A 57,671-nucleotide genomic window follows, 5' to 3' on the forward strand; every position below is an offset into this window, starting at 1 on the left:
CACTACGAACCTTTATTAGTGAGGAATTTAGTCTTGAAGAAGAAGGACTGAAGTCCTCACTACGAACCTTCGGAGCAACTTCATTTGGAATGTAGATATCGATGTTATTAACTATCTCCACAACTCGCGTTCCTGCTACGGATTTGGGCTATTTGCTACACAAACATCCCGATCGCCTTCAATGCTTTCCGATGACTTTCGGACAAGCCAGCGTGTTTTATCCTGAAGCCAATGCAGAAAGGTGTACGGCGGCTTTGCTGTTAGATGTCGATCCGGTGGCTTTGGTGCGCGGTAAGTCGAAATCGGGCGATCGCCCTTTGGAACAATACGTCAACGATCGCCCCTACGCAGCCTCTTCCTTTCTCAGTGTCGCCCTCGCCCAGGTCTTCCGTACAGCCCTATCCGGGCGCTGCAAAGACCGCCCAGAACTCGCAGAAACTGCCATTCCGCTGACTGTTAAGCTGCCGGTTTTGCCCTGTCGCGGCGGCGAGAAGTTCCTGCGCCAAATGTTTGAGCCGCTGGGCTATCAAGTCGCAGCAAAACCTCTGATTCTTGACGAACAATTTCCCGAATGGGGTGCGAGTCATTATTTTGCTGTGGAATTGCAAAATTCACTGCGGTTGGCAGATTTGTTGAGTCATCTTTATGTGCTAATTCCTGTGTTGGATGACGATAAACATTATTGGGTTGGTGATGATGAAATCGAGAAGTTATTGCGTCACGGCGAAGGTTGGTTGAACTCGCATCCCGCCCGCGAACAAATTGCTAATCGCTATTTGAAACGACAGCGCCGTTTGACGCGCCTTGCTGTGGCACAATTAGCAGAAGAAGATAATATAGATCCGGAGGATCTCGCAGTTGTTCGTGCTTCGGAAGAGGAAGTTTTAGAACAGCGAATTAGCCTCAACGAACAGCGTTTAGAAGCTGTGATGGAGGTTTTAAAAGCCAGCGGCGCTCAGCGAGTGGTAGATTTGGGCTGCGGTGAGGGAAAACTGCTACGATTGCTTTTAGCCGAAAGTGCGATCGCCCAAATTACCGGAGTCGATGTTTCCTATCGGGCTTTGGAAATCGCCAAGGAACGATTGCAGGTCGATCGCTTTTCTCCCGCACAGCAATCTCGCTTACAATTGATCCAAAGTTCCCTGATCTATCGAGACAGCCGCTTGACGGATTTTGACGCAGCAACGGCGATCGAAGTGATGGAACACTTGGATTTAGAACGGTTGGCTGCTTTTGAACGGGTTTTGTTTGAGTTTGTGCGGCCGAAATTGGCGATCGTCACAACTCCCAATGTTGAGTACAATGTTCGGTTTGAAAACTTGCCGGCGGGTAAATTTCGCCACCGCGATCACCGTTTTGAGTGGACGCGTGCGGAGTTTCAGGCTTGGGCGCATGGGGTTGCTGAACGGTTTGGTTTTGGAGTGGAGTTTCGAGGGGTTGGATCGGAGGATTTAGAGGTGGGTTCGCCTACGCAAATGGCACTATTCACCCGGTGAAAATAATATCTACACTCTGTTTGTCCTTACAATTTAGTTATACTTGGAAAAATGCAGGCTTCAGCTATGAGTAAATCTATCCAAACCCGCATCGTTAAAATTGGTAATTTTCAGGGAATTCGCATTCCCAAATCTTTATTAGAGCAGATTGGTATTTGCGAAGAAGTAGAAATCGAAGTTGAGGGCGATCGGATTGTCATTCGAGCAGCGCTAAAACCACGAACAGGTTGGGATGAAGCGTTCGCCAAAATGGCCGAACAACATGATGATATCCTGCTTGATGATTTCACGACTACTGAATGGGATGAGGTTGAATGGGAATGGTAATCAAACGTTTTGATGTTTTTCTCGTTAATCTCGACCCCACTGTTGGCAGTGAAATTCAGAAAACTCGGCCTTGTTTAGTAATTTCACCAGATGAGATGAACCAGCGCATTGCCACTGTCATCATTGCTCCAATGACAACAAAGGGGCAACAATATCCCAGCCGCATAGTTTGCCAGTTTCAAGGCAAAGATGGGCAAATCGTCCTCGATCAAATTCGGACTGTTGACAAAAATAGATTAGTTAAATATCTCGGTCAAATCGGTGCTGACGAACAAAAAGCAGTTTTAGATATTCTGGCACAGATGTTTGCTGAATAATATTTTAACTGATTTAACTTCCAGGCTGTGCCTGGAAACCCACGCCCAGAGGCTCTGCCTCGCAAACTTCCATGAATCGGTTGGAACGGAGGATTTAGAAGTGGGTTCGCCTACGCAAATGGCAATATTCACCAGGTGAAAATACACCGATCATTGTATGAAAGGCAACAAGTCAAACTCTTGCCGAAGTTCTAACAGAGAAATATCAAACAGAGGTTCCCAATCAAAAAATGGATAATACTTCCGAACACCGCGAGTTTTGAACCACATCACAATCAATTCTGGTAATAATCGCGGCAATACCACTAAAATTGAACCGTACAACCAAAGCACTCCATGCTGCTTGATTAAGTCGTCATACATGATGCGGATGGCAGGGCTAATTGTCGGATCTTTGACTGTACTCAAATAATCTCTGAACTTATAGTCACTTGTCCAGAAACACAGAGGTAATAATTTGATTTCGTCATACATATCTGTGTCGCAGCCAAGAATGATGTGGGTGACATCGTGTGCGAGCAAAATTTTGGCAAATTCTGGAGGCAATTCTCTGGGATCGGTGACAGTGGGATTCACAGCATAGTATTGTTCTAATCCTTGCCGAAGAGTCTGGGTGCTGTTTTTGTCTGTGTAGTGGGGGCGCTGGCTCATAATCTTAATTTCGATACGCTCGTGTTTCGTAATATATGATAGCATTCATGACGGATAACAACAAAAAGCCGCCGGGAAGACCCCGCAGCGTCAAATCTCACCAAGCTATGCTGCGAGCAACATTGGAATTGCTGGCAGCAGTCGGTTTTGATGCCCTGAGTATTGAGGCGATCGCCGCCCGTGCGGGTGTTGGCAAGACCACTATCTACCGGCGGTATACTGGCAAAGAAGAATTGGTTGCCGACGCAATTGAAAGTATTAGACAAGAGGTGGAAATTCCGGACACGGGCAATCTCTGGGGCGATCTGGATGCACTAATTAAAAGTGCCGCCCAAATTACGCTAAATCCATTGGGGCGACAAACTGTTGCTACGATCGTCAGCAGTGCATCAAGCAATTCTCAGTTTGCTCGGATCTACTGGGTAAAATACTTGCAACCTCGACGGCAAGGGTTTTCTGTTGTCATCGATCGAGCCAAAGCGAGAAATGAAATTCCAGCAGATTTAGACCCAGGCTTAATATTTGATATAATGAGTGGAATCATGCTTTATGCATTAATTTTTGAACCTACAAATGAACGCTGGGAAACATACGTTCGCAGCGCCATCGATCTGCTTCTTAAAAAACCTTAACTTAATAACTCATAACTGGTTCCCAGGCTTTGCCTGGGAACCCATGTAAGCGAGGCTCTGCCTCGCTAGCTTCCATGAAAAAGAGAGGCAGAGCCTCTGGATATGCGTTACTAGGCAGAGCCTAGTAACGAGTAAAAAATCTGAATAATATTATTAAACGATGAAAATTACCATTCCCGAACTATCTTTAGTCCTGCTCATCGGTGCATCCGGTTCCGGCAAATCCACGTTTGCGCGCCAGCATTTCCAACCGACAGAAATCATTTCATCGGATTACTGTCGCGGCTTGGTTTCCGATGACGAAAATAATCAAGCGGCCACCGCTGATGCTTTTGAAGTATTGCATTTGATCGCTGCTAAACGTTTGGCTGCGGGTAAATTAACTGTGATTGATGCTACGAACGTTCAGCCAGAAAGCCGCAAACCTTTATTAGAATTAGCCCGAAAATACCATTGCTTTTTAGTGGCGATCGTGCTAGATTTGCCGGAGAAATTGTGCGCCGATCGCAATCAACAACGTCCAAACCGCAACTTTGGGAATCATGTCATTCGCCGCCACGTTCAAAGTTTAAGACGATCGCTCCGAAATCTCGATCGCGAAGGCTTCCGCTACGTTCACATCCTCCGTTCCCCAGAAGACATCGCAGCAGCCCAAATCGAGAGACAACCGCTGTGGAACAACCGCAAACACGACACAGGCCCCTTTGACATCATCGGCGACGTTCACGGATGCTGCGGCGAATTGTCACAATTGCTGCAACAGTTGGGCTATCAAATTGTCGAAGCATCCAGCGCATCTGGCTTTTGGGATTATCCCACCTACGCGCATCCAGAAGGGCGTAAAGCAGTGTTTTTGGGCGATTTGGTCGATCGAGGCCCGCGCATTCTCGACACCCTCAAACTCGTCCGCAACATGGTAGTCGCATCAACAGCATTGTGCGTCCCCGGAAATCACGATATCAAATTGCTGCGAAAACTCAGCGGCAAAAATGTCAAAATCAACCACGGACTCGAACAAACCTTAGCAGAAATTGCAGCTTTACCCGATGAATCGCGCGAATCTGCGATCGCACAAATTAGCCAATTTCTAGATAGTTTAATCGGACATTACGTCCTCGACGGCGGCAAATTAGTAGTCGCCCACGCCGGAATGAAAGCAGAATTGCAGGGACGCGCATCCGCCCGCGTTCGAGATTTCGCATTGTACGGAGAAACCACAGGCGAAATCGATGAATTCGGCTTACCAGTCCGCTACAATTGGGCCGCCGAATATCGAGGTCAAGCTGCTGTTGTTTACGGACATACGCCCATTCCCGAAACAGAATGGTTGAACAATACTGTTGATATTGACACGGGCTGTGTTTTCGGCGGCAAACTAACAGCTTTGCGGTATCCTGAAAGAGAATTTGTCAGCGTTCCGGCGGCGATGATTTACTGCGAACCTGCCAAACCGATCGCCTTTCCATCCACTTCAACTCCACTTGACAGTTTCGACACACCGAATCTCACCGCCCAACAGCAGTTTGATGACGTGCTCGACATTTCCGACGTACTTGGGAAACGCATTATTTCAACTCGCCTGCAACGTAACATAGCAATTCGCGAAGAAAATGCGCTCGCCGCCTTGGAAGTAATGAGCAGATTTGCAGCCAATCCCAAATGGCTGATTTACTTACCACCCACCATGTCTCCCGCTGCTACCTCCCAAGAACCCGGACTTTTAGAACATCCAGCCGAAGCATTTAACTACTACCAACAACAAGGCGTATCGACAGTTGTCTGCGAAGAAAAGCACATGGGTTCCCGTGCAGTTGTCATTGTTTGCCGCGATGAATCGGCGGCTAAACGGCGATTTGGGATTTTTAACAACAGCATTGGCATTTGCTACACCCGTACAGGACGGCATTTCTTCGATAATTCTACCTTAGAAACAGAGTTTTTAACGCGGGTAAATCGCGCTCTTTCTGCCAGCAATTTTTGGGGTAAGTTTAAAACAGATTGGGTGTGTTTGGACTGCGAATTAATGCCTTGGTCTGCCAAAGCTCAAGGTTTATTGCAAGAACAATATGCTGCCGTGGGAACCGCATCCCGTCACGGGTTTGCAGAGGCGATTCAGCAGCTAGAACAGGCGAAACAGCGGGGAGTTGAGGTTGATTCTTTGCTGGCTAGCTACCGGGAACGAGCCGATTTAGCCGATCGCTATGTCAATGCCTACCAGCGCTACTGCTGGCCCGTAAAATCCATCTCCGACCTCAAGTTAGCGCCTTTCCACATCTTGGCAACCGAGGGAAATGTTCACACCGATCAGAATCACTGCTGGCACATGGAACAGATAGCAGAAATCTGTAATTTTGACCTAGAATTGCTGTTAGCTACTCAATACAAAGTAGTTAGAATTGCCGATCTTGACAGTCAATTCGCAGGGATTCAATGGTGGGAAAAAATGACTGATGCCGGGGGAGAAGGGATGGTGGTTAAACCGATGGAATTTATTGTAAAAAATAGCAAAGGACTCGTACAGCCTGCGATCAAATGTCGCGGTAAAGAGTATTTGCGAATTATTTACGGCCTGGAATATTCTTTGCCGGAGCATTTAGACAAATTGCGATCGCGCGGGCTTTCCGGGAAGCGTTCTTTAGCTTTGCGAGAGTTTGCTCTCGGTGTAGAAGCCTTGGATAGATTTGTTGCGCGTGCTCCGTTGAGACAAGTTCATGAGTGCGTTTTCGGAGTTTTAGCGATGGAGAGCGAACCTGTCGATCCGAGATTGTAATTTGGTTCGTAGTGAGGACTTCAGTCCTCATAAAAATCAGAGGACTGAAGTCCTCACTACGAACTTAAATATGGAAAGTTCGTAGTGAGGACTTCAGTCCTCATCAAAATCAGAGGACTGAAGTCCTCACTACGAACTTAAATTAAGCATAAAAAAATGGCGTTTGTCCTTGACAAACGCCATTTTTTAGACTTACAAACGTGGCGTCTTATCTTGTTTAAATGACGCCAGCCATCCGCGAAGTTCGTCGGCCGCAATCTCGCGCCCGCCCAAACCAAAAGCCAGAGCAATCCCAACGGCGATCGCCCCGAGCAGCAGCCCGAAAGCCAAATTCACAATATCGCTGCCAATGCCCATCTGTTGCAGCGCTAAGGCTCCAACAAAAGCAATCACCGCGATCCGAGCCGTTTGGCCCAACAGTCGCGCTTGACGAGTTCCAGAGCTGGCAATTAAACCAAAGGCCAGATTCGCCAAATACAAGCCGATCGCAAATACCACCAAACCAGACAAAACCCTACCTGCAACCAGCACAATACCGCTAACGATCGCAGTCAGCGCTGGAATCCGCAGCACGTCGGTAGCCGCCACCACAGCAAACAGGATAATACCCACTTGCACCAAAATTCCCACAAACTCCGAAGGCGTGCGAGTCGGAACATCCGGTTCTTGAAGAATCGTGGCGTCAGGATCGATCGAACTCGGCGGTAGCCGCAGCGGCTGTTTCGGCTGCATTCCCAACCAAGAAAAGACATTGTTAAAGCCAATTCCCGTGAAGATATTCGTCACCAAATCGCCGATCCAGCGCCCCAAAAAGTAAGCAACCGCGAGAATTATCGCTGCTGTAAAAATGTTGGGAAGCGCGCCCAGAATCGTGTTCAGCATCGCGATCGCCGGCAAGGAAATCGCCTGGATGTCCAAAGCGTTCAAAGCTGCGATCGCCGTGGGAATCAAAATCAACACATAGACAATTGTGCCGATAATCCACGACAGCGATTGTCCGCCCGAGCTCCGGGAAATACCAAAGCGAGCGCCCAAACTGTCCGCGCCAGCAGCAGCCAGCAGATTCGTCACAATCCGCTGCACAACTTGAGCCAGCAGCCAGCCGACAAACCCAATCAGCACCGCTTCCAAAATCTTCGGAATTGCCGCCAAAATTTGGTTCAGCAAATTATTCACTGGCAGCAGAGCCTGCTGTAAATCCAGCGATTCGAGAACCAACGGCAAAAACAGCAGAAAAATGAACCAATACAGCGCATTCGCGAGAGTATCGCTCAGCAGCAAAGGAGTCTCGCTGGGTGCAGTACCCACCTGCTGGTTCAAGCGCTCGTCTACGCCAAAAGTCCGCATCGCCCGCGATAGAGCCAATTTGGCAACTGTCGCCAACACCCAAGCAATCCCCAAGAAAATCAGGGCTTTGGCTAACTTCGGCAAAGCACCAGCAATTTGATTGAGAAATGTATTGAGCGGTTGCGAGACAGCCGTGAGATTCAGCCTGTTGAAAAAGGCAACTAGGAAAAAGATAAAAATGATCCAGAATACCGCACCGGAAATCCATTTTTCCACTTGCGGCGATCCTGCTCCTTCCGGGCGCCCGGTAATCCAAGCAGCCAGTCGGTTGTCGATCGTCGTTTTCTTGAGCAATCCCCCGACTATAGATGAGACGACGGCTGATACTATCAAGCCAATTAGCAGGATGCCGATCGCCCAGACGAGATTTTCAACGCTTGTCGAGCCTTGAAATAGATTGTTAATTCCGTTTTGGGCATCTACCAACGGATTCGAGCCTGGCGGGGCCTGTGCCAAAAGGCGATCGGACAACACCGCTATTGGGATCGATATCGGTTGAGTTATTTCTTGCCAAGTTTCATTCATTTTTTTCTCAGGTTAACGTCAGATTTTGACTGGGAGAAGACGAAACTTTCAGAATAGTTCCACCAAATCTAGACATCGCCTACATTCAATGTTTGTACGCTTTTAACCGTACTGGGTTAACTACAAAACCCTCTATCGAATTTGGGATAAACCCATCTCCGACTGCTTTTCTGCCAATATTCAAAGAACCGTTGACATCGGCATTTATGAGTTGTCCGCTTTGGGTTCTGAACAATCCCCTTTTTACTCTACAGCCAATGTACTCAGATTTTTGTTTAATTGCTTCCAAATCCAAGGCAGAACAGATCGATGTGTAACTCTCCTCTACTAACACCACTTTAATTCCGGCAAGTTGTCCTTTGTACTGCAACATTTGCACGAACCGCCGATGGGGAATGCTGGCCAACTTTCGATCGTCAACCACACCCGGATTAATCCCATCTTTAAAATCTTGGTTCCAGCCTACAACCAGCAACCAAATTTGATGATTGACGAGTTCTTTAATAATTGCCGAACTCGTTGTGTGGAGGTAATAATCCACTTTGCAGTTACGCTTGTGCCACAATTTGACAAGTTTTTTACTGTTTTTTTGTGCGGCAGGCAACAATGGTTTCAATGTCGATGAAACCCGATTGCAGTATTGGTTGGTAGACTTAATCGCCCGTCCGTCGTAGATTTTTGGTACTAACCCAGCCACATTGTAGGTTAATGTTGCCAGATTGTTTAATCCTAAATCTATGGCACTTACTCTCTGATTGACTTGTAAAGGCTGTTCTAACTTTTCATAAACGACCTCGACAATATAACAACCCACCTTGGGAACAATCCGGATTTCCAGAATCGAGGTCACTTTTGAGGGCAACCAAATATTAGTCCCAGAGGGACGAGCATATCCTTTTTTTAAGGCTCTTTTGCTGACAGCTTGACAATTAAATACAACTACATAGCGCCCGTCTGCTCTTTTTCGCTCTCTTGAACCTTGATAATAAGGGATTTTGGGTGCGGCTTTAAATTTAGTTGGGTCTTCCTGATAGTTTCGCACGACGAGATGGTAGCTAGTCCATGCTTTGAGCACTAAACCTAGGGTGGTTTGCGCTACCTTAGCGGGCAGTGCTTTGTAGTCCTCGCTGGCTTTGAGGGCGTGATAAACAGCCAGAGCGTTTGTTTGTTGGTTGGCGAAAAAGTTTTGACGGTAGATGTAGTTAGCCGAGTTGTAAAGATTTTTGCACAGCCATGACAGTCGATCGGCTTCTCGATAAAACCTATGATTTGGTTTGATGACGTGCCTTTCGACTAACTGCATAATCGGTATATATACTGTTATTTCAAGATGATACACTGTATTTAGCAGTGTGTCAATCTTTTAATTTCGGGAAAAATTGACGCTACAACTAAATAAATGACTATAAAGTAAGCAAAGTTTTATAATACCCTCCTTGTTGCAGGTTTCTATGTCAATTCGTCAAGTTTTCGAGCAATCCATTGAAATTCGCGCTGCTGCTACGTTGGTGGAGCGCTGTATAGTCGATCGCACTTTAATGCACAAATGGCTCAATCCCATGCTGCGCTGCGATCCCCAGGGCGAATGGGATACTGCTGTAGGAAGTCGCAGCTTATTTATCATAAAAATTCCCGTTTTGCAACCCACTTTAGAGAGTGTGGTGTTGGAGCGACAACCCGGTTTAATTGTGTGGGGGTTTGACGGATATTTCAAAGGATGCGATCGCTGGGAATGCCAGCCCCAAATCCAAGGAACTCTCTTGATTAACCGCTTTGAATTTCAAATTCCCAATCCTTTAATTAGATTTGGTTTCAATCAATTTGCAGCCCCTTGGACGCAGAAAGACATGAAAAGCCAACTCCGCCGGCTCAAACGGGTAGCCGAGCAATTATCTCAAGAAATTGGTAAGGTGTAATGGGTAATGGGAATGGGGAATTGGGCATTGGCCAAACAGGGAATTGGGAATTGGGAATGGGGAATTGGCCAAACACGGAATAGGCCAAACAGGGAATTGGTAATTGGTAATTGGTAATTGGTAATTAGTAATGGGCAATAACTGAAAACTAAGAGCTAATGGAAAAAAAGCACCAATTATCAATGCCCCATGCCCCATGCCCCATTCCCCATTCCCAATACCCCATGCCCCATGCCCCATGACCAATTCCCAATTAAGAGCAACTTCAGTTATTTATTTCGCACTTCCCGATGAGTTGGGCTGACAAATCATTTGTCTTGCTTGACCAGCCGTACTTTGCAAACCCGGGGAATTCTGATACATAGCTTGCAAATCTTGGACATCTTTAATTACTCGCTGGTAGATAGCGATCGCTTGATTGCCGTCCACTTCTAACGCAGGAGGGCTGTAATTTTGCATCACTTCTATCAGGGATAGTTTGCCATCTTTGGAAGCTGCGACTAAAGCATCGCGCAGTGCCGGCGCGCTTTGTGCCTTTGTTGCCGGGGTATAAGCAACCTCGCCCAATTGTTTGAAAACAATTTCCCCAAAATAAGTATTTGCCAGCCGCGAAACTATTTGGGGATCTAAAGCCACTTCTCGCGTTAATATTTCGCGCACCGATTCGGGAGTTTGTTTCGCAAGACTCAAAACGCTTTGCAGTTGAGATGATGCTTTGCCGGTTTGTGCAAAGCTTTGCAAATCGCTCATGGGTAAAGTTACGTCAACAGCACCGTATTTTACGGTAACATTGTCTAATGCAAAGGCTTTGCCACTGCTCAGCAATACTGTACTTGTTCCCACCAAAAGCGCCAAACCTAATGATAAAGACTTTGAGATTCTTTTGGCTAAATGGGCTGACTGCGGTTGCATTCCGTGGAAATAACCTTGTTGAAACTTAAAGTTCATGAGTTTATGCCTCTTTACGTCAAAATACTTTTTCGTTCGATCGAATGCGCAGGTATCAGTCGGGAAAGTGGATTCAGGAGTTCCGTAAATGACCTAGGTATTATACAGTCATGTCAAACCAATTGAACCTATCAAAAGATAGGTGTTAATTGATAATTTATATGTTACACTCTGATTTTTGACAATTTTATATAGCTTTGCAAAACTTATAAAAGCGACATTTTGCCGTCGGGCAGCAGTTTATTGAGTGTAGCTTTCACGTGTGATGTTGTGCGAGCCAATAGCTGCAAGCTTGACTAGCGATCGCGAATTTAAGTTTAGCTTAACGCCGGAAGCCCCCAGGGGGAACGCATCTTATTGAACACCGTTCATCAGTGGTGAGTATATTTTAAGATAAATTCACCATTCTTAGAAGCTATAGACACACTTTGTAATGACTTTTGTAAGAAAAGAGGAACTGATTAATGGTGGTTTATACTTGCTGCCATTTTTGAGACAATAAAAATCTTACAACCACTGTTTACCAGTTGTATAATAGTTAGCAATGAGTTGTTTGTGAGAATTTAGTTAACTGAAACAGCGAGAATTTTAGTCAAATAGTCATCATCCCACCAGGCTCGAAGTCGCTTATTCTTTGCTCCGGTTTTTGAAGTTTTTTCTTGATTCAAAAGATTGAGAGAGATGTGTCTAAGAATAGCAAAATTATGCGGAGCATTATCTTTTCTGCTCCGACAATCATCTTCACGGAAACCTACATCTAATACCCAATATAAAGAATTTTTCATCCCCCAATGGCTGCGGACTGATTCACCAAGATGAGAGAGCATTATTTGGTAAGCTACTAATGTAATAACGAGTTTCAATAGTTATTTTTCCCTTCACTATTCGCACGGATTCTATCATTCCTCGATGGTGAAGTTTCTCCCATTTATTGTCGGGGTCAATTAGCTCTTTGATATCACTTAACATGGTTGTGATGTCGGATTTCTGAGCGACCGTGATTGTTCTCTTTTTGGGTTGAATAAGCTGTATGTGTAAATCCCGAAAATCCTTGTCTAATTGCTTGTTTAAACAACTCTTCTACTCTGGCATACAGGGATGGTTGGTTCTTTTTTAAGGTGATTACGTAATCTACTCCTTGTTCGACAATTGACTTCACAATTGACCTCTGACAGCCCATGGCATGGCTTGGTGACAATGCTTCCATTTAATTCTAATACTTTGAGTAAAGCCGGAATAGCTGCGATCTAATTATACTTTTTATCAACCTTAACTTGTCCTAAAACTAATCTTTGACTGGTCGCCCAAGCACTGACCATATGAATTGCTTTTTTATCTACTCCCCGAGCGTAATAATGGCGAAGATTTTTGCCATCAATTGCGATTACTTCTCCTCTCCTTGAAGCAACTAATAGATTGAATCCCACTCAAAAAAAATTCTGAAATTGCTCCGGTTTTAGGCCAGAAAATACTCGCGCAATTGTGTCAGGTGAAGGTATGCCATTCGGCAATTATAAAATTTTATTTAACCATTCGTATTTAGCTCGCCCGTAACTTTCGATATCCACCCATGTATCAGCACCGTAAATCACGGCACAAATTGAGAGGGTGATAATATCAATTAATTGATGATGTGCAAGTCCGCTCTCTTCTTGGATCTTCTCAGTCAAAAAAATGGTCAACAATGGTGATTTTAGGTTTGAGTTTCATAATAGTAAACTCTAATTAAATGTTTTGTACTCAATAATTCTTCTCCAATATACCAGTTTCTGTTAACATAAAGTTTAGATGCGTTCGCCCTGAGTTGGGGATTAATCGGTTTGATTTTTGGGATTTAGTCAACTGATTTGCGCTGTTTTGGCTGCTGATCGCTACTCGGCAAAGTGGTGTCGAATCTTTGCCGCGATCTGATTATCCGTCATCTTGTCAACTGTCTCAATACCGACGATACGTCCACCGAGGTTATTTGATTCAAGACGTTTTTTCAATTCATCCTTTGCCTCACCAGGGCCAAATATCAGAATATACTCTGCATCACGCATATACGCAATCACCTCATCGTAGTAAGTATTGAGTTGTCCGGTAAAAGCTCTCTGGCGGCGATCGTCTGCGGGTACTTGAGATGATTCGTAGTTACCCTCAAGAGGTGAATCACCAGAACGCCGGAGCTGTTTTTCTACATCCGATACTATCTCTTTTTTCTCTTCTCCTTTCTCAGTAATAGCCAGGATACTAGCTTTTTTATGGTCAATCCACAGCCCTGTTTTTGTTTTCATTAGAGCTCCTTTGTTCACTATTTTTTGAGAATTATAATTTTTACTAAGCCACAGGATGAATGTAATTTTGTTATGAGCTTACCCTTTAAAATTGACGAAAGTATTCTTCTTAAGGCATAGTTTTTATGAAGGCTCGGAATGCTAAAGCCAAATCAATTTGCGGCCTGCTAAAAGCTACCGTTTCTTGAGTGACCCCACGCCGCGCACAGATTCCTGGACTTGAGGAGAACCGATATACTCTACTGACCCCACGCCGGATACATCCGCGTCCAACTGCTGGCTCACATTGACCACAGCGCTCCCCACGCCACTGCTTTTAACCGTAGCCTGCTTAGTCTGGAACTCCGATCCCTGGAAGCTTCCGACGCCAGAAAGGTTGAGATCGAGCACATCGGCGCTTCCGGCGATCGCCACACTCCCTACGCCACTATGTGAAACCGACAACCGCTTGCTTTGGATATCCTTTACCTCAATACTGCCGACACCGGTCATGTTCAAGCCTTCTAGATTCTTGACTTCCACGACGAACTCAATAGGCTTGCTTGGATTGATGGCGGCATCGTTCACAGTGCCGAGATACAGGGTGCGATCGGCTACACGACCCTCCAAGAGGGGCAGGAGGTTGTCCTCGGCGCTAATTGTGAGGGACTCTTTTCCTGTCTGCTGCACCTTGACCATGCCCACAGATTTAAAGGAAATCGATGAGAATCCGACGACTTCTCGGGATTCGGTTTTGACGATTCCAGAGCCTCTAACCCCGTTATTACCAATGTTGAAATAGCAGCATGAGAATATGCTAAAAGCTACCAAACATGCCAGCAACCAGTATCGTTTCGTTTTCATTTTCATTGTTTTGTCTCCATTAGTTCAAATTGAAATATTGCGCCACTGTTAGTTATATCAATTCCGGCTGTGCCGGAATGATAGAGGAGACTGCACTGCCCATAGGTGTCAACTTAAGGTCAAACGCAGTCAGAGACTATTGTTTGACTATTAAATCTAGATCCCCCCGGCGCCCCCCGGATAGTCGGGGGGGACAGGAATCTTTTCTTGCGTCCCCCGACTATCCGGGGGAGTAGGGGGTATGCGAGGGGGATCTAGACTTAGGTAAAAGCGAGAGATACCAAAGGTTTCATGCTTAAGTTGACACTAACGGGCACGTGCAGTCTCCTCCGTCTCCTCTTCTATTCATCATTTCCGCACAAACCAATCAACGGGGCGGCGTAGCGAAACTGGTTCTGGATAATTCTTCAAATATCCAACTCGCAAAATGAATTGAATATTTTCGCTGATTCCAATCCCTTGATTTAGCTGTTCCCGCGTTGATGATTCTTCCAATATCTGTGTCATCGGATGAATGGCGATACTTTTTTCCCGCACTTTCAGGAAAAGTCGTTGCATTCTTCTACCAGTTTCGAGCAATGTCGCTACTGAATTGTCCTTGCTGGCAATCAGAATCCAACCTGCCGATTCTGATACTTGCTTTTTTATTTTATCAAGGGCTACCTCTCGGAAATCCTTTTTCATCACATTGTCTTTGTGGTAAAAATTCCGCAATATCCAACCAGAAAATCATTCTATTTCCCTACTTGCCGTTGTCAGTCCGTCGCGATATTTCTCGGCATTCTTAGTAGAGAATCTGATCCAGTCGGCTAACTCTTGCTGTGCTGGGTCGCGATCGGCTTGCAGGCGGTTAGCAACGATTGTTTGTGCGTCGATAAATTGACTTTCTTGGCTAGTGTTGGGTAGATAATGAATAAATTCTGGTTCTGAATTGACAAGATATGCGATATCTTCTTTTTTCAGCACATCGCTTAAAAAGTCGGAACGAACTGTGCGGCGATTTTTAATTTTTGCAGTATCGAAGGGATTCTTTGATGTTTGTTTGAGCAGTTTTACTTCTATCACCCGATCGTCCTGATTGGTTGTAGCGAGTAAATTACAATCGCAGACGTAGCCAAAAGCACCAGCGGCATATTCTAGATTTTGGATGAAACTGCCGATCGATAATATGGTTTCTCTCTGAGTCGGATCGACAGCCGGCAGCCATTTAGTGCGATCGTTGCCAATAATCCAGTGGTAAGGTTCGAGATATTGGACAAACCACGGCTGTGTGTTGTGGCCGCTGGGCGCCAGGGAGGCGAGAAGCAAAATCTCTTTTTCGTGTGGCTGGAGAGTTTCGGTGCGATCGTCTGTCGGCTTTAGATCCGCCCTGGAAAGGTTACTTTTATCGCTCAACAAATAAGCTGTTGTTACGGCTGCAATTATTGTTCCGCCGGCAATGCTTATAAACTTTTCTCTATTCACGATCGGCATCCTTTAATCTCAAGATTTCTGCTTTTTTCAAAACGATTCTGGTGTTTCCAATCAGGAAGAATGGCTCTCGCATTCCGGCAGGCAATTTATTAATGAGAACCAGAGATTTACTGCCGGAATGCGAGAGCCCCTACGAATATATTTGCAAAATACAGACGCACCCGTTTTAATCCGCTGTTGATCGCGATGCGAACTCATAGTCAATCTCTGTAATTCTTCCTTTAAAATAGAGCCGAATGCCTTCGGGATATTCCCATCCCACCTCGCCTTCTAAGGGAATTAGCATCCCATTGCGAACTGAATATTCCCAGAATCGACCGCACCAAGGCATCGCAGTCAGCTTGTCGCGATAACGAGCCTGGGCTCGACAAGTCGCGATCGCCCCTTCAGCATTAAAAGCAAATACGAGGGAGACAGTTGTCGCGCCATCCGTCAAAGTAGCGCGCGCAGAGGTATCATCGATCGCCTCCCAGCGCACACCTTGACTGGGCAATAATGCAGTCGGATACCAAGTAGCCTCAGCCAAGAACCGCAATAATTCACCTTGATTGTTTTCAGGCGCACCGTGCATTTTTGCAACGGTAAAAAGACCGAGTAATGATGCGTATAAGCTGCCTTCCCCTAACAGATAGGTATCATGAACAAAGGCATTAACTCCTGGTGCCATCTGGATGCGTGCATCCCAATCAAAACCCGGACGTTGAGCGATCGCAAGTTGAGTGGCAGTAAACGGGCTCCACTTATCCTCCGTCTCACTCATATTGAACAGTCCCTGCTGAGAGAGTTTGACCGCAGAGGCGATCGGTTGTCCGTCCTTAATTACTGTCCGAAAAAATCGCTGTACGGGGGCTGGCAAACCTTCAATCTCTTTCTGGTCATAGATTTTAGGCTTAATTGTTCGCCGTCCATCTGTTAATTTTGCTCGTAATTTATCAGTATTTGACTGCCAGCGATAGCTTCCATAAATGGCAGCAATTCCTAAGCTGACTGCGATTGAAATACCAATAATTGCAATCCACTTAATCCACATGATACTTACCTATGTTTGTTGATTCAGAATTTGATATATTGTGATGATTGTAGCGAGCGCGCAAATAGTTGTATAGATTAAATCAGCATTTATGACACCCTACTTACTGAGTAGCTATTTGTGGTTTTTCTCTACCAAATTGCCACAGCAAGATCGCACCCAAGCCGAACAGATTGACTAGGAAAACTACTAACCCTCCGAAAAATGGAATTAGTGTCAGAACAGTCACGATCGCCAAACCCACCAAAAACTGCTGCTGCAAAGATCGATCGCCCTTACCAACCACACGTTGACCGGCAAAAAGCGCCACACCCAATGAGCCAACTAGAGCCGTGACAACCGCCGTCAGACTCAGGAGTGGAATCAGGGGAATACCAATCAGCGTAATCGCGAGAAACACCGTGGCGAAGACAAAGGAAACAGTCGCCCCAATGCCCCATAGAGCAGTCAAACCGCGACGTTGACGCAATTGTGCAGCCAAATTCGGCAGGAATTGTGGGCTGCTATGCAAAATAATCAGTCCCAGAATAGCTGCTACTACTGCGGAACAAGTTCTAAAAAGGGCACTGAAGAAATATTGAGCGAAGAAGCTACTTCTGCCGCGATTAGAGCCATACATCATGCCATGTCGATCGCTGAATGTAGCGCGTTCACCACTAACGATCGCACCTGGTTCCTGCACGATTTTTCCGCCAAAGGAGTAAGCATCGCCCTCTACCCGCGCTCCTTTTTTCAGGATGACATCTCCGCCAAAAGCCATCGCAGTATCTAAAACTCTGGCATTAGGCGAAACCGTAACGCTTCCCCCAAAAGCATGGGCATTTTCGACAACTTGATTCTCTGCTACGATGATGTTTCCACCAAAGCGAATCAGGTTAGTATTGTTGATATTGATATCAGTCTGAGCTAGGGCAGTGCCTGCAAAAATCAAGCAGATTGTTGCTAGAAAAGCTAGAAGTATTTTGGGCTTTTTCATAGATTTTATTCTCATCAATAAGCAGAATGTGGACTATATTTCATGATATTAAACAAAGGTGAGGAAACTGTGAATAGAGCTTAGGCAGAATGGCAATAATTTATATCGTTTCGTTTCGGGTTGTATCGGAATGATTAAACCGCAGAGAACGCAGAGAACGCAGAGTCAGAGAATAGAGAGAGCAATAATTCGGATGAAAAGCGGATTTGATATCACATATCTAAATTTTGTCGTGTTAAGGCTTGAATCTCTGTTCGCAGTGCGCTAATTTCTGCTTGCAAAGCTTGAATTGATTTTGTACCCGCTATTTCTGCGTCACCATTCTCCGCATCCCGATCGATAAAAAATGTTGCCAGTGTTGCTGTTAAATAACCGCATACTCCGATCGCATACAACCCCAGCAAAAAACACAGCACCCGCCCGAACGCCGTTTTCGGGAAGTAATCAGAGCCGATCGTCGTCATCAGCATTGGCGTCCACCACAGCGCCGTAGCATAGTCAGTAATGCCACCAGTACCATCAGGAAGTTTGCGCTCAAACGCATAGATTCCAGCCGCCCCAATTAAAGTGACGATCGCAGTTAACGCCACCACATAGCCAAACCCCCGACGCTGAAAACTGGCAGAGAGCAATCGCATTCCCCGACTGGTGCGGATCGTCAGACGAACTAACTGGAATCCTCGCACCGCATGAACCGATCGCAACGGCTGGATAACTCGCAAAATCCGAAAGATTCGCAACGCTGGAATCAGCAATGAGAAGGCCATTAACCAGTTGTGCTTCAGGTAAGAAAGTTTGTGAGGAGCGAGGATAAATTTGAGGCAAAAATCCAAGATAAAGACGATCCAAATAGTAGTTCCGATCGCCTCTAGCAAAGAATTCAATCCCCAAACTAGCTCGACGATAAACAGTCCCAACCAGACAAAACTCAGCACCAGCATCGGCGTTTCTAGCCAATCTTCCCACTGTTGCAGCACTTCGCAGCGCTCTCGATCCAAGGCTGATTCGGGCTGATTTCGATCGCTCATAATTTCTTTCATCTTACTTCTGCAATAGGATTTCGGCATCCACAGGCATACCCTGTTTCACAAAACCACCGGGTTTATCAAAGCTCAGTTTTACGCCAAACACTTGCTCCACGCGGTCTTTTTGGAAATAGATATTTTCGGACTTTTTACAGTTAAATTATTCAAACGGCTTTGGATCAGTTGTTGGTTTGCCTCTGCTGTTTTGACATCTGCCTGTGCTCCCAAAAGCGCGACTTTTGCTTGGTTTACCTGGGTTTGTACGCGGCTGATATTCGTTTCTTGGCGATCGGGATTCAGGGCTGTGGTTTGTGGTTGGGTTAATTTTCCCTGAGCAATCGCGATCGCGACTGGTGTTTTTTCTAGCGTCATGGGAACTTATATCAGCTACCACATAGATAGTTTCATAGGCGGATGTATTGTGGTACTGCAAACGCTGTTGTTTGTGTTGGCGATGATTTTTGCTCCGAAACATGGTTTGTTGGTTAGGGCGAGGAATTCAGGGGCGATCGGTGAATAGAGCAGGAGTCGATCGTAATTATGTCCGGTAGCATCGTCACTACCACACGTATATACTATGTGCTAGGGAGTGCGGTACACGTTATTTTGAAATGGTGTTACACAGTTTCAAGATGATTTGTCTGGTTTTGTGGGATGCGTGTCTCGTCTGTCCCTTGGGCTAGAAGCGCAGGATGTCCAACGCCAGTTGCTACAACGGAAGGAACCTCCCTCCGGGTTCACAAGAGCATAGCGAGAGTGTGGAAGCCCCGCTCTTTCAAGTGGAGGATAAAAAAATTGCCGTGCTGCTGCTGAGATACGGTACCCTAAAAATTGGTCTGAACTAAAGTTTAATGTCTGACTGTAAAAATTTCCGGAGTTCCCCAGAATGTCAACGTAGCTTTTAAACGAAGGTGAGTAAAAAAACTACGTTTCAGTTTCACATAACACGAGGTCAATCAAAATGCCAAAGTATAGCGTAGAAGAAGTTTTGGATATCATTCAAACTCTGACTGCCGACGAAAAAAGCCAACTACAAAATCAGCTCTCCAAGGTTTTGAGTAATGCTACTGAACCAGGTACTATTCAAAAGTCTCAAAGTCAATCTTTCGGCAATATCACTATGGGTAATGGTGGTAATTTTGGAGCCAATCAAGCGAGTGGAAATATTAATTATTCTCAAAACAACACTCAGGCTTCAGTGGAAAATACGAGCTTACAAGAAGCATTAACTACATTGCAGGGACTCAAACAGGGCATCGATCAGAGTGATGTTCTCAACAAGCTACAGAAAAGAACTATTATTGATGTAACCATCAAGACTATAGAAGAAGAAATAAGTAAGCCACAGCCTGATAAAGGTTTAGTCGCACAGGCGATAGAAAGTATGAAGCAAGGCTTAGAGGGTGTAATAGCCCTAGCTGCACCTGTTACAAAACTAGCTGATTTGATTGCAAAAGCTTGGATGATTTGAGATGGAACAGGAACTTGTTAGTAGTCAGCAACAGATACAAACTTTCGGCGATTTCAAGATGGGTAATGATAACACAATTACCATTAGCCAGAAGACGACTATTAAAATTTCTGTTGAATCAATCCAGAATCGTGAATTGTTCAAATATTCGCCATACCAAGGATTAAAACCGTTCCAACTCAAAGATAAAGAGTTCTTTTTTGGTCGAGATCAGTTAATTACTTGGTTATTTGAAAAAATCGCCAGTAAGAATTTAGTTTTGCTGCTAGGAAAATCAGGAAGTGGTAAGTCATCAGTAGTGCGTGCAGGTCTAATACCTAAATTACAGAGGTTACTAGGCCAAAAGTTCTATGATTTTACTTTAACGCCCAATAAAGATCCATTTGAATCTCTTCGTATGAGCTTAACGTATGAATATTACAGTCATAAAGATGCTGAAATTGCTCTGGCTGGAACATCAAATACTCTTACTCAGGTCGTGGAAACTCTAAAAAAGAGTGAGTCTCAATGGCTAATTTTTATAGACCAATTTGAGGAGATATTTACCACTTGTCCGGAAGATAAGCGTAAAAACTTTATAGAAAGTATTGTCAGACTGGCTAAGTCTGGAGATGATTCAGTTAAGATTATTCTGACAATGCGTTCAGAATTTATGGATAATCTGACTTCATATACTAATTTATGGAAAATTTTGGAAGGTCATCATAAATTTGTTACAGACTTACAGGATGATGAGTTAAGACTTGCAATCGAGCAACCAGCCGCAAAAAATGGTGTTGTTTTTGAGGAAGGTCTAGTAGAAGAAATTATCAAAAATGTTTTAGGACAAGCTGGATCTCTACCATTATTACAGTACACCCTTGATTTACTTTGGGAACAGGATGATGTTACGGGGCGAACCTTGCACAAAGATAAGTACCGTCAAATAGGTGGTGTCAGAGGTGCATTAGAAAAGCGTGTAACTGAAATATATGAAGCTTTTACTGAAAAAGAAAAAGTAGCAGTTAAGCAAATCTTTTTAAAATTAGTCCATATAACGTCACTTGCCAAAGATGGAAGTCCAACAGTAGTTAGCAGAAGAGCTTATCTGTCAGAATTTACAGATGAGACTGTAAAAAGGATACTCAAAAAATTAATAGATGAGCATAAACTGTTGGTGAGCAATGGAGAACACAAACAGCAACCCACTGTGGAACTAGCTCATGAATCTTTAATCTACTCTTGGAAAGAATTAACAGAGTGGATAGAAGATAGTAAAGAGGCTTTAATTATGAGAAATCGGTTGGCTGATGATGTTCTGAGATGGAAAAACAAACACAAAGATAATCAAAATAAAGCTGAAGATGAACTTTGGAGTGGATCGAAATTAGAGCGGGTTTTAGAATTCAGGCGGGAAAAAATTTTTGAACTTAAGTTTCTAACTAACTTAACCAAAGAAGAAAATGAATTTATTGATACCAGTGTTGAAGTGCGGGAACGCGCCGAAAAACAAAAGCAAACAACCACACGGCTTATTTTTGGAGGACTAATAACAGGATTATTAATCGTTTCTGGGTTAGGTGTATCGGCAGAATATCAACGGCGGCAAGCAGAATTTCAACGAGGACAAGCAGAATATAGAGAAAAAACCACTAAATCGCTTCAGTTAGCCACTGCTTCTGAAGCAAATTTAGAGGTAGACACAACACGTAGCGTTTTACTAGCAATTCAAGCCAATCTAATTCAGGAAACACCTCAAGCTGCTCAGTCTTTATGGAAGGCTTTTCAGCAAAATCACGAGCAATTACAACTAGAACATGATGGCAAAGTTCTTTATGCTGAATTTAATCCTAGAAATTCAAAACAAGTGCTAACGGTTAGCGATTATCACACCGCAAAGATCGGGAATTTGGACAATCGCAGTGAGACTCCTATAGTGTTAAAAGGACATACCAAGAGTGTTACTTATGGTAACTTTGATGCAAAAAATCCTAAACGAGTATTAACAGTCAGTAACGATGGTAATGCCCGCATTTGGGATATTAATGATGTTAAAAAACCGATAGTCATCAGTCTTATTAGCGATAGCACACAACCTATCAGCTACGGTCGAATTAATCCTAGCAATTCTAATCAAATCTTAACAGTTAGCCAACGTGCCGCTAAATTATGGGATATCAGTAATCCTCAAGCTCCTAAAATTTTAAACAGCTTACAAGGAAGTGAAGGGGAAGTTTGGACTGGTATCTCTGACTCTAAAAATTTTAATCTGGTCATAATCAGCAGTAACGGTATAGCAAGGGCATGGGATTCAAGCAAATCTGATAAACCTGTAATTTTAACAGGCGATAAAGCAACTATTTGGCAGGATATTTTTGATCCTAAAAATTCTATTTTTTATGGTGCTGTTAATCCAGTAGACTCGAATCAGGTCTTAAAAGTTAGTGCAGATGGAAAAGTGAAAATATGGGATCTTAAAAAATCTAGTGCTGTTTTAACTTTTTACGGTCATACAGCACCAATTAGATGGGCAAGCTTTGATCCTAAAAACCCCAAGCGAATCTTAACAGCTAGTGAAGATAAAACAGCACGAATTTGGGATATTAGTGACAAATCATCTATAATAATATCTAATCGAAAAGGTAAGCAAGGCTCTAATATTGCATCTGCGTCTTTTGTTCCCGATGCACAAGACAAAGTATTAACTGTCGCTAGAGATGGCACTCTCACTAACTGGAATATTAACAACCTCAAAGAAAACCAAATATTATCAAATAAACTTGATTCTATAGAGGATGCTTGGATTGATCCCAACAATCCAAATCGCATTGCAACTGTTAACCGAGATGGTATTGCAAAATTAACAACAGATAAATCTGTAATTCCACTAATAGCCAATGGCAGAGTAGAAAGTATTACTTTTGATCCAAATAATTCCAATCGTATATTAACAGTAAGCAATATTACATCAATAGCAACAGTTTGGGATGTGAGTAGCAACCCTCCTAGAAAGTTGCAAGAGCTAAAAGCACCACCCAGTAGTCCTATGAACCAAGGGGAATTTGACCCCAACGACTCAAATCGTGTAGCAACAGTTGGCAGTGATAGAATAGTCAGAATCTGGAATCTTAAGCGATATAATAAACCAGAAAAAGAATTGACTGTCAGCCAAGACCAATTATGGCACGTCAGTTTTGACCCAAAAGACTCTAACCGTATTTTGACAATGGGAAGTGATGAAGTAGCACGTGTCTGGGATATTGCCAGGGATAAAGTAATAACGGAATTAGCTGGACACAAAGGTGTAGTAAGATACGGTAGCTTTGACCCTAAGAATTCTAATCGAGTGCTAACTGTTGGTGATGATGGTACTGCTCGTGTATGGGATTTAAGAAATCCAGATAATCCATTAATTCTCAATGGAGATAATCAAAAGATATTTTATGGTAGTTTTGAGCCAAATAATTCCAATCGAGTGATAACAGTAGATAGCGAAGGAGTAACACGAATTTTTAAGATAGGTGGCAAGGATTTATTATCTCTTGCCTGGAATAATGCTAGTCGTTGCTTTAATGAGAAGGAAACAAAAGATTATGACTTGAACAACCAAGATTTTTGGAGCCGATTCTCTGCATATATTAACAATAAGCAATCAATATATACTCAAAATCAGCGTCCACATTGTAAGTAACTAATTCTGGAGATTAAACATGAAAAACAAACTTGTCATCACTTTGCTGTTATTGTCCACCAGTCTGTCAGTTGTCCTAACAGGATGTAATCTGAATAATAGCTCTCAAAATAATAGCTCCCCAATAAAAGCACCTGAGTGGAATGAAGTAAAACTAATAATGAAAAAAGCCGAAATAAGCACGGAGGATTTAAATAAAATTAGTGGCAACTATTTTGATCCAATTACTGACAATGAAATCAACGAAATAATAGATATTTATAATTCTAGTCAAAAACTAGAAATTAGAAAAAAAATACTAATCATACTGGATAGCAACTTATCTAATCTCACACAAGGTAACAATTTTTCAAAACTCTTAACTTTATATCAAAATATTGTTAAAAGTAATGACAAGGCTCTAGCTCCTATAGCTTTAAAGGGACTTGTATTTGTAGAAGGAGATTCTCAAAGTCCCAAATGGCAAAAGGAAAATTGGAGTTGGTCAAAAGAACTTGTTATTTTACTAGAAGAAGCTGTCAATAAGAAACTTTATAATTTATCTACATTAGGATATTATGAGCAATTAGCTTTAGCTAATAAATACCCAAATTCACTTTTTACCAGAGGTTGTAAGGAATATGTGAAATTTTCTGGAGGGACATATTTTGCTGGAAATCAAGATCCAAAGATAGTTTTTAGACAGCCATTTAATCCTCAAAAAGAAATAAATCGTTGGAAAGATTTTGTAAAAAAATATCCTGGACACCCTGGTTCAAATGATGCACTATATCGTTTGGCGCGTGCTTATGAGGTACAAGGAGATTATGAAAATGCAATAGTATATTATTACGAATCATCTGAAGCGCCTGATGGTCTTTTGATATCTGAAGCAAAAGAAAGAATTCTTTTGATTATAGATTTATTAATGTCTAGCGAATTGCTAGCCAAATTTCTCACTAATCATCCTAATCATCCTCTAACTGGATACATTAAATATAGTAAAGCAGTTCATTTAATACGGGAATATAAATATTCACCTGCTGAATCTGAGCTTGAGGATTTTCTGAAAAATTATCAAGATGGTAAATATCCGCTTCAAGCAGGCTTTTTTAATGAAGAAACGTATGTTGGCTCGTTTTTTTTGACTAAGGTAAAAGAGCAATTAGACCAAATAAAAAAATTAGCTGAGATTCGCAATCAACAACCTAGTGATAAAAATTTGTATGCGGAAGCTAAGTTATGGATTGATGAGCATCAAATAGATGATGGATTTACTGCATATAATTATTTGTGGAAACGAGGCTTAAGCACCACACATTACAATCTTGTTCCTCCAAAATGGGAAGGTAATATCACTTATAATGCAAAAACAGTAACTGCTGATTTTATCAATAAAACCAACCATAATTATAAATCACAAATTAGTTACTTGAGAAGTATAGAGTTATTTGAACAGCTCATTAAACAGTATCCCAAGTCTGAGCTTATTGAAAAAGCTAAATATTCTATTGCTCTGAACTACTACTATTTGTGGGGACGTGAATATCCGACATTTTCTGAAAATACAACTTCTTGGGAAGATCAGGCCGTTAAGAGCTTTGAAGAATTTGTCACAGAATTTCCCAAGAGTTCTATGGTAGATGATGCCTTGTATACAATTGCATATATCAGCATTAGAAATGAAAGTAATGATTCACAAAAAGCTGCTGAGGAAGCACTGAAAAAGTTATTAAAAGATTATCCCAATTCAAAGATTAAAAAACAGGCTGAAGACCTGATGAAACAAATAGTTTACAAGCGTTAGCTGATTTAATCTCACTTGCCGAACCCTATGCCACTTTGCGGCTTGCTAATAAGACTTGAGGCTCGGCAATCAGCGCACAACAGAGGGCTAATTTCTGCTTCATACCACCAGAAAGACTATCGGCAAGGCGATATCGCAAAAAAATGAGGACACGGCAATGCCGTTTCCCTACAATTTATCGGGGTAGGGACACGGCACTGCCGTCTCCTCCATTTATATCTTGATATCTTCGACAACCAGATTATCAGAAATCAAAATAGGTAAACCTTCAGAAGCTCTTAAAGACCAAGTGCGATCGGCAGTCAAATCCAAAATTGACTGGTGATAATTACTCAAACTTTCTCGATGTCCAATGCTCAAAAATGTCATTCCAGAGTCTTGTAACTGTTGGTATAAATATTTTTCATTGTGAGGGTCGAGGGCGCTAGTAGCCTCATCTAAAATAGCATAACTAGGTTTGTTGAGCAGCAGACGTGCGAAAATTAGGCGCTGCTGTTCTCCCAAAGATAGAACCTGCGCCCAGTTTTGTTCAGTGTTAAATCCGCCATGGGTTTGCTCTAAGTTGGGTAAATTTACCTGAGTCAAAATTTGCCTCAACTGCGAATCTTCGACTGACCCATCCATATTTGGATACAGCATTTGATCTCGTAATGTTCCTAAAATCATGTAAGGCCGTTGTGACAAAAACAACATTTCATTCAGGGTAGGCCGCAAAATTTTACCACTCCCTGTATCCCACAATCCAACGATCGCCCTGAGCAAAGAACTTTTCCCGCAACCGCTTGGCCCTCTCACCAGCAAACCCTGGCCAGTAGGGAGTTTCACCGATATATCCTCTACCAAAGTCCGTTGGCGGTTCGGTGTTTGGAGCGTCATATTTTCGATCGCCAGTCGATCGGCAATTTCAGTTTTGATACTTGTTTTCTCAACGCCCTCAGACTCCTGAGAAGTTAAGTGATGAGTTTCCAAACACTCCAAAAAGGTGTACAAACGCTCGACACCCGCGCCAAAAGTAGCAAGGGATTGAAAGCGTGCCACAATTAGGTTGAGCGAGAAAAAGACTCGAATAAAAGCCCCTTGCGCCTCGGTAACTTTCCCAACTTCTAAGTCACCCGCAAAAATGCCGGGAGCGACTACAATTGCAGGCAAAATGAAAGGAATAAATTCATAGGCGTTAGTCAGGATATTGAGATTCAACTCCCAAAAAATCAAGCGCTTGAAATTATCAAAAGCTTCGACAAATCTGCCTTTTATGCGATCGGACTCGCAGTCTTCTCCCTGATAAAAGGCGATCGCCTCCGCATTTTCTCGCACCCGCACTAAACTAAACCGAAAATCGGCTTCTTTTTTAAGCTGTCCAAAATTGAGTCGCATTAAGGGCTTCCCAAATACCCCAACCGTCGCCAAGGTGCCAACCAGCGCGTAGAGCACCAAAAACAAAATTAACGGCTGAGAAATGCCCCAGAGCACGCCACTAAATGCCACCACCGCTAACAAAGAATCAACTACCGCTAGCAGGAGTTTTAACGATTCTTGGGTAAAGCTTTTGACATCTTCAGCAATCCGCTGATCGGGGTTATCAATGTCCGCATCAGCATGATTGAGATTGTAAAATGCCCGATTCTGGAAATAGCGATCGATAAAATCGTTAGTCAGCCAGCGCCGCCACTCCAAGCCCAGGCGATCGCGCAAATAATCATAGCCCGCATAAAGCGGTGCATAAATAACTAATGTCCCGCCAAAAATCAGAATCGTTTGCCAAAATCTAGCTTCATCTTGAGCCGATAATGCCGAGATTAGCTCGCCTCGCTTATTGTTGAGCAGCACGCTCAGTCCCGTGTAGCCAAAGGATAACAGGATGACCAACAGCAATAAGCCGCGCGCGCGCCATTTTTCGTCGCTTGACCAGTAAGATTTGGCGATCGCCCAGAACTGTTTCAGTATAGTTAGATTGAATCGTTGCATTACTTTTATTCATACAAGGTTGCTCACCTTAATATAAGACAAAAATAGTATTAAAAACGCAACCCTGCAACACTATCGCCTTTGTTTGACGCGACGGGATGTGTCGCTGGAGATTGTTAACTAATCGTTGGATTACTTACAGCAGATTCCACATTTATGAAGTACACCAGCCGATCGTTAGTTCCCCGTAGGGACGCGGCACTGCCATAGGTGTCAACTTTCCAAGTAAAACCGATAGTCAGACAGGGGTTTCAACCCCCCTCTTATAGAAGACAGTCCTCTTGCATAGGACTCAAGAACTCATCAGTCCTATGCAAGAGGACTTGCGCTCCATCGACAGGGGTTTAAACCCCTGTCGGACTCGCGGGATGACTAACAAACTTGGCGGGCCCAGAGCTTAAGTTGACACGCTTTGGGCTCTTGGAGTGTCCCTACACTTCACAAACCTGGAACATGAGACAAAATAGTCGCCACCTAATCCAACTTCACCACCATTTTGCCAAGATTTTTGCCTTCAAAAAGACCTATGAACGCCTTTACCGCTTGGTCAATTCCGACTACAACTGTTTCCTGATTCTTCAATTTTCCAGCTTGGAAATAACCGCCAACTTCCTGTTCAAATTCGCTTTGACGATCGAGCCAATCACTAACGATCATCCCTTTCATCGTCAACCGTTTGCCGATCGTATTAAAGAGATTGGAAGGGCCTGGCTGCGGATCGTTGTAACCGGAGATGCTGCCGCAAGCAATAATCCTGCCGTGCACCCGCAAGGCTGACAGCGCCGCTTGCAGGGTTTCGCCTCCTACATTGTCGAAATAAACATCTATCCCGTCTGGTGCGGCTTGGTTCAATTGTTCGAGGACTGGGCCGGAATTGTAATTGAAAGCGCGATCGAATCCACATTCTTCCAGCAGAAACTTGACTTTTTCGGCTGAACCTGCTGAGCCGATTACCTGACACCCGCGCAATTTCGCCAATTGTCCCGCCACACTTCCCACCGCGCCCGCAGCACCCGAAATAAAGATGGTGTCGCCCGCTTTCACATCCACCAAATTCAACCCCACCCAAGCCGTCATCCCCGTCATCCCGAGGGCACCGAGATAAACCGAAATCGGTTGAATTTCGCGGTTGACGGGATGCAACTCTTTGGGGGCTGCGGTGAAGTATTCCCGCCAGCCAAAGTTGGAAGTGACAACATCACTCCTCTTGAATTCTGGGGCACGAGACTCGATGACTTCGCCGACTGCGCCGCCTTGTAGAACTTTACCTAACTCGAAGGATGGAACATAGGATTTGCTCTCGTTCATGCGTCCGCGCATATACGGATCTACCGAAAGATAGAGATTGCGCACGAGTACCTGTCCCTCTTGCAGCGGCTTGATTTCGGTTTGGGCGATCGTAAAGTTATCTGTTGTTGGCATTCCCTTGGGGCGGGAGACTAACTGAATCTCGCGGCTGATGATATTTGTCATAATTTTTGTTGTTGATGTTAATTAAACAGTTGACAGTTGACCTGGGACAGTTGACAGTTAACTGTCAAGTAGGAAGCGTGAGGTTTTTCTATGGGGATTTATATCATGTCCGGTCGATTACTATAACAAAAACAGTTCGTAGTGTGGACTTTAGTCCGCTCTTTGTTGCGGACTAAAGTCCACACTACAAACCTTTCTGATTGCGGTCGAGCGACCGGACTTGATAATTAAACCCCACTCCCCCAGGCCACATGAATGAAGTGAGGGAGTTAAACCCGCCATCGAACAATTGTCAATTGTCAATTGTCAATTGCCCGCTGTTTAAAATTGCTACCTTATCAGAGCCGGAACATAAATCAAGCCTGTTGCAACGATGCCATATCAATCACGAAGCGATATTTCACGTCGCTCTTTACCAGGCGATCGTAAGCTTGATTGATGTTCTGAATCGGGATGAGTTCGATATCCGCAGTGATGTTATGCTTGCCACAGAAATCCAGCATTTCCTGAGTTTCTTTGATGCCGCCAATCAGGGAGCCGCTGAGACTGCGCCGGCCAAAAATCAAGGTACTGACATTAAGAGAAAGCGGTTCGGCCGGTACCCCGACTTGGGTGAGGTGGCCATCGCGTTTTAATAGAACGAGGTAGGCGTTGATGTCGTGTTGCGCCGATACAGTGTCGAGAATGAAATGGAAACTATTTAGGTGTTTTTTCATCTCGTCTGGATTCTTGGAATTGACGACTTCATCTGCTCCCAGCCGCAGGGCATCTTCAACTTTGTTCGACGAGGTGGTGAATACGACGACATGGGCGCCCAAAGCCTTCGCCAATTTCACCCCCATGTGTCCCAGTCCACCGAGTCCCACAACACCAACTTTTTGACCTTTGGTAACATTGTTGCGGTGCAATGGTGAATAAGTGGTGATTCCAGCGCAAAGCAGCGGGGCGACGCCGGCGAGATTCAAATTCTGCGGCACTTGCAGCACAAAGGCTTCATCTACGACTATGCTGTCGGAGTATCCCCCGAAAGTCATGCCGCCAACGTGTTTGTCCGGGGAGTTGTATGTGAAAGTCGTGTTGTCACAGAACTGTTCCAAGTCTTCCTCGCAGTTAGCACAAGTGCGGCAGGAATCGACCATGCAACCGACTCCTGCGGTGTCGCCTTCCTTAAATTTTTGGACGTGCGCGCCAACTTTTACAACCCGTCCCACGATTTCGTGGCCGGGCACGCAAGGGTATGTGGTGTTTTGCCATTCGTTGCGGGCGATGTGCAAGTCGGAGTGACACACGCCACAATAGAGAATTTCGATCTGGACATCGCGATCGCCGACATCGCGGCGTTGAAAGTTGAAAGGTGCGAGTGGAGTCGTGGCGTTTTGGGCGGCGTAGGCGTTTGTTTTCATGGATTGCGATCGTGATTGTTTTTATTTATTTAAAATTTAGCAGTCAAGTGCGCACCTGCTAATTTGACTGCAATGCAATTGCTGGCGCCAAATCCTAACGATTGACGGTGCTCATGTCGGGGTAACGATCGCCCGCGGCAATTCCTGCTAACCGAGGGCGGGCACGGCGGGGCACCGCCCCTACAAATGGGATCTTCTGTTTCAGTTGTAGGGGTCGTGCCCCGCCGTGCCGACCCTCCCATCAAGGCTAGTTCGCCAAATCCTAACGATTGACGGTGCTCATGTCGGGGTAGCGATCGCCCACTGCAACTCCTAAGGGCAGCGCTTTCCCGAGCTCGTCTAGTTCTGCTGGAGTCAGCGTCACATCGGCGGCGGCAATGTTTTCTTCGAGATAGGTGCGGCGTTTGGTGCCTGGAATCGGCACGATGTCTTCGCCCTGGGCTAAAACCCACGCCAGCGCCAACTGTCCGGCTTTGATGCCCTTAGCCGCGGCCATTTGCTCGATCTTCTCGACGAGATCCAGATTTTGCTGGAAATTGTCGCCTTGAAAGCGAGGATAGCGTTGCGATCGATAATCTCCTTCAGATAGCGTGTCGAGGCTCTTGATTTTGCCCGTGAGAAAACCGCGCCCCAGAGGGCTGTAAGGCACAAAGCCAATCCCTAACTCTCGACAGGTAGGCAAAATCTCGGTTTCGGGCTCGCGGCTCCACAGCGAATATTCCGTCTGAAGTGCGGAAATCGGATGCATTGCATGAGCGCGGCGGATGGTGTTGGTGGCGGCTTCGGAAAGGCCGAGGTAGCGGACTTTTCCGGCTTGGACGAGCTGCGCCATTGCGCCGACGGTTTCTTCGATCGGAGTATTGGGATCGACTCGGTGCTGGTAGTAAAGGTCGATCGTCTCTACACCCAGACGCTTGAGACTGGCATCGCAACAAGATCGCACGTATTCGGGTTTGCCGTTGACGCCCCCAAAGCTGCCGTCGCTACCGCGCACGTTGCCGAACTTGGTGGCGATAATCACTCGATCGCGATGCCCTTTAATCGCTTTACCGACTAATTCTTCATTGTGACCGACACCGTACATATCAGCCGTGTCGAGGAAAGTCACGCCTAACTCTAAGGCGCGGTGAATCGTGGCGATCGATTCTGATTCATCGGTTGTCCCGTAGAATTCGGACATCCCCATGCAGCCGAGTCCTAGTTCCGAGACGATTAATCCTTGATTCCCCAGTTTTCGCTGTTTCATGATGTTCTTTGATTCTAAAATTACTGAAGTGTCGGACGAACGATCGTTTTTATTCACTATGAAATTCCTTAAATAAGCAAGGCTACACAGATCCTCACTTGAACTCCACGAGATTTTGACGCACGAATTCACGGAACAAGATCGGTGGTTCGCCAATGATTTGGCGGATATTGTCGTAGGTATCGGCAAAGTCAGGCAGTTGTCCGGCTTGCAGCAGTTCCATCTGTCGCACAATGCACTCAAAATATGCCGTTTCCATCGTTTGACCGATCGGGAGTGTGCGTAAGTCGGATGCTGGCAGGGGTTCTTCGGCGATCGCTTGACTCAATTCTTGTGACAGAATTTGTGCGGCTTCGGGCATGGTCAGGGCTTCGACACTTAGGAAGTAGCGTTGTCCGGCGTGTTTGGTTGGTTCACGCAAGGCTGCTGCTGCCACACGCGCCAGATCGAAACAATCGATTAGCCCCACTCGTTCCTCTCCAAAGAACATTTGCAGTTTTCCATCCTTCACCGCACCAAAGAAGTTTTGCATGAAGGCATTTGGATGCAGGTGAGTCCAAGCGATACCACTAGCTTCGATATAGGTCTCAATCAGTTGATGCCAAATGTAGTGACGAATCAATTTAGACTGAGGGCGACTCGGTTGATGAAAGGTGCCAACATGGACGATGTATTCAACCCCCGCAGCTTTGGCAGCATCCGTCAGATTCTTACCCTGATTCAGCATATCAACGGTGTAGCCAGTGACCATAAATAGGCGTTGAACGCCCTGAAGTGACGTTTCGTAAGTCGCGAGGTCATCTAGGTCAAGATGCACGGTTGCAATGCCTCGTTTCGAGAACTGTTCTGCCTGTTCGGGTTTACGAACGGCAACACGCAATTCGAGGCGATCGGATTCCGGCTCTAGAAGCTTGACGAGATGAGATCCAGTTCTACCGGTCGCACCCAGAATGAGAACAACGGGTTTTGTATGATTCATCAGGTTTCATCCTTCTTTCATAATCTTCTATGACTCTAAAGTTCTTGACGTGTCGGACGGATCGAACATTCAATCCTGTTTAAGCCGAATTCAGCACGATTCAACCAGCTCAATTAGCTTGTAGCTCGATCGAGGTTTGTGTCCCAGCAGCGTCACTAATCCGAAGGGCTATCACCACACCGTTTGAGTTTTGTCCGGTTAAAACTTCAGTGGGTGAATCGATGGTGTGAGCGTATGTCACCTGATCTTTACCCACTTCAATCACTAAATCATCTCCTTTGCCAGGGCGATCGTAAATCATCGCCATTAAAGGTGCCTCGTGAATCAATCAATTCTGCATCACCGGCTTCTGAATCGATGATTTCGATCGAAATATGCCGTCCGCGATTGCCATCGGTAAACTGATCTAAAAATTCACCCCATCGCTCGCGGGGCACAGATTTGTTGATGTCAATCTTGTTGGTCATTTCCATTTTATTCACCATGGTGATTGTTTGTGAAAAGCTAGTAAAAAGCAGCCGAGCCATGAAATAGTTACTAAGTACAAAAGTGGAATTAAACGGAAGACGACTTTAGGGTGGAAATTGCCAACCCTGTCAAGTTAACTCGCAACTTTGTACGCGCCGCCTCGTTCTAATGCCCGTTGATAAGCTGGGCGGGTGTGAATGCGATCGAGGAAGTCCATCAACTTTGGTCTGCTGGCATTTAAACCTCCTCGCACCACTGCTAACTCGATCGGAAAACTAATCTGAATATCGGCTGCGGTGAATTCATTTCCCACAAACCACAAGCTTTTTCCCAGCTCTGCTTCTAGGTAATCAAGATGCTGCGTGATTTGAGGTTCGATGAACGAAGTTTTGGTACCACTTGCGATCGATCGCGCGATCGGTTTGAGAAAAAACGGCATGGGCTGCTGCTCTATGCGATCGAAGATCAACTTCAATAGCAGCGGCGGCATAGCTGAACCTTCGGCATAATGCAGCCAGTAAGTATATCGCAACCGATCGGGTGTATTGGGTGGAGGGGCAAACCTTCCCGTACCATATTTATCAACCAAATACTCAATGATGGCTCCAGACTCCGCCTCCCTTAGCGCCCCGTCCGTTATAACAGGCGATTTACCGAGTGGATGTATCTGACGCAGAGATGCTGGCGCTAGTAGGGTTTCGGGGTCACGCTCGTAATACTTGATGTCATACTCCAGTCCAAGTTCCTCTAGCAGCCACAATATGCGCTGGGAACGAGAATTATTCAAGTGGTGGACGATAATCATGAGCTTCAATAGTTGCAGGACGGTTAGGGTTGGCGATCGCACCAGGGACAAAAATTGTGATTTTTGATTTATTATCTATTTTTTGACGCTCAATTTCACCCGATCGAGCTTGCATTGGATCTCAACTTTGGTTTGTTTCAGCGTCACCTGAACTTTAACAAAGATTGCCAATTATAATCTCTACCTTTTGATCTAAAATATATATAATTTTTCCCAAAACCTCTATGCCTTTTGATTGTTTCAACGAGATATCACATCAAACTAAAATAGCGGAACAATTGGCATTATTCCGCTCGCAAGCATCTATCCTATATTAGGTAAAATCTGGCATATTTGAAAAGCAAAAGTAAGGACAAGGCAGTGCCCATGGTGTCAACAACCAGGCTAAAACCCTTGAAAAATCTCGTTTTCACCATAGTCTAGATCCCCCGCGCATCCCCCTGGTGGGAGGGGGACTTTGAGAAGATTCCTGTCCCCCCCTCCCACCAGGGGGAGTAGGGGGCAAGAATTCGGGGGGATCTAGACCTAATAGTCAAAGAGTAGACCGTCATTGCCGTTTCCTCCGTTGCTTAGTTTAAGCGTGTCTTACTTCTGCGTAGTTCCCGCAGCAGTTGTTGCATCTAATCTGGTGCAAATCGCTTTCAAAGTAGCTGCTTGGCTTCTTCCATCGTCGCCATTGCGAATAAAATCGCTGTATTCGCATAGTCCTCAGCTTGATCCGCCCGATGTTCGAGTTTCTTGACTTCGCGACTCGATTTCCATTCCTCGACGTTCGACTTCACCTCAGATTCTTTTTCCTCGAATTGAGTTTGGAGCTTGGCCCGATACTCATCAAATTCTTGTTTTTTAGCATCTAGATTTGTCTTGATTTTGTCGATTTTCGATTGCAGCTCAGCTTCAGTATTTTTCGTTGCAGAGCGAACGCTTTTCTTCAGGGATTTTGCCCGGTCTTCAATCGCTTCTAAATTGTCGTGGAGTTGCTTTGTGAAGTTGTCAATTGTCGTACTCATGGTGATTTCTCTTGTATGTTGAGTTTATGGGACTTGTCGATAGTGTTATTAAATTGCCATCTGGCCACAAAAGTCTTTGTTGTAAGTGACCTCATCTACTGGTGAAAGACTAAAATAACTCTTTAATGATTTGATGCTGCTGAGTTATTCTTTTTAAGATTAGCTTTAAATTGTGAAGGAAATCTGAGGTTTTAGTAAAATAAATATATCGCTGATTTATCGCTCTGGTGAGGCGTTTTGGCGCATCAGAACGGTTGGCTTTACCGCAGATTGTAGAGCGACGCGGGATCGCATTTAAATTGTATATTCAGGGCGGGCGGGACGCCCACCCCACTCATTGGGGAATTGTTTTTTGACATACAATTTAAATGTACAACAGCTTATATCACTATTTTTACCGTCAGCAACTTTTGCTGCTATAACTAATATTATTCAGTCTCTGGCTATGGCCTGATTTTTGTAGTTTGCTTTAATAGTTCAAACCAGATTAAGCTAATCAATCCACCGCCCAAACAAATTGCTAGATCGATCGATCGCACGCAGCAGAGAAAAGCTGAACAAATGACGCAAAAACGGCACATACAGCACCAGCCCGAGGAACAACAGTCCCCCACCAAGCACCCACCACAGGGCAGGATTTGGGGATTTAAGTATTTTCAAGCCCAGGCGCGAGGTCGAACCTTCGCTCAAAATTAGTCCTAAATTTGCTAAAATCAACGTCGTAAACGTTAACGCCCGGGCTTCAAATTCGCCTTGTCTGCGATACAGGGCGATCGCAAAAATCGCCAGCACGATCGCCAAAATTCCGCATCCTTGCAACACAGCCAACGAGAGCGTTTTCTTGCCAAATAAAGGTTCTTTGGGGTTGCGGGGAGGGCGCTGCATCACCGTTGCTTCTGCGGGTTCGGCTTCTAAGACGATCGAGCAAGCTGGAGCGATAATTAAATGTAAAAATGCCACATGAACCGGAAGCAATACTAACGGTAACTTAAACAATACTGGAATCAAAGACATTCCGGCGATCGGAATGTGAATTGCAATCAAATATGACATGGCTTTGCGGAGATTGTCAAAAATTCTGCGCCCCAGTTTGACTGCTTGGACGAGCGACGAAAAATCATCATCTAATAACACTAACGCCGCAGATTCACGAGCCACATCCGTACCTCGCTCTCCCATCGCAATCCCGATTTGAGCAGCTTTGAGAGCCGGAGCATCATTCACACCATCTCCCGTCATCGCCACGACTTCGCCCTGGGATTTCAAAGCATTAACTAACCGCAACTTGTGTTCGGGAACGGCTCGTGCAAAAATATTTGTACTTTGAATCCGCTGCTCTAATTCAGCATCGCTCATGCCATCTAATTCTGCTCCGGTGACAACGGCTCCCATTTGCATCAATCCCACTTGACGAGCAATGGTTTGAGCAGTTTCTGGATAATCACCTGTAATCATCACGACTCGAATCCCAGCGGTATGACATTCTTGAATCGCCGCCTTAACGGTTGGACGCACTGGATCGGACAGTCCCACTAATCCGATAAATTCAAACGGAAAGTCATGTTGTTTTTCGGGCAAATGATGAGGATTGAGCGACGGATGAGGCGGCAAAAATGGCGGCACCAACAAGCGATGCTTTAGCAACACCTAATACCCGCAATCCTTGACTTGCCATTAGACTGACTTGCGCTGCCATGATTTGCTGCTGTTTGGGCGTGAAATGGCAGAGATCCGCGATCGCCTCTGGTGATCCTTTTGCCGCAACTTCATACAATTTGCGATCGGCTGATTCCCAAACGTGAGACATTGCCAACAGATGCGGTGATAGCGGATATTCTCGTAACAGTTTCCAATCGCTGTGCAAATGTTCGGTATGCGCCAAATAGCGATCGCCCAATTGCTTAAAAGCTTTTTCCATTGGATCGAACGGATCTCTTTGGCTTGCCAAAATACAGAATTCGACTAATTGATGAACTGCTTCTGGGAGTGCCTCTGATGAATGCAATCCCAAATCGTAAGGCTGAGGGTTTTCTGCCTGGTTGTAGGCTAACAACTGCTGCACAGCCATCAGATTCTGAGTCAATGTCCCCGTTTTATCCACGCACAAAACAGTTGCGGAACCTACGGTTTCAACGGCTGAGGCGCGGCGAGCTAAGACATGATTCTGAGAAATCCGCCAAGCTCCCAAGGCTAAGAAGATTGTCACCACAACCGGAAATTCATTCGGCAAAATTGCCATGGCTAAGGTAATGCCGGCGAGAACTCCTTTGAGCCAATCTCCTGTTGTAAATCCATAAATTACGACAATTGCGACACAAAGCGATAAAGCAATGCCAAACAAGCTGCTCACCAATCGCGTCATTTCCAGTTGCAAAGGCGTCGTTTCTGGCTTAATTTTCTGCAAAGCTTTGCCAATCTTGCCCATTTCTGTTTGAGCGCCGATCGCCTTAACTTGAGCAATTCCCTGTCCCTGAACCACCAATGTGCCAGAATACACAAACGGCAATTCATCACCCCCCGGACGCGCTATCTCCACGTTACCTACAGCGGTAACTTTGCGAACAGGTAGGGATTCTCCGGTTAATAACGACTCATCGGTTGACAGATTTGAGCTCGCGGAGGACGATCGCATCCGCAGACACGCGATCGCCCTCCGCGAGCACTAAGAAATCGCCCCGAACCACTTCTCGCCCCGCAATCCGTTTTCGCTCCCCATCCCGAATCACCAAGGCGCGAGGGCTGGAAAGATCGCGCAAGGCTTCTAGGGCGTGTTCGGTTTTGCCTTCTTGGTAGAGACTAATTCCGGTGATTAAAAAGACGAAACCTAGCAAAATCAAGGCTTCTTGTAAGTCGCCTAAAATCCAATAAATGATACCACCGCCGACGAGTAATAGAAAGATTGGATCTTGAATGCTGTTCCAGGCGATCGATAACAGATTGCGCGACTCAGCCGAGGGGAGTTCATTGTAGCCGTCGTCTTTGAGTCGGGCGATCGCGTTTTGTTCAGATCAGCCAGCCACCGTATTGAGATCGAAGGTTGAAAGCATATTTCTTTTTCCTATGAAATATCAAAAATAGATCGATCCGACTTGATGTTAAATGCCAAATTTAGTGGTATTGATTCTGACTCTTTGGGGAATAATTGGTCTATCTCAGGAGCGACTAAAACTCCAGACTTGACGATCGATGAGCCTGATGCGCCTTAAGCTGTGCCCGTAATTGAGCAATTTCAGCCGCCATATCGAGCACCATTGCGGCTCCAACTAAGTTCAAGCCCAAGTCTTGACGCCAGCGCTGAATCTGAGCAATTCGAGCAATCTCGCGCTGATGCAGCATTGAGCCTTACGCCTCGATTACCCCTAACTCAACATAAACTTGTACAAGTGCGATCGAAGTTTCCGTCACAAATGCGGCATATTCAAAGGTGTAAAGTTGCTCGCCTTCGAGTGAAACCACTGTTGTTGAAAGGCTGAAGCTCATAATTTAATCTCCTCTAACTGGGCGCGGGGGTTAAAGTTGGTATTGGCTTGGATTTTTTCGTAGCATTCTTGCTCGATCGCACTTAAGTCTTTCGGCGTGACAATCGGGAGTTTGGCGAGTAGATCGCCGCGTCCCCCTTTTTGCAATGTCCAGCCTTTGTCGCGCAGTCTGAGGGATTGTCCCGAGCGCACTCCTTTAGGCACTTTCATCGTCACGCTACCATCCGGTGTGGGCACGCTGATTTCGGCCCCTAAAACTGCTTCATCCGGGCGAATTGGCACATCACAAACGAGATCGTCACCCTCGAATCGGAAGAAGGGATGGGTTAATAGCTCGATCGTTAGATACAAATCGCCACGCTGTTGAGAAAACGGGCTAGCGCCGCCTTTACCCTTGAGGCGAATGCGACTACCTGGTTTGGCGCCTGCGGGAATGCGAACGTTGATGGTTTCATCGTCGAATTGCAGCCGTTTCTGGACACCGTGAAACGCTTCGGAAAATGTCAGGGCGATCGCAGCTTCGCTATCCGGTGCGGGCGCTTGCGATCGAAAGGAGCCACCAAAATCATCGAAGCCGCTGGTTGCGTTGGTTCTAGGTTGCGATCCGTTGCGCGATCGACCTAACAAATCCTTGATTAATGAATCAAAATCGGCGTACTGATCGAAGTCAACCGTCCCAGGATTAGTTCCTCTGGATGGTGGCGCTTCACTGTAAGCAGGCTGGTTCCAATGTTCGCCAAATCGATCGTATTTCGGCCGTTTCTCGGAATCGGAAAGCACCTCATTTGCTTCATTGAGGTCTTTGAATTTTGCCTCTGCGTCTTGATCTCCAGGATTTAGATCGGGATGATATTTTCGAGCAAGTTTGCGGTCAGCGCGTTTGATTTCTTCAGGAGTTGCTGTTTTGCTGACTCCTAGGATGGTGTAATAGTCTTTAAAATCCGTTGCCGTTGGCATTTTTGACCTTTTGAATTTGGTATATTTTTAGTTGGGAAGTTAAATCATTGGCGAGAAAAGGGAATGTTATTTTGTGATCTTAATTTTGGTGGGATCGGATTTTTTAACCGCTCCAGAGCGCAGAGAACGCAGAGGAAGAGAAGAGGGAGACGAATAATTTTGATGATATATCTAGTTCCCAATCAAATTTAAATACCCTTCTTAGTCCGCGGAGGCGGACGAAAGTTTGTGTAGAAGCGGTTTCAACTGCCGAATCATAAAGCTTCAGTCTATTCCTTTCTGAACATCAAAACCGACCATTTGGGGAGATTAATGTAGAGTTTTCCATCTTCCTGAACTCGTAAATCGTACCCATAATTTCCCGAATCATTCCAACCATCATACTGAGGTGCTTGAAAATTAAAAAATTCTTCCCACCGACCCGTTTCTGTACCCATATGAATGCCATAATTATGTTCTTGCCATTGACGATCGCTCAAATTCACAACCACCACAACGATATTGCCGGACTCATGCCAGCGTTTGAAAGCTAAGACCGTATTCGCGCGATCTTCATGGATGAATTGTAAAGTAGAACTGCGTAAAGCCGGATTGTTCCAGCGTACCCAATTGACATCTCTCACCAGATTTCGCATTGGGATACCGATCGCATCTCCGGCAATTTCCCAATCAAATCGATGTTCTGAAGTCGCTGGATTGCGATCGGGGTTGGGCCACCAATAACCCCAGTGATGACATTCCGAGCCCATAAACAGCATCGGCGTGCCGGGAATCGCCACATTTAATGCCCAACCGAGTCGCGCTTTCGATCGCGCATACCAGTTATCTCGCCCTCCAAATAGCTCAACAAAATAGCGATTCTGACGTTGATTGCCGCTATTACCATCAGCAATTCGATCGTGTGAACCGAGCAAATAGCGCACTAAATTCCAGGGGCGATCGAATCCCATCCAGCCGATAAATGACTTTAGTTCATCGATCGCATTCTCTGCATTTGCGGCGCGACGATAGGCGAACGGATCTGCCATGCCCCAAACCGCATTGAATCCTAATTCGCGGATCGCTTTACCCCAGCAATTCTGTTGATCTCCCGTCCATTCTGCAATCAAATACTTATCCTGCCAATAGGGATTTTATCGTATTCCTGCAATAATATGCTGAGTACATTCCCACGTCAGATTGTGCGCCATATCAAACCGCAAACCATCACCCTGATACTCATTCAACAGCATCCGCGCGTTGTCAAGTAGAAAGTTTTGCACTTCCGATTTCCAGTGAGCAAACGATCGACCATCTTCATCACGGGCTGGTTCATATTGAAACGGATCTTCAAAATAAATGCCGCCACTATCATTCGTATTACCGTCATATTCCCAGTAATGATTGTGACTGCTTGAAGCATGATGATACACCACATCAAAAATCACGGCTAGACCGCGAGCGCGTGCAGCATCAACGAGCGATCGCAGCTCTGCTGGAGTCCCGTACCCATCATGAGGTGCAAACAGGTTGGTGGCTCCATAGCCTTCGTTATCCACGCCATCAACTTGTGCGATCGGCAATAATTGCAGTGCGTTAAATCCGAGTTCTCGAATGTATTCCAGCTTCCTATGAAAGTCGGCAAACGTGGCATAATTTGGAATGTTCAGGCGATCGTGCAGTCCGGCAAATGAGCCGACATCAGCTTGATAGATAATTAGATTTTCAAATTTGGGCGTAGTAAACTCAGACCATTTTTGCTGCCAATCGACGACGATTCCTCTAGCGTTATCTTCAGCACTTTCGACTTGCCGTGCATAGGCATCCACACGAGTAACTGTACCGCCGGGATTTGTGGCATCGCCACCTTTGTTTTCAATTAAGAACTGATAGAATTGATTCGCCACAACGCCCGCAAGATCAACTGACCAATAGCTAGGATTACTCGGTTCTGGCGCGAGTGAAACTTGGGACATTTGTTCATCACGCCAAATGCAAACCGCAACGGCGATCGCATTCGGTGCCCAAACTCGAAACGAACACTCACTGTCAAACAAATTTGCGCCCATACCGAGATGAAGGCTCGGATGAGCAGGTATCGATCGATCGGTTGAGTTCGGATTGGTTGAAGTATGCGATCGACTAATCAACATCACAGGCATCCTCACAGTAATAAAATATTATCGTCTACGGTTGTTTCGGAATGATTGAACCGTAGAGACCGCAGATCAAAAGAAAAGAGGGATGAATGATTTCGACACCAACGGATTTGATATAAGTTTTTTCTGAATTTTATCTGGTTAAATTTATTTTTGATATGCCCACCTCAACTACACTCGGAATCCCCAGTAAATAAATCAATCAATAGACAGATATTTGACTCCGAATTTTTAAGTGTCATCTCTATCAATAGGAATAGATTAAGCAATCAAGAATGAGGACACGGCAGTGCCGTTTCCCTACAATTAATCGGGTAGGGACACGGCACTGCCGTCTCCTCCATTTCTATCTCAGCAATCAAGAATGAGGACACGGCAATGCCGTTTCCCTACAATTAATCGGGTAGGGACACAGGGGGAACGCATCTTATTGAATACTGTTTATCAGTGGTGAGTATATTTTGAGATAAATTCACCATTCTTAGAAGCTACAGACACGCTTTGTAATGAATTTTTAGACAAAAGAGGAACTGATTAATGGTGGTTTTTACGCTCGCTGCTCATTTTGAGACAATAAAAAGCTTACAACCACTGTTTACCAGTTGTATAATAGTTAGCAATGAGTTTTTTGTGAGAATTTAGTTAACTGAAACAGCGAGAATTTTAGTCAAATAGTCATCATCCCATCCAGCTAGAATTCGCTTATTTTTTGCTGGGTTTTTGAGGTTTTTTCTTGATTCAAAAGATTGAGCGAGATATGTCTAAGGATAGCAAAGTTTTGCGGAGCATTATCTTTTATAATCCGACAATCATCTTCACGGAAACCTACATCTAATACCCAATATAAAGAATTTTTCATCCCCCAATGGCTGCGGACTGATTCACCAAGATGAGAGAGCATTATTTGGTAAGCTACTAATGTAATAACGAGTTTCAATAGTTGTTTTTTCCTTCACTATTCGCACGGATTATATCAGACCTCGACGGTGAAGTTTCTCCCATTTATTGTCGGGGTCAATTAGCTCTTTGATATCACTTAGCATTAAGTGATGTCGGATTTCTGAGGGACCGTGATTACTCTCTTTCTTGGTCGAATAAGCTGTATGCGTAAATCCCGAAAATCCTTGTCTAATTGCTTGTTTAAACAACTCTTCTACTCTGGCATACAGGGATGGTTGGTTCTTTTTTAAGATGATTGCGTAATCTACTCCTTGTTCGACAATTGACTTCACAATTGACCTCTGACAGCCCATGGCATGGCTTGGTGACAATGCTTCCATTTAATTCTAATACTTTGAGTAAAGCCGGAATAGCTGCGATCTAATTAGACTTTTTATCAACCTTAACTTGTCCTAAAACTAATCTTTGACTGGTCGCCCAAGCACTGACCATATGAATTGCTTTTTTATCTCCTCCCCGAGCGTAATAATGGCGAAGAGTTTTGCCATCAATTGCGATTACTTCTCCTCTCCTTGAAGCAACTAATAGATTGAATCTAACTCAAAAAAAATTCTGAAATTGCTCCGGTTTTAGGCCATAAAATACTCGCGCAATTGTGTCATGGGTCGGTATGCCATTCGGCAATTCTAAAATTTTATTTAACCATTCGTATTTAGCTCGCCCGTAACTTTCGATATCCACCCATGTATCAGCACCGTAAATCACGGCACAAATTGAGAGGGTGATAATATCAATTAATTGATGATGTGCAAGTCCGCTCTATTCTTGGATCTTCTCAGTCAAAAAAATGGTCAACAATGGTAATTTTAGGTTTGAGTTTCATAATAGTAAACTCTAATTAAATGTTTTGTAGGTACTCAATAATTCTTCTCCAATATACCAGTTTATGTTAACATAAAGTTTAGATGCGTTCGCCCTGGTTCAATACCTGATGGGTTCAAAATCAAAACCGCTTCCGTTACTAAAAAAGCTGATGGTTTTTATCTAAGTCTTTCCTGAGAAGATAAAACGGTTCCTGAAATTAAACCTGATTTTAATCCAGACAAAATCACTGGTATTGATGTTGGCTTGAATGAATTCTTGACAACTTCCGAAGGTGAAACTATTGGTATACCTCAACACTACCGTAAAGCTCAGAAACGCTTAAAGGTTATCCAGAAGCGAGTATCACGTCGCAAAAAAGGTAGTAAACGTAGACAAAAAGCGGTAAAACAACTGGCTTGTCAGCACAAGAAAGTAGCGGACAAAAGGAAAAATTTTCACTTCAAAACAGCTAATTATTTGCTGTCAAAATATGACGTGGTTACTCATGAAGACCTAAATATTAAAGGTCTTGTTCGTACCCGGTTGGCTAAGTCTCTGTTGGATGCTGGGTGGTCAAGCTTTCTGTCAATACTTGCTTTCAAAGCCGAAAATGCTGGGAAAGTTGATAATTCCTGTAAGTGCCGACAATACCTCACAGAATTGCTCTAATTGTGGCGAGAAAGTGCCAAAGAAGTTGCATATTCGTTGGCATGACTGCCCTGATTGTGGGTGCAGCCAATGGCGGCGACCATAATGCCACGATTAACATTAAAAACAGAGCGGTGGGTCATCCCGTTCTTAAAGCTCAGTTAATGTCCCAAGCGATAGCCGGAGTCTCTGAGAAGCCTACACCATAATGTACTCAGTTGGTATAGGAGATGTCACTTCTGGTCGAGCCTTTCGAGCAAGAGGCGAATTCTAGCAGCATCCTCAGCATTCGGAGCATTTCTCAGATATAGTTCCAAGTCGTGGCGCGCCTCGGCCAAGCGGCCCAGTTGATAGTAGAGAATTCCGCGATCGCGCCTTTCGCCCAACGCATCGGGAAACAGCAGCAAAATCCGATCGATCGCCCCCAGAAACCTCATAGCATCACCCTGTTGGAAGTAAATCGCCTTCAGATTTCCCAGCATTCGCCCCAACAACTGCCGCGGACTTACCGGTGCGAGAAAAGCCGGCTGCAACTCCATAGGTTGACCGTAAATTTGAGAAAGCCTCCCTTGACAATCTTCAGGAAATAGTATCTCGCCGCCATTAAACGCATCCACAAAAATCCCAGCATCCTCAAAATCCGGCCTAATCAAAAAATGCCCAGGCATCCCAATCCCCACCATCGGAAAATCAATCCGCTTAGCAACCTCCAAATAAACCAAAGATAAAGAGATGGGAATGCCAGTGCGGCGATCGATCACTTGATTCAAAAAGCTATTGCGGGGGTCGTAATAATCAGCATTATTGCCGGAGAATTCCAAATCGTCATACAAATAGCGGTTAATAGTTTGAATGATCCGCAGTGGATAATTCTGTGGCGGGAGGCGCAAACGCACTCGATCGCCGATCGTGTCAAGTGCGTTGAGATAATCCAGAGGCTCAAAATTAGGGTATTCTTCCAAAGCCATGTACAGCGCAGCTTTCGCCAGGTCGATCGAAGCGTCGGGCTGATTAATTTCTTGATAAAAGAGTTGTCGGGCGATCGTCAAATCCATATTTATAATTGATTAATTTTTTAATAAACATCGTGCGAGATTGCCTCTCGCCTATTTAAATTGTATATCCTGATTGAGAGGGAGAGAGGGAGAAGGGCAGAGGAAGATAGAATTCTCCACAGTCATCTAAATATACAATTTAAATGCTGCAACAGCTTAGACATCCCGCGAATAACCTATGAATGGCAGAATGCGAGTTCGATCGGGAGCATCTCAGTTTTACATTATTATTATAGTGCGAGCGGTCGCGAGCTCGCATATTGTACAATACGCGAGCTCGCGACAGCTCGCACTCAAAGAAAAAATGCTTTTTACAAAACCCAGATGCACCCGAATGCGAGTTCGATCGAAGATGGTAGAAACTCCTATTTTACCCTGAAATTCAGCTTCGGGAATATACCCGGACTCATTTAGATAGAGACAATACTTTAATTTAGATTTTAAATTGATCAAATGGTAATATATAGCAATTCTAAATGAGTCGTAGATTTTTTACCCCACCCCAACCCTCAGAGCGAGTTCGGGGAGGGAGTAAGAAGAAGTTCACAAATGATTTAGGATCGCTATACTGCACAAATATAGATAATCGAAATTGCAACCGTGAATGTAGAACAAATCGATCGCCTGCTAGCTCAGTGGAAACAGAATCTCGCCCGCATCAGTCAAAATCTGATTGATTTGCATGGATTGCCAACTTATCAACAACTCACTGCAATGCCGTCTGATGTCGAGCTAACTGGCAAAACACGAGCAAAGGTTGTTCCCGCACTCAGTGTGATGAATGACCTATTTCAGAATTTTGATTTGTTAGTAAACACGATCGATCGGGCTGTGATGCTCCGCAAGCAAGTTCCTAAGTTTTTGACTTCCACCGCTGAATCTCAACTGCGTGAAATTGAATATCTTTTAACAGGAACTTCGATTCAACTTGCAGAACAACAAATTCCTCTAGCACAGCGAGATTTACTCAGTGCCGCCCAAGCTCAAAATGCAATTACACCTGCGGAATTACTGAAGGTGATGACTGCTGCTTTTCAAGTCGGAAAAAATGTGGTTGTCGAAGTGGAGACAGCACAATCGCATTTAGCAGCACAACTGACGCGAGCCCAAACTGAAATGCGATCGCTCCAAACTTTTGCTGACTCTCTCGGTGTTCGCACGAGTAATGAACTAGCAGTTGCTCAGCAAAATTTGCTCGATTTTGGCGATCGCATTATCTGCGACCCTTTAGGTGTCAGCGATGAGTTCGAGCGAGAAATTGAACCAATTATCATTCGTTCTAGACAGTATTTAGAGGAAATCGCTCGGCAAAAAGCATCGGTTAAACAAGAATTATCTCAAGCGCATCAACTTCTGCAAAACTTAATTCATTTAAATCAGCAACATCAAACTATTTTTGCAGAGTATCAGGAAAAAATAACAGAAGCTGCAACACGATCGCAGCCTTTAACAGACGAACAAATTGAAGCTTTAAATCAGTGGATCGACCGACTAGAAATTAAGTTCAAAGAAGGCATATTTCAACCAGTTAAGATTGGTTTACAGAATTGGCGTCTCAGAACACAAGAGTATTTATCAGCTCAACAACAAGCCTATAAAGACCATCAAACTGCACTAGAAATGCGTCAAGAATTGCGAGGACGACTCCATGCACTGCAAGCTAAAGCATTAGCCAAAGGGATGTCAGAAAACGAACAATTAAATCAAATCGCCCAACAAGCCAAGCAGTTATTATATACTCGGCCCACTCCGTTAGAGCAAGCAATCCAGCTTGTCAGTGAGTATGAAAAGGTATTGAATCGTTCTTGTAAGTTGATATAACTCAATACGGTTGACTTAAGAGAGGGCGGGTGCCGGCCTAGATACAGTCGATTATTTCATGAATTATTAGCCGGCACGCGCCCCTACAAATTTTGGTAATTGCGATCGCAAATTTATCGGCAATACATTGTTGTTACCTAATTGGATCTTGGCAATCAACACAAGATAAAATATCCGATCGCAATCCTGTAGGGGCGGGTTCGCCAACAGCCACCGAAGGTAGCAGACAGCTTAAATAAACCCGCCCCCACCCCACAAAAAAGCCCCAATTGCACCAACTCACTGGATAATCACAAATATTCCTTCAAACGCAGATTGAGTCCTAAAAAGGTTAAAATAGCGATCGCACTAATTAACCCAAGACTCAATATCTCAACTTGGTAGGTATTTTTAAACGCTCGATCGAGCATAGCAACCCGCAAAATATCATCGCTCGATTGCTGAGATTTATCGGGTACGTAACCCACACTTCGGAATCCTCGATCGAGATTCTCTGCAAACGCAGCTAAATTAATGTCGCTTACATCCTGATGTTCCTTGAGGAATCGATCGAATGCCCAATTAGATTGCCCTTGAGCGTTCCCCGTACACAGTGCGATGGCTTCAGCTTTTTTGCCGCTATTTGCCAGCGCTCGAATCTGTTTGTCAATGTCAATATAAACCCCAAATGCGGATATCATTTTAACTGCCGCTTCTCGCTCTCCACTAAAAGTAATATTGGCAAATTCTTCGGCAAATAATCCCTTAAAACCCGCGACTTTGTTGGCGTTAGATTGCTTGAATTCCTGAGCGAGGGACTCAAAATTCAGATTAGCGGGTACTGTGGCAATTTTCGCCGTTTTCTCAATAAAGTTGCGTTCGTGTTGAGGTGCAAATTCTCGATCGAGTAAATAGCGACTTTCATCGGCATTGGCACTGTAGGCAATAGCGCGAGCCTGTCGCAACGGCAAAAGCGAGTTAAAGGCATCCTCCTTAGCCACTTTCAGATGATAGGAAGCCGCATTTAGTGCATTGGTGATATAAAACAAAAAGACGATCGCGCACAGGCTGGCTGCCAGCAAATAGGGGTTGAGATTGCGGCGCATTCGGTGGTACAGAAATAGTTGCAATAGTCCCAATCCGACAATTGGCAAGAGGTTGGCAATAACTGCGAGGAACAAGAGACGACTCGATCGCATTTTTTGTGAGGTGTAGGCTCGATTCAGACTCTCTAAGTTAACTTTTTGTAATTGTTCAGCAGCAGGCAGTAAAATCGAGTCCAAAATGTTGGCTGCTTTGCGATACGCCTCCAACATCGATCGCGAATCGCCCCTTTCGTTCGCCAATCGCGCCCGTTCGATTTGCGTCATGTAGTCCCCCAACGATAGGATCAGCGTGCGAATCTGTTGGCGTTCTGTATCCCCCTCCGTAATATTCTCCGCCGCCAAAGCTAAGAGTTTAGACAGTTTTTCTTGTCGTTCCCGATACGCTTTAGTGGCTTCAGCATTCTCGCCCGGTTTGACGAGCAATTCGTTAGCAGCATTGGCATCCAAATCGGCGATGCTATCTTTAATTCGCTGGGCAGTTAAGACGCTGGGTGCGGTGTTTTTGCCGATCGTTTCGATCGCATCGCGCTGCATTCTCACTGCTTCATTGGCAGTCCCCAAGGCTACAAGGCTGACTCCCCACACGAGGTACAATCCCCATCGCAGAATCTGAGGGGTGGTGAATTTGGTTTGCCAATTTGCGATCGAACTGGGCTTTTTTCCTGAATGAGAATTGGTAGTAACTTGGCTCATATATTTGGTAATGGGTAATTGGTCAAAAGATGCGGACTTAAGTCCACACTACGAACCGTTTTTGTTATTCTGGTAATCTATCGGACATGATATAATTTGTCATTTGTGGGGCAGTTTTTATCAATTACCGATTTGCCTGCTAGTTAAGACTGGGTAACATTAACAATCAGCTTTGTCCAATGTCCCAACGTAATTTCATCCCCATCTTTCAGACTAATATCTGTCATCGGCGCAAGTTCAATTCCATTGAGAAATGTACCGTTGGTGGAACCGATATCGCGCAGAATTAACGCTCCATCTGGTTGGCGGTGAATGACGGCGTGGCGGTGGGAAATGGCATCGTCCAAATCGAGGGCGAGATCTGGATAAATGGCGCGGACATCGCTAGTGCGTCCGATGAGAGTGCTGGGTTGTTCCAGAGGGAAAGTCATGGGTGTAAACTCGGGCGGTTCCGGGCTACCTTCGCAGCGCAAAGTGCGATCGACGGTGATGAGGAGTTCGGGAGTTCCTGTCGTTGTGGGTGAGGTAGATGTCGGAGAAACACGGGTTGCGCCCGCATCTATCGTACCCGCATCCGGGTTAGAAGAGGCGATTCGCGAAGCGATCCCTTTGGGAATTGGAATTTCTCCACTCGCACCCGTGACGAAGTTATAGCCGCAAATTTCGCAGAAATTGCCGCTATCTTCCTCGTGGGGAGTCGCGCAATCGGGACAGTTAATTGTAGCTGTGGCAACTCGAACGGGCGGACTTTTAGATTCGACAACTGCGCCTCCATTAATCTTTGCGCCGCATTCCGAACAATAGTCAGATTCGATCGATTCGTGACCTTTTGGACACTGATAGACAGACATAATTACCTATACGATTTTGGATTTTGGATTTTAGATTTTGGATTGCAGATTTTGGATTGTCGATTTTGGATTGTCGATTTTGGATTGTCGATTTTGGAATGGCTAATTTCTGGAAATTCGTGTTGTTTTAGTCGATCGAGTTTCCAATGCCATTTCATCCTCCTTCGCCACATTCCGCTTCAAACGAACTGTTCCAGTCGGTGCATCCTCCACTTCCACCACCTGGCGCAGCAGTTTCGCCGTGCCCTCATTCCCAGAGTCATGGGCGAGTTTGACAGCCCGTCCCAGCTTTGCCGTTGCTGCTTCTACATCACCTTTATCGCGAGCTTCGAGTCCTTCCTGAATGGTTTGTGCTAGTTCTGCTTGTCCGGTATAATGTGCGACTCGCCGATCGATTTTTGTGGATTTCTGTTCGTCATCCGTCCACACCGCCAGAATCCGCGCCTCAGTAATTTTCGTTTCCACCCCATCAACCGTGTAAATTAAACTCGCCCGTCCCGCCAGCATCTCATCTCCCACGTTACCGGGATTCACGTCAATACAGAAGTGGTAATCGCGCGATTCTGCCGTCCCCCAAGCGCCTGTCGGATAGTCGCAAACTTGAGGTTTAATAGATTGAGCGCGATCGGTCAAATCGACAATTTGGGGACTAACTTGCTTGCAGAATCGCACCTTTGCCCCTTGGGGAGTCCACAAACGGAGGGCTACATCACTCACCGTTTTAGTCATCGCTTGGGCGAGAATGGCTTGGAAATCGGCTTCTATTTGCACCGCGTTGGGGATGATATCGGTGGTTCCGAGTAGCTTGTTGGCAATAAACTGAAGCTGCTTGACGCGCCAGTCGGTACCCACCCCCCGACAGTCGCACTGAAATACACCTTCACACGCTTGCAGCACCTGTTCTAGGCGTTTTTCGTCAGAATCATCGTTCTGCCCGTCGGTAAGCAATAGGGCTTGTTTGACAGCATTGGGCATCTGTTTGAACTCGGTTAGTGCAGCTTCCAGCCACTGAGAAATTAATGTACCGCCACTGGGTTGGACTTCTTTAATTTTGGAGATGGCTTTGGCTTTGTTTTCTGCGGTGGCTAGAGAAGTGGGAAATACATAGGCGCGAGTGGAACCCACCACGATAAAAAAGGAGGTATCGGCAGGAATTAACTCCACGAGTCTAATCATCGCATTTTTGGCGGCGTGGATTTTTTGGCCCTGCATCGAACCGGAAATATCGCAGATAATCCCGAAAAGTTTGTCTCCAGTTTGGGGTGCGATGGCGATCGTTTCGTCCCCACGGACGGTGACCGTCATAATGGCATTGACTTCTCTGGAACCTTGATGAAGGTAGGGATTTTGGAAGACTTCGGCTTGGAATTGGGTAGACATTGTTTTTGAGTTGTTGAGTGAATTTTGAGTAAATGCGATCGATGCTTTTTTCAGTAAAAATGATGCTAATTTACAGATTGAGAAAAGAGATTAGAGTGTAGGTTGAGTAGAACTGAGAGCTTGCAGCATTATCAATAATCCTGTAAGGGCGGGTTCACCCACCATCTATAATGAGTACCAACAATTTACAAAAACCCGCCCTCACCTAACGACAGAAATTCGATCGCACAATCTCAGAAACCGGGTTTCTTTTTATATGCTTCGTACTCAGCAGACCTTATTCGCAGAAACCCGGTTTCTCGCCAGCCAGCGATAGAATTGCGATCGCACATTCCCCAATTTTATCAAAAAGCGCGATCGTGAATCTCTCGTTGGGTGGGGGCTGGTTTATTAAGATTGTTGGTACTCATTAGACATGGTTGGTGAACCAGCCCCTACAGGTTAATGGAGAACGTTGCAATATCTCATTTACATCCGTTACATCCCGTACACCGCTTCATTGCCAAACTTCCTTCTTCCTTCTTATAATATTATCCTCAAACGACTAACAGAGTGACAGTAATGTTATCTCGACCGCCACAAGAGCGAGCAAATTCTACGAGATGGCGCCCCATGCCGATCGCATCTTCTGAAGCATTACCATAGACTAGCTCGGCGAGTTGTGGCGCGTCGGGTGCATAATTCCACAATCCATCCGTACAAAGTAACAAATATCCAGCACCGGGAATCGGAAACTGCACGATCGAAGGAACCGCATCCTCTTTAGCATCCACACCCAGCCAGCGCGTAATGGCATGAGCTTTATCGGACTTGCTAGCTTCGGCTGCGCTCATTTGTCCCGATGTAACTATTTCGTTAAACCAAGAATCATCTCGCGTCAGCAGTTGGGAGTTTTCCCGATCGATCCAGTAGGCGCGACTATCTCCCAACCAAGCAATTGTCGCGATCGAATTTTGCACGACCGCCGCTACAATCGTCGTCGAAGGTGCATCTTGATTCAAACTCCTATGAGGAATAACACAGACTACATTGAGTGCGGCAGCGATTCCCTGTTCGAGAGCTGTTTCTGGGGGGAGATGTTTTTGCAGAGCAGTGACAATGGCATCTCTGGCACCTTCTGCCGCTGCTTTTGATGCCAATTCGGGAAACTGAGAACTCGACACCCCATCGCAGGCGATCGCAATATAAGTGTTACTGCTTTCTATTACCGCACAAGCCAAGTAATCTTCATTGCGTTCGTGTCTCAATCCCCGATCGCTCACTCCCGCGAAATTAGGCTGAAGATTCACTTCAATGCGATCGGTTTCTCGGACTTGCCGGCGTTCATTCTTGAACCCACAAACCGAACAGTATCCATCTGTATCGATCGCCTCTGGTGCCGCGCCGCATTTCTTGCATAATAATTTCGTCGTCGAAGTTTCAGTAACATTAACGGGTGAATTGGCGAGTGGCGTACCGCATTCTTCACAAAAGCGATCGTCTATTTGAACTACAGCTTGACAGTTGGGACATTGCATAGTTTGGGTCTTAAAAAAGCAAAAGTAAAGTGCACCTGAACATAAGATAATACGGTTTAGTTAAGACCGATCCCCCCTAGCCCCCATTAAAAAGGGGGGACAAGAGAGTTCTTAAAGTCCCCGCAACGATTCGGGGGATGCGAGGGGGATCTCTAGGAATAAGCAGTGTTAACTGAACGGTATTGACCTACAACCACGTTCTCGGACGCACGCGATTCGCCTCATCAACCAAGCGAATCTTTTCCGCTCCCGTGGATAAATGTGCCATGTCGCGCAAGGCTTTTTCTAACCCTTTTCTCAGCTCAACTTCTTGCAGTTGATGCCCCAAAAGGACGATCGCCGATGGCTGAATCGCTTTTGAAGCGATCGATCCTAACGCGGTTTCTAAAAGCTGTTTCGTCAACCGATATCGCTCCATGCCTTCGAGCGTTAAAGCTTCGAGCGTCGTAGCTGCTAAACTCAACTCCTTGGCTCCCGGTGCGGTATGTTTGGGATCGATCAGCATCCGTGCCGTTTCCACCCGCGATCGCACCGACAAATTCGAGGTGGGCGGCACTCGTCGGAACGCCTCCACCGCCGCCTGACGATCGCCCGTCGCACTCAAACACCTGGCCAAGCCGAACGTCGCGCTAACATAACTTGGGTCAGTTCGACACACGCGATCGTATAGTTTAATAGCTTGTTTGCGATCGCCGGCCAATTCCGCCGCCAGCGCTAATGCCAGTTGAGGGGCCAGTTCCCCCGGCAGTTCCGAGTAAACGCGATCGAACTGTTCCTGTGCCTGTTTGGCGCGACCCCGCGCCAGCAGCAATCGACCGCGATACCAGGGTACGCGCCAATCCCAGGCATCGAGTTGTTCGGCTTGCGTTATTAGTTCCACTTCGGCGACTGGATAGTTGCGACTCTCGATCGCGCTGTCAGCCAGTCTGAGCAAGGCTTCGCGAGAGTTGGGATACTGCTGCACCACCTGTTCCAAAGTCACCTGACGTTGTATGGGGTCAGCGATCGCTTGGGCATTCAATACCGCGTTAAAAGCTGGATCGTTGCTATCGATCGTCGGTACGGGAAGCTGTCGGAAGTCCGCGCCAATCGGTTCCAAATTTGAAGATGCCGTCAGCGCGAGCATATCCGAGCCGAACAGGTTACTGGGAGCCGGATGCGGCGTATTTGTTTCCAGTGCTACCACTTCCCGCAACACTCCCAACAATCGATCGGCCATTTCCTCCGCCGACTCGAAGCGATCGTCAGCGTTGTACGCCGTGGCTTTGAGCAAGAAGCGATAGAGGGATTCTTGCTTGGCGAATAGGGGTTCTTCCTGCGGGCTGGGTAACTTGTACTGGTGCTCTTTGCTAAAGCCGGAAACGTTCGTTACCAGGACGGCGAGGGTGCGGCCGATGGTAAATAAATCCGAGACGACGGTGGGCCCTTCTCCTGCCTCCGGTGCGCTATACCCCACCGTTCCGTAAATGTCCCCGTCTAAGTCGTCAATGCGCCGCACCCCACCCATATCGATCAGTTTCACGTCATTGCTTTCGAGCATGACGTTATCGGGTTTGAAGTCGCAGTACACTAAACCTCGATCGTGCAAGTAGGCAAAAGCGCCGAGAATGCGGTGAATGTAGGCGATCGCTTCGGCAACTGGTAACGGGCCGCGCGTCTTGCGAATCTCCTTGAGCGTCTGACCTCCAACGTACTCCATAATGATGAAGCCTTCGTTGAGATGGTTGACGAAGTTGTAAATCCCAACGATGTTGGCGTGTTTGACAGAGGCGAGGAATTGGCGTTCGGCTACAGCGACGGCGGCGCTGGCTTCATCCTCCGTGTTGAGTAACCCTTTAAGAACGACGTAGCGCGACAGACTCCTATCAAATCCCAAATAGATCCAGCCGAGTCCCCCGTAGGCGATCGCACCTTTGACTTCGTACTGATTTATCACTCGATCGCCCGGTTTGAGGCTGGGAACGAAGGAATACTTATGGCCGCACTTCGGACAAAACCCTTTTTCCCGACGTAAGGCGTTGTTGCAACTGGAACAGAAGCGTTTATTTTCCGGGACGACGGCTTCTGCAAGCAGCGCCTTTTCCGGTTCAGTGGAAGGGAGTTCTGGAATCGACACCAATCCCGCACCTAATTGTTTGCGGCTGCTTCTAGAGGCGCTACCCGTGCGCCGGGAACTGCGGCTGCTTGCGGAGGATGAACCCGTCTGCGTGCTGGCTGTTGGGGAACTGGTTTTGGATACGCTCGCGTTCGATGCAGTGGGGAGAGGGGAGGAAAGCAGCCGTTCAGCGGTTTTGACAGCCGCCATACCGCAGACATCGCAATAGCCATCCTCGATCGTTCCCGTACAACCCGATTTTTGGCATTTATCGCCATCCATTATTTTTAAAGATTTCCTTAAGAAAGAATTGGTATACGGTGGATTCTTTCAGTATGCGCGATGAACCCAAGTTCGAGGATATTTGGGATAACTTTGCAATGGAATTTAACGAAATATTGTCGTTATTTTATTAATCCCTTTTATCTAAAAAAGCCACTATTTTTAATAAAGCTTCACGATAGATTTTTTTACCATCACCATTAAGGTGAACGCCATCCGAAGTCAAAGTAGCCTTCAAAGCTTTACCTTCAAATAACGGCTGCAAGCCAGCTTCATCAATTGATAATTTTTCAGCAGCAGCAACCTGGCCCAGCAACTGATTAAACTTATCAACTCTCGGAATCGGAGCAGCAACACTGATATCGCGGCTGGCCTCAACAGTCGAATAAAAAGCTGGCAACAAAATCACCTGTTTCGCCCCCATATCTTTTTTCACAGTGCTAATTATTTGACGCATATTTTGCACAAATTGCCCGTCCATAGTTCGGTAAATAGCATCATTTGTCCCGAGAGCCACAATCGCGCGATCGCACTTAACTCGAACAGCCGTTAAAAACTTAAGCTGTTCCAACTGAGAAATCGCACTCATGCCGCCGATCGCAAAATTGAAAGAATTGTCACCCAGAGTATTCCCCAGCATCGAAGTGATCGAATCTCCAAAAAAACAATTTTTGATATGCGCGTTCCGAGTCACAGCAACTTGATACTTTACCTCATCTTGCCACCAAGACTGAGAACTCAGCGTATCCGTCGGCAATTTCAGATAATTTGCATTCGCCATTACCAAAGTTCTGCCCAAATAGCCCCGCTTCTCTGTGTAAATCAAAATAATAGATAGCAAAAGTACATTCAACAAAATCGAAAGAATTGCAATATTTTTCATACTTGCTCCTGCTAGTTTCTTCCTCTCTGCGCTCTCTGCGCTCTCTTTGTCCTCTGCGGTTCAATAAAAATACTTCAATTATGTAGATTGAACACTAAATATCTTACCCTTAAATGTTAAATTTTAACTTTCAAATCCCGTGACTTTTCCCAAGCACCCAACTGCGGCGAAAAATCCGAGCCAAAGTCGATTCTTCCAAAGCAAAATAGATCGGGCGGCCGTGAGGACAAGTGCGCGGATTGCGAGTTTGCTGCCATTCATCCAACAAATTTTGCATTTCCAAAAGACTTAAAGGAGTACCGTTGCGAATAGCGCTGCGACAAGCAGTAGCAACTTGAGCCGCTTGCAAATCTGCGACTTTACTGAGTTCAAAAAGTGCATCCGCACAGTCATCTCTGGAGGCTAATAATTCAGGCACTTCCCGCGCCGCCCATAGCTGTTCGCCAAATGTTTCTACTTCCAAACCCAAGCGGGACAAATTCTCAATTTGCAGGGCAGATAATTGACTGAGAATCACTGGTTTTTCTAGAGATTTTAGCTGCCAATCCGCGCAGATACGTTCGTACAAAACGCGCTCGTGAGCGATGTGCTGTTCTACCAACCACATTCCGCTAGAGTGTTCTGCAACAATATAAGTATTGTGAACTTGAGCGATCGCCCTCAGTTCCATCAATCCTATTTTACGACCTGTTGTCTGTTCGTCACCGCCATCACTCTTTCGAGCTGAAGTCCCGACACTGTAAGCACTTTTTTGTTCTGATGCTTTCAGCAACTGTCCCACGCGATCGGGAATTGGCGCACTCACCAAAACTTCATCATTCAGGTGCAAAGCCCGATCGATTGCAGCGCCAACTTGTGCTTGCCAAAAACTCGGATCGTGCAGATAAATTTCCACTTTAGCCGGGTGGCGGTTCCAGTCGATTTCGGAGGGGGAGAGTTGCAGGTGAACAAAACACACGGGATAGCGATCGCGCGGACAAGTTCGAGCAAAGGCGCTGAGAATAGTTTGCTCTATTTCGGGCGATCGCACAACCCGCCGATTTACTGCCACCTTAACCCAATCCGGCCGCCTGCGGTGACAGCGATCGGGCAAACCAATTACTAACTCCAAAGACTGAGAATTGGTAACAGATGATTGGGAAGTAGCAACAGGTAATTGATAATTGTGATGGATTTTAGCTCCCACAAGTTGAGTTTCTCGCAACAGATTTGCTACTTTCTGATTCTCAGGACTCGCAGGCAAATCTAACTTTAAATATTGTAAATCGCTCGCTCGCACGCCGCGCACAAATTGAGGCAAAATTTGTTCCGCTGTGCTGGCCGAAGTTACGTAAAAACAAGGCGCATTTGCTTGGCGCAACTGCCAATTAACCTGCGGGTGACAAATCGCAATTTGCTGAATAATGGATTGGATCGATCGCATTTGCTGTGCCGGCGACAAAAAAGTGCGGCGCACAGGCCAATTACCAAACAAATTAGCCACAGTCACCACCGTACCCGGGGCGATCGCCACTGTTTCCAGCTCCACAGCAACGCCTGCGTTGTTGTAAACCACCCGCCAGCCCGATCGAGCATTTTCAGATCCACCCTTGTTAAACGATGATTTCTCAACTCCCCCCCTTAACAAGGGGGGGCTGGGGGGGGTTTCCGCAGACTCTCGATTTTCCCAAAAATCGCCCAATCCCAGATCGTTGGGCCTGCTCAAAACCTCCAAACAGCCCAACTGAGCCAAACTGTGCAAAGCTTCCCCGCGAAATCCCAAAGTAGCAATTTTGTAAAGGTCAGCTTCCGTGGTAATTTTGCTCGTACTGTGAGGCGAAGCCGCCTGCTGCAAATTTTCCAAATCCATCCCCGTACCGTTATCCGCCACTTGCACCCGCCACTGCTCGGGCCAAACAGAAACAACGATGCGAGTTGCGCCTGCATCCAGAGAATTTTCTACTAATTCTCTGACTGCGGAGGCGATCGAGTCAATCACTTCGCCTGCGGCAATTAAATTGATAACTTCTGCGGGTAAGGTTTGAATAGTAACTGGCATCAGATTTTTAGCGGTTCGTTAATTCAATTCTACTTGATTTTGTAACTCGCTACACACTATTATGACTTAAGTAGGTTGTGACAAATAAACATTACTTAAACTCGCTAGGCTCAAGCCATATTTTTCGGCAACCGGATGTAAAAAGTTGTCCCTTTTT

At 45.4% G+C, this 57,671-nt stretch carries 52 protein-coding genes and 3 pseudogenes (1 of these 55 cut by a window edge); 14 read left to right on the forward strand and 41 right to left on the reverse strand.

Annotation, left to right across the window (positions count from 1 at the left end):
- Positions 1-101: 101 nt before the first annotated feature.
- From QUB64_RS07965 to QUB64_RS07975, 3 genes are all read left to right on the forward strand, one after another.
- On the forward strand, positions 102-1,496 hold the full coding sequence (locus QUB64_RS07965; protein WP_333269200.1) for a 3' terminal RNA ribose 2'-O-methyltransferase Hen1: 1,395 nt from the start codon (positions 102-104) through the stop codon (positions 1,494-1,496).
- A gap of 66 nt (positions 1,497-1,562) precedes the next feature.
- On the forward strand, positions 1,563-1,823 hold the full coding sequence (locus QUB64_RS07970; protein WP_333269201.1) for an AbrB/MazE/SpoVT family DNA-binding domain-containing protein: 261 nt from the start codon (positions 1,563-1,565) through the stop codon (positions 1,821-1,823).
- The gene (locus QUB64_RS07975; RefSeq protein ID WP_333269202.1) at positions 1,817-2,140 is read left to right on the forward strand and encodes a type II toxin-antitoxin system PemK/MazF family toxin; all 324 of its coding nucleotides are present in this window, start codon (positions 1,817-1,819) and stop codon (positions 2,138-2,140) included. The genes QUB64_RS07970 and QUB64_RS07975 overlap by 7 nt, the downstream gene beginning before the upstream one ends.
- Before the next feature lie 150 nt (positions 2,141-2,290).
- Here QUB64_RS07975 and QUB64_RS07980 read toward each other — a convergent pair whose 3' ends face one another.
- Complete coding sequence (locus QUB64_RS07980) at positions 2,291-2,791, reverse strand: hypothetical protein (protein WP_333269203.1); 501 nt, start codon at positions 2,789-2,791, stop codon at positions 2,291-2,293.
- Positions 2,792-2,838: 47 nt separating this feature from the next.
- Here QUB64_RS07980 and QUB64_RS07985 point away from each other — a divergent pair, with 47 nt between their 5' ends.
- Positions 2,839-3,423, forward strand: coding sequence for a TetR/AcrR family transcriptional regulator (locus QUB64_RS07985; RefSeq protein WP_333325363.1), 585 nt, complete (start codon positions 2,839-2,841; stop codon positions 3,421-3,423).
- A 160-nt stretch (positions 3,424-3,583) separates the two neighbouring features.
- Positions 3,584-6,193, forward strand: coding sequence for a polynucleotide kinase-phosphatase (locus tag QUB64_RS07990; protein WP_333269205.1), 2,610 nt, complete (start codon positions 3,584-3,586; stop codon positions 6,191-6,193).
- A gap of 192 nt (positions 6,194-6,385) precedes the next feature.
- Here the strand turns inward: QUB64_RS07990 and QUB64_RS07995 are convergent, their stop codons facing one another.
- Both QUB64_RS07995 and QUB64_RS08000 read right to left on the reverse strand, forming a co-directional pair.
- A complete protein-coding gene (locus tag QUB64_RS07995; RefSeq protein ID WP_333269206.1) occupies positions 6,386-8,065 on the reverse strand; it encodes a mechanosensitive ion channel in 1,680 nt (559 codons plus the stop codon).
- A gap of 85 nt (positions 8,066-8,150) precedes the next feature.
- Positions 8,151-9,368: an RNA-guided endonuclease InsQ/TnpB family protein gene (locus QUB64_RS08000; protein WP_333269207.1), complete on the reverse strand. Its 1,218-nt coding sequence runs from the start codon at positions 9,366-9,368 to the stop codon at positions 8,151-8,153.
- A 148-nt stretch (positions 9,369-9,516) separates the two neighbouring features.
- On the opposite strand from QUB64_RS08000, the gene QUB64_RS08005 reads away from it, so the two are divergent.
- The gene (locus QUB64_RS08005) at positions 9,517-9,981 is read left to right on the forward strand and encodes an SRPBCC family protein (protein WP_333269208.1); all 465 of its coding nucleotides are present in this window, start codon (positions 9,517-9,519) and stop codon (positions 9,979-9,981) included.
- Between the two features lie 273 nt (positions 9,982-10,254).
- Here the strand turns inward: QUB64_RS08005 and QUB64_RS08010 are convergent, their stop codons facing one another.
- The 10 genes and pseudogenes from QUB64_RS08010 to QUB64_RS08055 all read right to left on the reverse strand — a co-directional run bounded on the left by QUB64_RS08010 (position 10,255) and on the right by QUB64_RS08055 (position 18,924).
- Positions 10,255-10,929: an alpha/beta hydrolase gene (locus tag QUB64_RS08010; protein WP_333269209.1), complete on the reverse strand. Its 675-nt coding sequence runs from the start codon at positions 10,927-10,929 to the stop codon at positions 10,255-10,257.
- A gap of 563 nt (positions 10,930-11,492) precedes the next feature.
- A pseudogene (locus tag QUB64_RS08015) lies at positions 11,493-12,639 on the reverse strand (ISAs1 family transposase).
- Between the two features lie 161 nt (positions 12,640-12,800).
- Complete coding sequence (locus tag QUB64_RS08020; protein ID WP_333269210.1) at positions 12,801-13,205, reverse strand: hypothetical protein; 405 nt, start codon at positions 13,203-13,205, stop codon at positions 12,801-12,803.
- 174 nt (positions 13,206-13,379) lie between these two features.
- The gene (locus QUB64_RS08025) at positions 13,380-14,054 is read right to left on the reverse strand and encodes a GIN domain-containing protein (protein WP_333269211.1); all 675 of its coding nucleotides are present in this window, start codon (positions 14,052-14,054) and stop codon (positions 13,380-13,382) included.
- A 342-nt stretch (positions 14,055-14,396) separates the two neighbouring features.
- The gene (locus QUB64_RS08030) at positions 14,397-14,732 is read right to left on the reverse strand and encodes a hypothetical protein (protein ID WP_333269212.1); all 336 of its coding nucleotides are present in this window, start codon (positions 14,730-14,732) and stop codon (positions 14,397-14,399) included.
- 45 nt (positions 14,733-14,777) lie between these two features.
- Positions 14,778-15,521, reverse strand: a complete 744-nt coding sequence (locus QUB64_RS08035; protein ID WP_333269213.1) for a hypothetical protein — start codon at positions 15,519-15,521, stop codon at positions 14,778-14,780.
- 166 nt (positions 15,522-15,687) lie between these two features.
- Positions 15,688-16,551 (reverse strand): DUF6920 family protein, encoded by an 864-nt coding sequence (locus tag QUB64_RS08040; protein WP_333269214.1) that lies wholly within the window; start codon positions 16,549-16,551, stop codon positions 15,688-15,690.
- 103 nt (positions 16,552-16,654) lie between these two features.
- A complete protein-coding gene (locus QUB64_RS08045; RefSeq protein ID WP_333269215.1) occupies positions 16,655-17,527 on the reverse strand; it encodes a hypothetical protein in 873 nt (290 codons plus the stop codon).
- A gap of 212 nt (positions 17,528-17,739) precedes the next feature.
- Positions 17,740-18,567, reverse strand: a complete 828-nt coding sequence (locus QUB64_RS08050) for a potassium channel family protein (protein WP_333269216.1) — start codon at positions 18,565-18,567, stop codon at positions 17,740-17,742.
- Between the two features lie 78 nt (positions 18,568-18,645).
- Positions 18,646-18,924, reverse strand: a complete 279-nt coding sequence (locus tag QUB64_RS08055; protein ID WP_333269217.1) for a hypothetical protein — start codon at positions 18,922-18,924, stop codon at positions 18,646-18,648.
- Between QUB64_RS08055 and QUB64_RS08060 the strand changes: the two genes are divergently transcribed.
- From QUB64_RS08060 to QUB64_RS08075, 4 genes are all read left to right on the forward strand, one after another.
- Positions 18,923-19,072: a metal ABC transporter permease gene (locus QUB64_RS08060; RefSeq protein ID WP_333325359.1), complete on the forward strand. Its 150-nt coding sequence runs from the start codon at positions 18,923-18,925 to the stop codon at positions 19,070-19,072. The genes QUB64_RS08055 and QUB64_RS08060 overlap by 2 nt on opposite strands.
- A gap of 441 nt (positions 19,073-19,513) precedes the next feature.
- Complete coding sequence (locus QUB64_RS08065; protein WP_333269218.1) at positions 19,514-20,023, forward strand: hypothetical protein; 510 nt, start codon at positions 19,514-19,516, stop codon at positions 20,021-20,023.
- A gap of 1 nt (position 20,024) precedes the next feature.
- Positions 20,025-23,693 carry an nSTAND1 domain-containing NTPase gene (locus tag QUB64_RS08070; protein ID WP_333269219.1) on the forward strand — a complete coding sequence of 1,223 codons (3,669 nt, stop codon included), beginning with the start codon at positions 20,025-20,027 and terminating at the stop codon, positions 23,691-23,693.
- Between the two features lie 19 nt (positions 23,694-23,712).
- Positions 23,713-25,479 carry a tetratricopeptide repeat protein gene (locus QUB64_RS08075; protein WP_333269220.1) on the forward strand — a complete coding sequence of 589 codons (1,767 nt, stop codon included), beginning with the start codon at positions 23,713-23,715 and terminating at the stop codon, positions 25,477-25,479.
- Between the two features lie 213 nt (positions 25,480-25,692).
- On the opposite strand, the gene QUB64_RS08080 is transcribed toward QUB64_RS08075, so the two are convergent.
- The 19 genes and pseudogenes from QUB64_RS08080 to QUB64_RS08165 form a co-directional block, all read right to left on the reverse strand.
- Positions 25,693-27,444 (reverse strand): ABC transporter ATP-binding protein/permease, encoded by a 1,752-nt coding sequence (locus QUB64_RS08080; RefSeq protein ID WP_333269221.1) that lies wholly within the window; start codon positions 27,442-27,444, stop codon positions 25,693-25,695.
- A gap of 474 nt (positions 27,445-27,918) precedes the next feature.
- Complete coding sequence (locus QUB64_RS08085; RefSeq protein ID WP_333269222.1) at positions 27,919-28,917, reverse strand: NADP-dependent oxidoreductase; 999 nt, start codon at positions 28,915-28,917, stop codon at positions 27,919-27,921.
- A 356-nt stretch (positions 28,918-29,273) separates the two neighbouring features.
- On the reverse strand, positions 29,274-30,320 hold the full coding sequence (locus tag QUB64_RS08090) for an NAD(P)-dependent alcohol dehydrogenase (protein ID WP_333269223.1): 1,047 nt from the start codon (positions 30,318-30,320) through the stop codon (positions 29,274-29,276).
- Between the two features lie 262 nt (positions 30,321-30,582).
- A complete protein-coding gene (locus QUB64_RS08095) occupies positions 30,583-31,566 on the reverse strand; it encodes an aldo/keto reductase (protein WP_333269224.1) in 984 nt (327 codons plus the stop codon).
- Positions 31,567-31,660: 94 nt separating this feature from the next.
- On the reverse strand, positions 31,661-32,545 hold the full coding sequence (locus tag QUB64_RS08100; protein ID WP_333269225.1) for an NmrA family NAD(P)-binding protein: 885 nt from the start codon (positions 32,543-32,545) through the stop codon (positions 31,661-31,663).
- A 109-nt stretch (positions 32,546-32,654) separates the two neighbouring features.
- Positions 32,655-32,873 (reverse strand): DUF5335 family protein, encoded by a 219-nt coding sequence (locus QUB64_RS08105; protein ID WP_333269226.1) that lies wholly within the window; start codon positions 32,871-32,873, stop codon positions 32,655-32,657.
- Positions 32,874-33,146: 273 nt separating this feature from the next.
- Positions 33,147-33,818 carry a glutathione S-transferase gene (locus QUB64_RS08110; RefSeq protein ID WP_333269227.1) on the reverse strand — a complete coding sequence of 224 codons (672 nt, stop codon included), beginning with the start codon at positions 33,816-33,818 and terminating at the stop codon, positions 33,147-33,149.
- Entirely contained in the window at positions 33,793-33,933 is a 141-nt protein-coding gene (locus QUB64_RS08115; RefSeq protein ID WP_333269228.1) for a hypothetical protein, read from the reverse strand. Before QUB64_RS08115 ends, QUB64_RS08110 begins: the two co-directional genes overlap by 26 nt.
- A 526-nt stretch (positions 33,934-34,459) precedes the next feature.
- Positions 34,460-34,828: a hypothetical protein gene (locus tag QUB64_RS08120; protein WP_333269229.1), complete on the reverse strand. Its 369-nt coding sequence runs from the start codon at positions 34,826-34,828 to the stop codon at positions 34,460-34,462.
- 492 nt (positions 34,829-35,320) lie between these two features.
- Complete coding sequence (locus tag QUB64_RS08125; RefSeq protein ID WP_333269230.1) at positions 35,321-36,475, reverse strand: cation-translocating P-type ATPase; 1,155 nt, start codon at positions 36,473-36,475, stop codon at positions 35,321-35,323.
- Positions 36,387-37,460: an HAD-IC family P-type ATPase gene (locus QUB64_RS08130; protein WP_333269231.1), complete on the reverse strand. Its 1,074-nt coding sequence runs from the start codon at positions 37,458-37,460 to the stop codon at positions 36,387-36,389. The genes QUB64_RS08125 and QUB64_RS08130 overlap by 89 nt, the downstream gene beginning before the upstream one ends.
- The gene (locus QUB64_RS08135) at positions 37,420-37,659 is read right to left on the reverse strand and encodes a P-type ATPase (RefSeq protein ID WP_333269232.1); all 240 of its coding nucleotides are present in this window, start codon (positions 37,657-37,659) and stop codon (positions 37,420-37,422) included. The genes QUB64_RS08130 and QUB64_RS08135 overlap by 41 nt, the downstream gene beginning before the upstream one ends.
- 48 nt (positions 37,660-37,707) lie before the next feature.
- Positions 37,708-37,824, reverse strand: a pseudogene (locus QUB64_RS32915) (cation-transporting P-type ATPase); the annotation flags it as partial.
- A 166-nt stretch (positions 37,825-37,990) separates the two neighbouring features.
- Positions 37,991-38,164, reverse strand: a complete 174-nt coding sequence (locus tag QUB64_RS08140) for a chaperone modulator CbpM (protein WP_333269233.1) — start codon at positions 38,162-38,164, stop codon at positions 37,991-37,993.
- A gap of 6 nt (positions 38,165-38,170) precedes the next feature.
- Positions 38,171-38,308, reverse strand: coding sequence for a hypothetical protein (locus QUB64_RS08145; RefSeq protein WP_333269234.1), 138 nt, complete (start codon positions 38,306-38,308; stop codon positions 38,171-38,173).
- Positions 38,305-39,264 (reverse strand): DnaJ C-terminal domain-containing protein, encoded by a 960-nt coding sequence (locus tag QUB64_RS08150; RefSeq protein WP_333269235.1) that lies wholly within the window; start codon positions 39,262-39,264, stop codon positions 38,305-38,307. Before QUB64_RS08150 ends, QUB64_RS08145 begins: the two co-directional genes overlap by 4 nt.
- 269 nt (positions 39,265-39,533) lie before the next feature.
- A complete protein-coding gene (locus QUB64_RS08155) occupies positions 39,534-40,373 on the reverse strand; it encodes an alpha amylase C-terminal domain-containing protein (protein WP_333269236.1) in 840 nt (279 codons plus the stop codon).
- 24 nt (positions 40,374-40,397) lie between these two features.
- Complete coding sequence (locus tag QUB64_RS08160) at positions 40,398-41,396, reverse strand: alpha-amylase family glycosyl hydrolase (RefSeq protein WP_333269240.1); 999 nt, start codon at positions 41,394-41,396, stop codon at positions 40,398-40,400.
- A 644-nt stretch (positions 41,397-42,040) separates the two neighbouring features.
- Positions 42,041-43,125 (reverse strand): annotated as a pseudogene (locus QUB64_RS08165) (ISAs1 family transposase).
- A gap of 305 nt (positions 43,126-43,430) precedes the next feature.
- Between QUB64_RS08165 and QUB64_RS32920 the strand changes: the two are divergent.
- Genes QUB64_RS32920 through QUB64_RS32930 form a run of 3 tightly spaced genes read left to right on the forward strand, consistent with a single transcriptional unit; the run spans position 43,431 to position 44,023 of the window.
- Positions 43,431-43,835 (forward strand): RNA-guided endonuclease InsQ/TnpB family protein, encoded by a 405-nt coding sequence (locus QUB64_RS32920; RefSeq protein WP_442921637.1) that lies wholly within the window; start codon positions 43,431-43,433, stop codon positions 43,833-43,835.
- Positions 43,777-43,920, forward strand: a complete 144-nt coding sequence (locus QUB64_RS32925) for a zinc ribbon domain-containing protein (protein WP_442921638.1) — start codon at positions 43,777-43,779, stop codon at positions 43,918-43,920. Before QUB64_RS32920 ends, QUB64_RS32925 begins: the two co-directional genes overlap by 59 nt.
- Complete coding sequence (locus QUB64_RS32930) at positions 43,877-44,023, forward strand: hypothetical protein (RefSeq protein WP_442921640.1); 147 nt, start codon at positions 43,877-43,879, stop codon at positions 44,021-44,023. Before QUB64_RS32925 ends, QUB64_RS32930 begins: the two co-directional genes overlap by 44 nt.
- 24 nt (positions 44,024-44,047) lie before the next feature.
- Here the strand turns inward: QUB64_RS32930 and QUB64_RS08175 are convergent, their stop codons facing one another.
- Positions 44,048-44,869, reverse strand: coding sequence for a SirB1 family protein (locus QUB64_RS08175; RefSeq protein ID WP_333269237.1), 822 nt, complete (start codon positions 44,867-44,869; stop codon positions 44,048-44,050).
- Positions 44,870-45,469: 600 nt separating this feature from the next.
- Here QUB64_RS08175 and QUB64_RS08180 point away from each other — a divergent pair.
- Positions 45,470-46,690 carry a hypothetical protein gene (locus tag QUB64_RS08180; protein WP_333278551.1) on the forward strand — a complete coding sequence of 407 codons (1,221 nt, stop codon included), beginning with the start codon at positions 45,470-45,472 and terminating at the stop codon, positions 46,688-46,690.
- Between the two features lie 290 nt (positions 46,691-46,980).
- On the opposite strand, the gene QUB64_RS08185 is transcribed toward QUB64_RS08180, so the two are convergent.
- The 8 genes from QUB64_RS08185 to QUB64_RS08220 all read right to left on the reverse strand — a co-directional run.
- The gene (locus tag QUB64_RS08185) at positions 46,981-48,468 is read right to left on the reverse strand and encodes a hypothetical protein (RefSeq protein WP_333278553.1); all 1,488 of its coding nucleotides are present in this window, start codon (positions 48,466-48,468) and stop codon (positions 46,981-46,983) included.
- A 143-nt stretch (positions 48,469-48,611) separates the two neighbouring features.
- Positions 48,612-49,319, reverse strand: coding sequence for an FHA domain-containing protein (locus tag QUB64_RS08190; protein WP_333278555.1), 708 nt, complete (start codon positions 49,317-49,319; stop codon positions 48,612-48,614).
- 102 nt (positions 49,320-49,421) lie between these two features.
- Positions 49,422-50,699: a vWA domain-containing protein gene (locus QUB64_RS08195; protein WP_333278557.1), complete on the reverse strand. Its 1,278-nt coding sequence runs from the start codon at positions 50,697-50,699 to the stop codon at positions 49,422-49,424.
- A 536-nt stretch (positions 50,700-51,235) separates the two neighbouring features.
- Positions 51,236-52,216, reverse strand: coding sequence for a PP2C family serine/threonine-protein phosphatase (locus QUB64_RS08200; RefSeq protein WP_333278559.1), 981 nt, complete (start codon positions 52,214-52,216; stop codon positions 51,236-51,238).
- Between the two features lie 187 nt (positions 52,217-52,403).
- Positions 52,404-54,593, reverse strand: coding sequence for a serine/threonine-protein kinase (locus tag QUB64_RS08205; RefSeq protein ID WP_333278561.1), 2,190 nt, complete (start codon positions 54,591-54,593; stop codon positions 52,404-52,406).
- A 130-nt stretch (positions 54,594-54,723) separates the two neighbouring features.
- Positions 54,724-55,476, reverse strand: coding sequence for an SGNH/GDSL hydrolase family protein (locus QUB64_RS08210; protein ID WP_333278563.1), 753 nt, complete (start codon positions 55,474-55,476; stop codon positions 54,724-54,726).
- Positions 55,477-55,606: 130 nt separating this feature from the next.
- Positions 55,607-57,514, reverse strand: a complete 1,908-nt coding sequence (gene mutL / locus QUB64_RS08215; protein ID WP_333278565.1) for a DNA mismatch repair endonuclease MutL — start codon at positions 57,512-57,514, stop codon at positions 55,607-55,609.
- 110 nt (positions 57,515-57,624) lie between these two features.
- Positions 57,625-57,671 carry the final stretch of an ATP-binding protein gene (locus tag QUB64_RS08220; protein WP_333278567.1) on the reverse strand. The gene runs 1,048 nt beyond the window's last position, so only the last 47 of its 1,095 coding nucleotides appear in the window; the start codon falls outside the window, past its right edge; its stop codon occupies positions 57,625-57,627.

The sequence above is a fragment of the Microcoleus sp. Aus8_D2 genome, from assembly GCF_036702665.1.
Lineage (GTDB): Bacteria > Cyanobacteriota > Cyanobacteriia > Cyanobacteriales > Microcoleaceae > Microcoleus.

Bases quoted from the DNA above. Each gene is read 5' to 3' on its own strand.
- QUB64_RS07965 (WP_333269200.1), top strand. From the start codon at position 102: ATGTTATTAACTATCTCCACAACTCGCGTTCCTGCTACGGATTTGGGC.
- QUB64_RS07970 (WP_333269201.1), top strand. From the start codon at position 1,563: ATGAGTAAATCTATCCAAACCCGCATCGTTAAAATTGGTAATTTTCAG.
- QUB64_RS07975 (WP_333269202.1), top strand. From the start codon at position 1,817: ATGGTAATCAAACGTTTTGATGTTTTTCTCGTTAATCTCGACCCCACT.
- QUB64_RS07980 (WP_333269203.1), bottom strand. From the start codon at position 2,791: ATGAGCCAGCGCCCCCACTACACAGACAAAAACAGCACCCAGACTCTT.
- QUB64_RS07985 (WP_333325363.1), top strand. From the start codon at position 2,839: ATGACGGATAACAACAAAAAGCCGCCGGGAAGACCCCGCAGCGTCAAA.
- QUB64_RS07990 (WP_333269205.1), top strand. From the start codon at position 3,584: ATGAAAATTACCATTCCCGAACTATCTTTAGTCCTGCTCATCGGTGCA.
- QUB64_RS07995 (WP_333269206.1), bottom strand. From the start codon at position 8,065: ATGAATGAAACTTGGCAAGAAATAACTCAACCGATATCGATCCCAATA.
- QUB64_RS08000 (WP_333269207.1), bottom strand. From the start codon at position 9,368: ATGCAGTTAGTCGAAAGGCACGTCATCAAACCAAATCATAGGTTTTAT.
- QUB64_RS08005 (WP_333269208.1), top strand. From the start codon at position 9,517: ATGTCAATTCGTCAAGTTTTCGAGCAATCCATTGAAATTCGCGCTGCT.
- QUB64_RS08010 (WP_333269209.1), bottom strand. From the start codon at position 10,929: ATGAACTTTAAGTTTCAACAAGGTTATTTCCACGGAATGCAACCGCAG.
- QUB64_RS08020 (WP_333269210.1), bottom strand. From the start codon at position 13,205: ATGAAAACAAAAACAGGGCTGTGGATTGACCATAAAAAAGCTAGTATC.
- QUB64_RS08025 (WP_333269211.1), bottom strand. From the start codon at position 14,054: ATGAAAATGAAAACGAAACGATACTGGTTGCTGGCATGTTTGGTAGCT.
- QUB64_RS08030 (WP_333269212.1), bottom strand. From the start codon at position 14,732: ATGAAAAAGGATTTCCGAGAGGTAGCCCTTGATAAAATAAAAAAGCAA.
- QUB64_RS08035 (WP_333269213.1), bottom strand. From the start codon at position 15,521: ATGCCGATCGTGAATAGAGAAAAGTTTATAAGCATTGCCGGCGGAACA.
- QUB64_RS08040 (WP_333269214.1), bottom strand. From the start codon at position 16,551: ATGTGGATTAAGTGGATTGCAATTATTGGTATTTCAATCGCAGTCAGC.
- QUB64_RS08045 (WP_333269215.1), bottom strand. From the start codon at position 17,527: ATGAAAAAGCCCAAAATACTTCTAGCTTTTCTAGCAACAATCTGCTTG.
- QUB64_RS08050 (WP_333269216.1), bottom strand. From the start codon at position 18,567: ATGAAAGAAATTATGAGCGATCGAAATCAGCCCGAATCAGCCTTGGAT.
- QUB64_RS08060 (WP_333325359.1), top strand. From the start codon at position 18,923: ATGGGAACTTATATCAGCTACCACATAGATAGTTTCATAGGCGGATGT.
- QUB64_RS08055 (WP_333269217.1), bottom strand. From the start codon at position 18,924: ATGACGCTAGAAAAAACACCAGTCGCGATCGCGATTGCTCAGGGAAAA.
- QUB64_RS08065 (WP_333269218.1), top strand. From the start codon at position 19,514: ATGCCAAAGTATAGCGTAGAAGAAGTTTTGGATATCATTCAAACTCTG.
- QUB64_RS08070 (WP_333269219.1), top strand. From the start codon at position 20,025: ATGGAACAGGAACTTGTTAGTAGTCAGCAACAGATACAAACTTTCGGC.
- QUB64_RS08075 (WP_333269220.1), top strand. From the start codon at position 23,713: ATGAAAAACAAACTTGTCATCACTTTGCTGTTATTGTCCACCAGTCTG.
- QUB64_RS08080 (WP_333269221.1), bottom strand. From the start codon at position 27,444: ATGCAACGATTCAATCTAACTATACTGAAACAGTTCTGGGCGATCGCC.
- QUB64_RS08085 (WP_333269222.1), bottom strand. From the start codon at position 28,917: ATGACAAATATCATCAGCCGCGAGATTCAGTTAGTCTCCCGCCCCAAG.
- QUB64_RS08090 (WP_333269223.1), bottom strand. From the start codon at position 30,320: ATGAAAACAAACGCCTACGCCGCCCAAAACGCCACGACTCCACTCGCA.
- QUB64_RS08095 (WP_333269224.1), bottom strand. From the start codon at position 31,566: ATGAAACAGCGAAAACTGGGGAATCAAGGATTAATCGTCTCGGAACTA.
- QUB64_RS08100 (WP_333269225.1), bottom strand. From the start codon at position 32,545: ATGAATCATACAAAACCCGTTGTTCTCATTCTGGGTGCGACCGGTAGA.
- QUB64_RS08110 (WP_333269227.1), bottom strand. From the start codon at position 33,818: ATGATTATCGTCCACCACTTGAATAATTCTCGTTCCCAGCGCATATTG.
- QUB64_RS08115 (WP_333269228.1), bottom strand. From the start codon at position 33,933: ATGCAAGCTCGATCGGGTGAAATTGAGCGTCAAAAAATAGATAATAAA.
- QUB64_RS08120 (WP_333269229.1), bottom strand. From the start codon at position 34,828: ATGAGTACGACAATTGACAACTTCACAAAGCAACTCCACGACAATTTA.
- QUB64_RS08130 (WP_333269231.1), bottom strand. From the start codon at position 37,460: ATGCGATCGTCCTCCGCGAGCTCAAATCTGTCAACCGATGAGTCGTTA.
- QUB64_RS08140 (WP_333269233.1), bottom strand. From the start codon at position 38,164: ATGCTGCATCAGCGCGAGATTGCTCGAATTGCTCAGATTCAGCGCTGG.
- QUB64_RS08145 (WP_333269234.1), bottom strand. From the start codon at position 38,308: ATGAGCTTCAGCCTTTCAACAACAGTGGTTTCACTCGAAGGCGAGCAA.
- QUB64_RS08150 (WP_333269235.1), bottom strand. From the start codon at position 39,264: ATGCCAACGGCAACGGATTTTAAAGACTATTACACCATCCTAGGAGTC.
- QUB64_RS08160 (WP_333269240.1), bottom strand. From the start codon at position 41,396: ATGTTGATTAGTCGATCGCATACTTCAACCAATCCGAACTCAACCGAT.
- QUB64_RS32925 (WP_442921638.1), top strand. From the start codon at position 43,777: ATGCTGGGAAAGTTGATAATTCCTGTAAGTGCCGACAATACCTCACAG.
- QUB64_RS32930 (WP_442921640.1), top strand. From the start codon at position 43,877: ATGACTGCCCTGATTGTGGGTGCAGCCAATGGCGGCGACCATAATGCC.
- QUB64_RS08175 (WP_333269237.1), bottom strand. From the start codon at position 44,869: ATGGATTTGACGATCGCCCGACAACTCTTTTATCAAGAAATTAATCAG.
- QUB64_RS08185 (WP_333278553.1), bottom strand. From the start codon at position 48,468: ATGAGCCAAGTTACTACCAATTCTCATTCAGGAAAAAAGCCCAGTTCG.
- QUB64_RS08190 (WP_333278555.1), bottom strand. From the start codon at position 49,319: ATGTCTGTCTATCAGTGTCCAAAAGGTCACGAATCGATCGAATCTGAC.
- QUB64_RS08195 (WP_333278557.1), bottom strand. From the start codon at position 50,699: ATGTCTACCCAATTCCAAGCCGAAGTCTTCCAAAATCCCTACCTTCAT.
- QUB64_RS08200 (WP_333278559.1), bottom strand. From the start codon at position 52,216: ATGCAATGTCCCAACTGTCAAGCTGTAGTTCAAATAGACGATCGCTTT.
- QUB64_RS08205 (WP_333278561.1), bottom strand. From the start codon at position 54,593: ATGGATGGCGATAAATGCCAAAAATCGGGTTGTACGGGAACGATCGAG.
- QUB64_RS08210 (WP_333278563.1), bottom strand. From the start codon at position 55,476: ATGAAAAATATTGCAATTCTTTCGATTTTGTTGAATGTACTTTTGCTA.
- mutL (WP_333278565.1), bottom strand. From the start codon at position 57,514: ATGCCAGTTACTATTCAAACCTTACCCGCAGAAGTTATCAATTTAATT.